Genomic DNA, 56,837 nt, shown 5'->3' with positions numbered 1-56,837 from the left:
GCAGTACGCGTGGCAGCATCGCATAGGTGGCGGAGCCTACAAAGCCAATGCGCAATCGCCCGCCAACGCCGTTACGCAGAGCGACGACAGCGCTGCGTAGAGATGAACAAGATTGTGCCGTGGCAGGCCTTGGTTGCGCTCATCCAGCCACACGCCCGTGGAGCACACCAGGCGCTGGGTGGACGCCCGCCTTTTGCGGTCGAGACCATGCTGCGCATCCACTGCCTGCAGCTGTGGTGGAACCTGAGCGATCCGGCGATGGAAGCAGAGCTGCACGAGCGCCCCTTGTACCGTCGCTTTGTGGGCCTGGACGGCGCCGCGCGCTTGCCCGACGAGAGCACCATCCTGCGCTTTCGCCACCTGCTGGAGAAACACCAACTCGCCCCTCAGGTGCTGGCTACCATCAATGCCGGACTGGCCCATCAAGGCCTGTTGCTCAAGACCGGCACCGTGGTGGACGCCACCATCATTGCCGCGCCCAGTTCGACCAAGAACAGCACGGGAGAGCGCGACCCCGAGATGCACCAGACCAAGAAGGGCAACCAATGGCACTTCGGCATGAAGGCACACATTGGCGTGGATGCCGACTCGGGCCTGGTGCACAGCGTGGTGGGCACGGCGGCCAACGTCAACGACGTGACACAGGCCGGCGCGCTGGTGCATGGAGAAGAGACGGACGTGTTCGCCGATGCGGGCTACCAGGGTGTGGCCAAGCGCGAAGAAACGCAGGGCATCAATGCGAACTGGCACGTGGCCATGCGCCCGGGCAAGCGCAAGGTGCTCGACAAGAGCACGCCCATGGGCGAGATCATGGACAAACTGGAGCAGACCAAGGCGCGCATCCGGGCGAAGGTGGAACACCCGTTTCGCGTGATCAAGCAGCAGTTCGGTCATGCCAAGGTGCGCTACCGGGGCTTGGCCAAGAACACAGCGCGCCTCACGATGCTGTTTGCGCTAAGCAATCTGTGGATGGTGCGCAGGCAGATCTTGAGGTTGCAGGGGTGAGTGCGCCTGCAGCCCGGGCGATGCCCTGCGAGCCAGGTCAAAACGGCCGCAGAAGGTCGAAATCCGTCTTTGCAAACCATCCGAACCCGACTTCAATATCGTCATCCGAAATTCATCGTCTCAGCTCACGCTGCAGCGGGTGTTTTGCAGACCTTCCTTAGCCCGTTAAGCCTTGCTTTTGACGTCTCCTCCACACCCCAGCGCTGGTGATACAGGTCGGCGAACACGTTGCAGGCAACGGCGTCGGCGGGCAGGGTGGTCAGCAGCACCCGAACCTGGCCCTCGGGGGTGACTTGGCGCACCAGCCGCACCGTGACGGGAACGGGCGTACAGCCATAGTCCAGCGCATCGCGGCGCGAAGGGAGGCCTCAAGGTCACGGTTGCCTGGTCCAGCCCGCTTCTCACGAAGTCCCGCACGGCCTTGAAGCCATTGACCTTGTCCCACGGGTGCAAAAGCGAATGCCGCGCTGCTGCAGGCACGCCGCCGGGTAGCCACGGTCCAGCACCAGCAGATAGGCAGGGCCCAGCTTGTCCAGGGCCTCGAACGGCATCTGACGCTCGGGCACCTCAGGCCCGCACCCCCCCCAGCGCCAATCGAGCGAACCGAAGAAGGTATCGAGCATGGCGCGTTGTGAAGTGCCGCCCATGGACAGCGGCACGCCGATCAAGCGCGGCAACGTCAAGATCGGCGGCGGGTGAGGGCAGCGTGCCGCGCACTGGCGGCAAAATAATCGCAGCGGATGCGCGCCGCGAGTTCAGCGAGGATGGCATGGACGCCTCCTGAGTCTTTTTCGGTCACGATGGAGGTCCCATCCACCTACCAAGGAGACCGCCATGCTCGCTGTGATCGGACTGGATATTGCCAAACGCTTCTTTCAATTGCATTCGGTTGATCCCGACACAGGGGAGATCACCAAGCTGAAGCTCAAGCGAGCAGAGATGGTGCCGTTCTTCTCCAATCGGCAGCCCTGCGTTGTTGCGATGGAGGCGTGCGGGAGCTCCCATCACTGGGCGCGCCAGTTGCGCGCACTTGGCCATGAGGTGCGACTCATTGCGACGAAGTTTGTCAAGCCGTTCGTCAAGGGCAACAAGAACGATGCGGCCGATGCTCGGGCGATATGGGAGGCAGCGCAGCGTCCCGAAATGCGCTTCGTGCCGGTCAAGACCGAAGCCCAGCAGGCGATCTTGGCGCTGCACACCATGCGGGACGGCTTGGTCAAGGCCAGGACTGCCCAGCTACACCAGCTCCGAGCCGTGTTCTACGAGCTGGGATTCGCTCTTCCGGAGGGCCGGCATTGGTGCGTGAAACGTCTGCCGGAGGCATTCGCCAGCCTGGAGGACAAGATCCCCGCCATGGCGATTGAAGCGATGCGGGACCAGTACCAGTTGATCCTGCAGCTCTCAGAACGGGTGGATGCGATCGAGCGCAAGTTGGAAGCGTTCAAGCGATCGGACGAGCGCTGCGAGCGTTTGTTGCAGATTCCTGGGGTAGGGTTGCTGACCGCGACCTCGATCGTTGCCTCGGTGGGTGATGCCAAGGAGTTCAGCTCTGGCCGAGAGTTTGCTGCCTGGCTGGGAGTGGTGCCTCGGCACACTGGCACGGGCGGTCGTGTGCGCATCCTTGGCATGAGTAAACAGGGGAACTCATATCTCCGGACCATGTTGATTCACTGTTCCAGGGCGGTCATGGCGCGCCAGAAGGAGCATTCGCCTTGGCTTGAACGCCTGATGCGGGATAGGCCATGGAACGTCGCTGTGGTTGCTTTGGCGAACAAGATCGCACGAACGATCTGGGCCATGCTTGCCCACAGCAGGAACTACAAACCAGAGATCCAGCAATCAGCAGCGTGACCTGCGTAGCGACTCAAGGAACCTGAGGTTTGGCAGCGCGAAGATGTGTGATGGCTGAATAGGTTGGACCGGGAGAGGTAGGGCCTGAATTTGCTCCGGAGCTCTCGAAGCTCGATCCGAAGATCAAGGCACCTCTCAGCGAATCCCATCAGGGCCAGCGGGCAACAACGCCTGCGTCAACAGGCCGGATATAAGAATGCAGCCCGCCAATACGGCCAACACACAAAGCGCTTGCAACTTGGGAGGCGTCCATATAAGAGCAAATCTAGGGTTAACCTTGAATTTTCTTGCCGTGGCCATCTGCCTTGTTCGGAGAAATTGAAGAAATAATCAAATAAATCAAGCATTTGTCTCCATCGATTCTAGTCGACTTGGCTCAAGTTCGGTGCATTGAGGTCTTCCTCAACCACCCAGCAGTCGGTAAAGATGGGAGCGGGAAATGCCGAGTGCCCTGGCCGCTCGTTGCTTGTTGCCACCGTGAGCCTCTACCGCCTCGCGTACCGCTTTTTGCATGTGCTGCGTCATGGTCAGTGGGTTCTCCAAAGGCACCGCCATGGCCAGCGCTGGGGCATGAACGCGCGGCTGCCGGCTGGCGCCATGGCGTTCGAAATGGCGGCGCTCCAGCGTCTGCCGCGCCGAGAAGACCAGGGCCTCCTCAATGCGCTGGCGCAGCTGGCGCACGTTGCCGGGCCAGGCTTGCTGGGCCAGAAACGGGGCAACTTCGGGGTGGACTTCTGGCACTTCCCAGCGATTGCGAGCGCAGAACTGCTGAATAAAGTGGGTCAGGAGTTCCGGAATGTCTTCCAGCCGCTCGGACAGACCGGGAACGTGCAGCGTCACGCCGGCAAGGCGGTAGAACAGATCGAGGCGGAACTGTCCCAAAGCGACGAGGTCGTCCATTTTCCGGTGGGTGGCGGCCACCAGCCGGAAGTCGACCTTGCGGGAGCGGTGCTCACCCAGCCGCTCGACTGTGTAGTCCTCGAGCACCCGCAGCAGCTTCACCTGGATGTCTGCAGAAATGTCGCCGATCTCGTCCAGGAACACGGTGCTCTTGTCGGCGAGTTCGAATTTCCCGATACGCCCCTGTTTGTGGCTGCCCGTGAAACTGCCTGGCGCGTAGCCGAACAGTTCCGCTTCCAGCAGGCTCGCCGGCAAGGCGGCAAGGTTCAGCGAGACCATCTGCTGTTTCCGACGGGGGCTCAAGTCATGCAAGGCCTGCGCCACCAGCTCTTTGCCGACACCGCTCTCGCCAAGGATCAGCACGGGAACGTCGAGTTCGGCGACGACCCGGATTTCCTTCTTCAGGTCGAGCATCGGTGCGCTGTTCCCGACGAGCCGGCCCAGTGACTCCGGTTCGGGCGCCATCACGCCCAGGGTTCGCTGGTAGCGCGTGACTTCGTTCTGCAGGCGCGATACCTCACGGTACATGCGCTGCACGACCTCGGGCCCCTTGAACAAGGTCCGTCCCACGACACCCACGACCGCTCCTCCGACCCGGATCGGGATCCGGCTGACGATGCGGGTGGCCACGCCGTCCGCGGAATAAGGTTGTCCGATCTCCGCGACGCCGGAAGCGGCAACTTCCGCCATGCGCGAGTTGGGAATGATCTGGTGCGCGGGCCGGCCAACTGCCTCACCCGAGCGCAGGCCCAGCCAGCGCTCGTGTGTCGGGCTGATGTAGCGCATGATGCCGCCACAATCGACGACCGAGATGGCGTCGTGCGGGCTGGTCAGAATATGGTTCAGGACCGGTGCTGCGAACGGCACTGTGGCTATGAAACGCATCAATGCGTCATCTTCTCCCGCGGGCTTGATGAGCATTACCTGAGCAGAGTCCACCAGCCAGACCACGACGATCAATGGGGTGGCGCCTTCGGTGGCGAACAGGCCCGCGTCAAGGCCGCGCTGCAGCCACTTTTCCAGCTCGGGGAGAACCTGCCGGCGGATGGATGCCAAGCACGCGGTGCCATGCAATTGCTCCTGGCCGGTTTCCAGATCGCGCATCCAGATGCCCACGGACTCCCTTGCGCTTGCAATGTCTTCATGAGAGACGCTATTCATTGATGCATTCATACGGGACATACCAGTGTCGTCATTGAGGACGTATTTTAGCCGAGAAGGCGATTTTGGGGATGCCAGACTGATGGCACAGACTTTGCACATACACCCCTGTCATCTGCCCCTGCTTGGCGCATTCGCAACAGGAGGGAGCTATCCACCACGACAAAAGGAGACGATATGAATCCCTTGCGCAGACACATTTGCGTTGCATCTCTGCTGCTGACGGCCGCAGGTTCGTCAATGGCCCAGGAGTTCCCCACTCGCCCGATCACGCTCGTCGTGCCGTACAGCGCCGGCCCCACGGATGCGCAGTACCGCAAGTTGGCCGAGCTGGCGTCCCGTAGCCTGGGGCAATCCATCGTCATCGAGAACAAGCCTGGCGGCAACGGCACCATCGGCCCCGTCCAGATGGCCCGCCTAGCAAAGCCCGACGGCTACACCGTCGCCGCCAGCACGGTGTCCCTGCTGCGCCAGCCGCACATGCAGCCAGTGGACTGGAACCCGCTCAACGAATTCACCTGGATCATCGGCCTGGGCGGCTACACCTTCGCGATTGCCGTGCGGGACGACTCGCCGCTCAAGTCCTTGAAGGACATGATCGTCTGGGCCAAGGCAAACCCGGGGCAGCTTACCTATGGCACCCCCGGTCAGGGCTCATCCTTGCATCTGCTGATGGAAGCGCTGGCTCACCAGGCGGGCTTTCAGGCGGTGCACGTGCCATTCAAGGGCGGTGGCGAAACCACCACGGCCATGCTGGGCGGCCATGTGATGGTCACGCTCAACAACGTCGGCAGCGTGATCACCCAGGCCGAGGCGCGCAAGGTGCGGATCCTCAACATCTTCGACGCGGAGCGCCTGTCCCGCCTGCCCGATGTGCCCACCTCGAAAGAGCTGGGCTACGACATCATCTATTCATCGCCCTACGGCTTGGTGGGACCGCGCAATATGCCGGGTGCAGTGGTCAAGCGGCTGCACGACGCCTTCAAGACCGCGATGGAGACGCCGGACAACAAGGCCCTCCTCGATAACCTGTATCAGGTCCCCTGGTATCGCTCGACCGAGCAATACACGAAATGGACCGTTGAGGCGTACCAGCAGGAGCGCCGCTTCGTCGAGCGAGCCGGCCTGCTCAAGCAACCCTGAGAGACGCGGAAATCTGATGAGCAGGCAAGTGACCATCGTCGGCGCCGCCGGCATCCCCTGTGGTCGGGTGCAGACCGCACCCGGCCTCGACCTCCAGGTGCTGGAACATGAGGTCCTGGCCGCCTGCGTGCTTGAGGCCGTCGGCCAGGCGGGCGTGAGCAAGGAGTCCATCGACGCCATGGTGCTGTGCCACCCGCGGCCCTACACCCAGCAGCTCTACTTCGGCACCTTTATGGCCAACTACCTGCGCCTGCCGAGCAATGGCGTGGTGATGGAGGTGGTGGGCAACGGCATGACCGGGGGACTCGCGTTCGACCAGGCGGCGCAGATGATCGAGACCGGGCGCGCGGACGTGGCGCTGGCACTCGGCGTGAACTTCGAGACCGCCATCGGCAGCGCTGAGCACATGAACCGCTCGATGCGCGCCACTGGCGACGTCGCCTTCCACACGCCATTCGGCTTCACGCCGATCTCGTGGTACGCGATGGACGCGATGCGCTACATGCACGAAACCGGCGCCACGCGGGCCGAGATCGCCAGCGTGACGGTGAAGAATCGCCGCCACGCGGCGCTGAACCCACTGGCCCAGTACCAGGAGTTGGTGACGCTGGAGGAGGTGCTCGCACAGCGCCCCATCGTCGAACCCTTCGGACTGTACGAGGTGCCGCCCCGGTCCGACGGCGCCGCCTGCATCGTGCTGGCCAGCGAAGAGGTGGCGCGCGCGCTGGGCAAGCCGTACGCACGCGTGATCGGACGCGGCTTTCATCACGAAGGCGCTCACCAGATATCCGAAGTGCCGACCGACATGATTGCCTTCAACGCGGCGGTGCGCGCCGGCGGCCAGGCCTATCGAGCTGCAGGCCTTCAGGCCGACGACATCGACGTCGCGGAGTTGTATGCGCCCTGCACCATCGTGGAGGTCCTTGTCAGCGAAGCCCTGGGCCTGACGCCGCGCGGGCGCGGCGCCGCGCAGGCGGCGGCCGGCGAAACCGCCCTGGGTGGGCGCATTCCCATCTGCACCTCGGGTGGTCTGATCGCGCGCGGACACCCGCCCTTCATCACGCCCCTTTATTCCTATCTGGAATTGTTCGAGCAGCTGACCCGACGCGCGGGTGCGCGCCAGGTGCCAGACGCCGCCATTGCCATGGCCGCCTGCGAACTGGGCAACTACAACGCAGCGCTGGTGCACATCCTGGAGGCCGCCGCATGAGCGATGCCGCACAAATGCCCGCCATGCCGCGCCTGCCGATGGCTGGCACGCGCCCCTACCCTCCGGCGCAGTCGAGCTTCACCAGCGCGTTTTGGCGCGGGCTCGACGAGGGCCGCTTCATGGCCACACACTGCACGGCCTGCGATCGCCTGTCCTTTCCCCCCAAGCCTTTCTGCCCTCACTGCTGGCACCGCAGCGTGCAGTGGCGGGCCATCGAACCGCGTGGCGTGGTCTATTCCGCCACCACCATCCATGCGGCCCCCAAGGTGTTCGGGGCCGAGGCACCGTATCAGGTCGGCATCATCGACCTGCGGGCCGGCCTGCGCATTGCGACGCGCCTGTTGGGTGACACGCCCACCGCCCGACTCCTTGACCGCGAGGTCGAACTGGCGGTGCTGACTTACGAGGACGGCCCGTTGTTTGCCGCCCGCCTTATCGACCCCCTTTGACACCAACGCTCCCATGCCTTCTGCCCAACGGCGCCTGTACGCGCCGCACGAACTGCACCGTCTGATTGCTCCGCGCAGCATCGCCATCGTCGGCGCCAGCGCCAAACCCGGCTCATTTTCCAACCGCACGTTGGAGAACCTGGCCCACTATCAGAGCGACATCCACCTAGTAAACCCACGCTACGACGAACTGGCCGGGCGGCCTTGCCACGCCAGCCTGAAGGCCCTGCCGGCTGCGCCCGACTGCGTCGTCATTGCCTTGCCCTGGCAAGCCGCGCTGGATGCGGTGCGCGAGGCGGCCGATGCCGGCGCCGGCGGCGCCATCGTTTACGCCTCGGGCTTCAGCGAAACAGGCCTGTCCGAACGCATCGTCTTGCAGGACGCGATGGCCGACATCGCGCGCGACAGCGGCCTTCGCATCCTCGGGCCCAATTGCCTGGGCATCGCCCACGTGGCCCTCGGCGCGGGCCTGCTGTTCCAGATGGGGTATGCGCAACTGCCGAAACCACCGGGCCGCGTGGGCCTGGTCAGCCAGTCCGGCGCTTTGGGCTACGCCTTGCTGCAGGGCGCCCACAACGGCATGGCCTACACGCACCTGCTGACGGCAGGCAATTCCTGCGACGTCGACGTCCTGGACCTGGCCCACTACCTGGTGCAGGACCCCGACTGCCGCAGCGTGGCTTGCGTGTTCGAAGCGGCCGGTGACGCCGAACGCCTGCAGGCGCTGGCCGACGCCGCGCGCGAGCGGGGCAAGCCGGTGATCGTCTACAAGACCGCGGTGGGCGAAGCCGCGGCGGCGGCGGCGCAATCGCACACAGGCAGCCTGGCGGGCTCGTCGCAGGCCTTCGAGGCGGCGATGCGGCGCGGCGGCTTCGTGCGGGCACATTCACTCGCCGAACTGACTGAAATGGCGGACTTCTTCGCCAAGGCGCCGGCCCCGGTGGCACCGGGGGTGGCGGTGATGGCCACATCCGGGGGCGCCGCCATCATGTGCGCGGACGCAGGCGCCAACCATGGCATCGATCTGCCGCAACCCCATGCCGAGGCGCAAGCGGTGCTGGACGCCACCGTGCCGGAGTTCGGCTCGCCGCACAACCCGTGTGACATCACCGGCCAGGTGCTCAACAGCCCCGAGGCGTTCGAGGCCTGCGCGCGCGCGATGTTGCGTGACGACCACTACGGTGTGCTGGTGCTGCCGCAGGTCACGGCGGGACAGGTCATCGCTGACAAGCGCTGCCCGGTGGTGTCGGCACTGGCGCGCGAGGCCGGCAAGCCCGTGTGCATCGTCTGGCTGCCCCACTGGCTGGAAGGCCCGGGCGCGATCACCTACATGCGCGACGAGCGCATCGGCTTCTTCCGCGACACCGAACGCTGCTTTCGCACGCTGGCAGCCTGGCAGGACTGGCATCGCTGGCGCGATACGCCACGGCCCACGCACGCCGTGGGGGCGCCAGCCGGCGCGCCATCGCCCGCGCTTGCCTTGCTTCGGCAGCAACCGCAGGTGATCACCGAGCAGGTGGCGAAACAACTGGTGGCGCTGTACGGCCTGCCCGTTGTGCAGGAGCGGGTGGCGGCCAGCGTGCGAGAGGTGGAGCAACAGGCCAGGGGGATGCCGCTTCCTCTCGTGCTGAAGTACGACGCCCCCGGCATCGCGCACAAGACCGAGCTGGGCCTGGTTCGGGTGAGCCTGGCGAGCGCCGACGAGGTATCGCGGGCGGCTCACCAGATGCTGGCGTCCCTGAGCGAACATGCGCCCGGCGCGGGCCCTGGCCGCTTCTTGTTGCAACCGATGGAGAAGGGGGATTTCGAACTCGTGCTGGGCATGAAGCGCGACCCAGTCTTCGGCCCCCTCGTGATGGTGGGCCTGGGTGGCGTGCTGATCGAGATGTTTGGCGACGTCGCGACCGAGCTGGCGCCGGTCGACCCGTCGCAGGCGGCCGCGATGCTGCGGCGACTGAAGGTCTACCCGCTGCTCCAGGGCTATCGCGGCAATCCGGGCGTCGACCTCGATGCCCTGGCCGATCTGGTGGCGCGTTTCTCGCGCATGTGCATGGACCTGTGCAACGACGTCGACGAAATCGACCTCAACCCCGTGATGGCGCGCGGCAATCGCTTTGTCGCGGTGGACGCCCTGATCGTGCGCCGGCCGACATAGCCCCTCATCAAAGAACATAAAAAGGACATGCCCATGGGATGGTTTTTTGAAGATTTCGACCCGCAGGCCACTCCCGTCGTCACGCCGGAGAAAACCATCAGCGAAACCGACGTCCTGGCCTTCGCGGCGCTGTCGGGAGATGACAACCCCCTGCACACCGACGCCCACTACGCCGAGCGCTCGCCCCTCGGTCAGCGGGTGGCGCACGGCCTGCTGGTGCTCTCGGTGGCGACCGGTCTATCGGCCAAGGCCGGGCAGTTGCAGGGCACTGCGCTCGCCTTCCTGGGCATGGAGGACTGGCGGTTCCTGGCCCCGGTGTTTTTCGGCGACTGCATCCGCCTGCGCTGGAGCGTTACCGAGAAGCGGCTGACCTCGAACGGCCAGGCCGGGGTGGTGAAGCGCCGCATGGAAATCCTCAATCAGCGTGACGAGGTGGTTCAGTCCGGCCTGTTCGCGACCCTGGTGCGCACCCGCGCCTAAACCCATTTCACTACTGGAGACACACCGCCATGGCGCGACAAGACTGGAACACCTTCGGCTTCACCGAGCAGCAATGCATGATTCGCGACTCGGTGCTGGACCTGCTGCAGGCCAAGCTGCCTGTGGAAAAAATCCGCGAACTCGACCGCGCGGGTGAATTCCCCTTCGAGGCCTACCAGGCGCTGGCCGACGCTGGTTGGATGAGCCTGCCATTCAGCGAGGCCGAGGGCGGCTCGGGCGGCTCGCACAAGGACCTCGCGGTGCTGGTGGAGGCCATGGCCTACCACTACGCCAGCGTGGCCACGGCCTATCTGACCGCAGTCATTTACGCCGGCCAGCACATCGCCCTGCACGGCAGCGAGCAGCTCAAGCGCACGTACCTGCCCGGCATCATGGACGGCCGCCTGCGCATGGCTATCGCGCTGACCGAACCAGGCGCGGGATCCGACGCAGCGGCGATCGCCACCAAGGCCGAGCGACGTGGCGAGCGCTACGTGGTCAACGGCCAGAAGCTCTACATCACCTGTGCCCACGTGGCAAACCACCTGGTCACAGCGGTGCGCACCGGACCGTCGGGAGACCCCCAGTTCGCTGGGCACAAGGGCATCAGCATGCTGCTCATCCCGGCCGACGCGCCGGGCGTCACCATCCGCATGCTCGACACCCTGGGCCGCCGCACCACCCGCGCCAACGAGGTCTTCTTCGACAACGTGGAAGTGCCAGCGGAGAACCTCATCGGCGCAGAGAATAAAGGCTGGCGCGGCCTGATGAAGTGCTTGAACATGGAACGCCTGTGCTTGGCTGCGGCCGGCGCCGGCAACACGCAGCACGTGATCGACTACGCCAAGGACTACGCGACGCAGCGCGTGCAGTTCGGCCAGCCAATCACCCAGTTCCAAGCGATAGCGCACAAGTTCGCCGACATGCGCATCAAGGCCGAGACCACGCGCCTGATGACATACCGCGTGGCGGAGATGCTGGATGCCGGTGTCGAGCCGCGAATCGAGACCGCGATGGCCAAGGTGGTGTCGACCGACAACGACTTCGACTGCGCCAACCTGGGCATGCAGATCATGGGCGGGGCCGGCTACATGATGGAGCACGACATGCAGCGCTTCTTCCGAGACTCGCGCATCGGCCCCGTGGGCGGCGGGGCCAACGAGATCCAGCGCAACATCATTGCCCAACTGATGGGCCTTTGATGACCAACGAGACCACAAGCATGGAAAAGATCGAGTGTGATGTGCTGGTTGCCGGCTCCGGCGCCGCCGGTTTGACGGCGGCTTTCACCGCGGCGGACAGCGGGCTGGATGTCATCGTGGCGGAAAAAGAGCCGGTGTTCGGCGGCACCACGGCCTACTCCGCGGGGGTGATCTGGATTCCCGGCAACAGCCTGGCCAGGCAGGCCGGCTTGAAGGACTCTCCCGAGGACGCCTTGACCTACATGAAGGAAGAAGCTGGTGAGTTCTTCGATGAACCCAAGGCCCGCGCGTTCGTCGAGAACGCACCCCGGATGCTGGACCACATGCTGGCGCGCAGCCATGTGCGCTACCAGCTGATTCCGAACTGGGCCGACTACCACCCCCTGCGTCCCGGCGCATCGAGTGGCGGGCGCTCCCTGTTGCCGGAGCCCTTCGATGGCCGCCGGCTGGGCCAGCGCTTTCGGGAACTGCGGGTCCCGATCACAACCATGATGCTGTTCGGCGGCATGTCCGTCTCGCGCTCGGACATCCCTCACCTCTTCAATGCCACACGCTCCCTGCGCTCGGGTGTTCACGTCCTGTGCATGCTCGCTCGTTACGCGCGCGATCGCCTGAGCTGGCCGAGGGGCACCGCCATCGCCAATGGCAACGCGCTCGTGGCGCGCCTGGCGCTGTCGCTGTTCGAGAAGGGTGTGCCGCTCTGGACGGGCTCACCCTTGGTGCGCCTAATCGAACAGGACGGCCGGGTGAGCGGCGGCCTGGTGCGCCGCGACGGCCGCACCGTCGAGGTGGTCGCTCGCAAGGGCGTTATCCTGGCCAGCGGCGGCTTCCCCCGCAACGACGCGTGGCGCCGCGAGCGCTACCCGCACGTGGCCCAGGGCAAGAACCACGTCAGCCTGGCCCCACCCGGCAACACCGGTGACGGGGCGCAACTGGCACAGGCACATGGTGCGGGGTTTTCCAAGGGGGCCTCCAATCCCGCGGCCTGGACGCCCGTGTCCAATCTGCCCAACGGCGACGGCACGTTCACGCCATACCCCCACTTCATCGATCGCTGCAAGCCCGGTTTCATCGCGGTGGACCGCCGGGGCCAGCGCTTCGCGAACGAAGCGGACTCTTACCACGATTTCGTCCCCGCCATGGTGAAGGCCTGTGCGAACGATGCCCGCGTCGAGGCGTTCCTGATCTGCGACCACGCCACGATCCGCCGCTACGGCATGGGCGTGGTGCCGCCCTTTCCCATGCCGATCACGCGCTACGTCGACCGCGGGTACCTGATCCGGGGCGACACCCTGGCCGGGCTGGCGAGTCAACTCGGCATCGAACCCGCGGCCCTGGACAGCACCGTGAAGCGCTACAACGGGTTCGCCCGTGACGGCAAGGACCTCGATTTCGGCAAGGGCTCCAACGTCTACAACCATTTCGGCGGCGATCCCTCCTGCAAGCCCAATCCCAACCTGGCGCCTATCGAGCGGGGACCGTTTTACGCGGTGCGCCTGGAACCCAGCGACCTGGGGACGTTCCAGGGACTTCAGACCGATGAGCACGCGCGCGTGCTGCGCGCGACGGACGGCACGCCGATCCAGGGCCTGTATGCCGTGGGCAACGACATGGCCAGCGTCATGGGCGGAGCCTACCCGGGGGCAGGCATCACGATCGGCCCGGCCATGACCTTCGCTTACATCGCGGCCAGACACTTGGACACCTGAACTTGCCCGTGCGCATGTTCTTCCACAGGTCCATCGCTGCGGCCAGATACGCCGGTCCATGAACGAATGGCGCTCAAGAACCGAACAGGCAATGCACCGAACTTAACCATGGTAAGAAAATTCAGGGTTAATCCGAATAGAACTTACCTTGGCGCGCCGGTCATCGCAAACGCGCGTAAGTGCTTGAAAGCAAAGAGGTGGCTGACCCTTGCCTTGACCGATAGGAGGGTTGGTTACGAAGCATCCAAACCATCTTTCCTTAGGCTAGCCACCATGGGTCGTAAAATGCGAGCCGATTTGCATCAACGCCGCAGCCGCCTTGCGCCGCGCTCAGGATCGACCGGTGCAGTGGAGTTCTTCAACGTACTGACCAGCGAGGAACTGCTGCAGGCCACAGAAGCGCTGCGGCCCGAACACCGTGAACGGCCATACGCGCCCACAGTTACGCTGTCCATGTTCATGCGCCAGACACTGGGGGCCGATGGCTCGTGTCAATGGCATCTTGCCATAACCGACCGGCGCAACGATTGCCACGATCCGATCATGCATTGACAAGGGCTCAATCGCCCGCCGCGCAACCGTGGCCGTGGTCAGGTCAGGGGGCGCCCCCTCGACTACCGCCTGGGAGGACGACGCAGCGAAATGGGGCCAGCGAAATGTCGCTTTTGGATGGGTCATTTCCTCAGATGGCACGCGAAGACGCGTGTTTCACGCTTGAAGTCCGGCCGCCCGGAATCGCGGCAGCGACACACCGCCCCCGACGGGCTCGCAAACCAGCTCGACAGCCATGTCGAAGGTGACCACCGAAGGATCTGGACCGACGAAGGCGCTGATCATCCGCGGACCTTCTTCGAGTTCTACCAGCAGCACGGCATAGGGCGTGTCCTGCTTGAAGGCCGGGCCGGGCGCCCGGTGGACCACGCTGAACGAATACACCTTGGCGCGACCGCTGGCGGCGCGGTGATCAAGGCGCTCGCTACCGCACTCACGGCAGATCGCCTGTTGGTAGAGCTGCACGTGGCCGCACGCAAGGCAGTGCTGCAGCAGCAGCTCGCCTTCCTGAATGCCGCGCCAATAGATTTCCGAATCCGCATCCGGCATCGGCTGCGGCTTGAGGTGGGCGTCTTTTGGGTTGATCACAGCGTGGCCTCCGTTCCCAGGATGGTGGTGGCGTTGGTCGCAAAACCGGCGCCCAGGCTGTGCACCATGCCAAGTTCAGCACCCGCGACCTGGCGTTCACCGCAGCTTCCGCGCAGCTGGTTGACGACCTCATAGAAATGAAACAGCGAGCCCGGCATGCCCGAGTGCGCAAACGACAGCAGGCCGCCATGGGTGTTGCAGGGGATGGCTCCGCCGTAGGTGATCTGCCCGTCCTCGACGAAGCGCCCACCTTCGCCCTTGGGGCAGAACCCGAGGTCCTCCAGCATCATGATCACCGTGCCGGTGAAGCAGTCATAGACCCCGGCCACGTCGATGTCCTTCGGCCCGCAGCCCGCCATGGCGTAGGCCCTGGCGCTCGACTGCACCGCGCCCGTGGTGGTCAGCGAGGGCATCAGGAAGATGTGCTCGTGCGTGTAGCATTCGCCGCCGCCGAGGATGTAAATGGGCTTGGCAATTCCCAGCGCCCTGGCGCGCTCGGCCGACGTGACGATGAAGGCTGCTGCGCCGTCGGAGATGAGAGAGCAGTCGAGCTTGTGGTAAGGCGTTGTCACCCAGCCGGAATTCAGCACGTCATCGACGCTCAGCGGATCGGTCATCTGCGCCCCCGGCGTGCGGCGTGCGTGTTCGCGGTGGATCACCGCCACCTTGGCAAACTGCTCGGAGGTGGTGCCGAACTCTTTCATGTGCCGATGCGCGGTCATGGCGAAGGTGTTGGCCACGGGAATGCCGAAGGGCATTTCGTATTGCTGGTCCCGGCTTTCGGTCATCGAGCGCAGGGCAAGGTCGGGGGACAGACCGGTCAGCAGGCTGTCGCCCCCCACCACCAGCACCGTCTCGGCCAGGCCGCCGGCAATGGCGGCGGCGGCGATGTTGAACATGGTGGCCGCCGTGGCGCCGGAGACCTGCAGCGTGTTGGAAAACGTTGGCTGGATGCCCAGGTATTCGCTGAAAGCCACGCTGAAGCGGTGGAACGGCGAGGCAAAGGCGGAGCTTGAGAGCACGCCATCGACCTCGTGCTTGCCGATGCCGGCCTCGGCCAGCGCCTTGCCCGCTGCGTCGGCGGCCAGCGCGAGCGCGCTCTTGCCCGGCACGCGGCCGACGGCGGAAATGCCCGCACCGATGATCGCGGTTTTACCGCGAAGCGTATGCGACGAGGGTGCGGATTTGATGTTTGCCATAACTGGGTTCGTGGGTCGGAGTGGGCTCAGGCAGCCGCGGGGCGCAGGTGCTTGCGCAGTTCTGCCTTCAGGATTTTTCCTACCGGGTTGCGCGGGATGGCGTCAAGGTACTCGATGCGCTCGGGCAGCTTGTAAGCCGCCACGCCGATCTGCTTCAGGTGGCCGACGATATCCTCCAGCGCCGGCGGCTGGGCCTTGTCCTTCGGAACGACGAAGATACAGGTCTTCTCGCCCATGATCTCGTCGGGCACCGCCACCGCCGCCACCTCCTGCACGCCGGGATGGGTGAGAACCAGGTTCTCGACCTCGGCTGCGCTAACGTTGAAGCCACCGCGAATGATGATGTCTTTCTTGCGGTCAAAGAAACCGATGTGGTGAACGTCCCGCACGATGAAAAAGTCACCTGTGCGGCAAAAGCCGTCGGGGGTGAACGTGCTTATCGCCAGGTCCGGCCGCTGGTAATAGCCAGCAAACACATTGGGTCCGCGGTAGACCAGCTCGCCCACCTGGCCGGGCTGCGTGCATTCTGCACCGCTCTCATCGAGCAGCTTCATCTCTACACCCTGGATGTCCGAGGGCCACTCGACGCCCGGGCGACCCCACCACGGAAAGTGATCTGCCCGCTTGGCGAAATCGGGCACGTCTCGCGCCCCTGCAAACACCGCGGTGCCTTCGGTCTGTCCCCAGGCGTGCAGGATTTCGATGTTCCAGCGCCGCTTGAACTCCTCCATGCTCCAGCGCGAGGGTTGCGCCGAACCCGAGGCGATGCAGCGCACGCTGGAGAAGTCAAGCTGATCGACGTTGGGCAACTTGAGGATCATGTTCAGCAGGGCAGGCACCAGCAGGGTGAAATGCACCTGGTCATGCATCAACTGCTTGAGAAGCAGCGGCATGTTCAGCGGGTGATGCAAGAGCGTCGTGCCCCCGATGGCCAGCGAAGCCAGCCAGGTCGCCACACCGGTCATGTTGACCACCGGCGCGGTCGCCAGCACCCGGTCCCCTTCGTGCAGCCCGGCCGTCAGCGGGATCAGGTTCATCTGAAAGAGCCAGTTGTTGTGAGACATCGGGCAGCCCTTGGAAAGGGCTTCGGTGCCGGACGACCAGCATAGGCTGAAAATGTCGTTGGCGTCGACACCGATGGCGTCGAGCCTGGCCACGTCGGCCGCACCACGCGCCATCTCGGCAATACGCTCGATCGGCAGCGCGACAAATCCGGTCTTCTCGGCGATGGCGAGTTGATCGGCACCCTTGAAATCGCGCATCCCGAAGAAGAAGCGCGCCTCGGTGAGTTTCTTGACATTCTGGAACTCGTTGTCGCGCCACTGAATCGGCATCGGCGAGAGCACGCCGCCGGCGCGGCTGACCGCAAGAAACATGGCAACCAGTTCCCATACGTTGGGCAGTTGCACGACGACGATTTCATCCTTGCGCAAACCCATGTCCAGCAGCCCGGTCGCGATGGCGTCGACGGCCGCGGCGAACTCCCGATAGCTCAGGTTCTGTGCTGCTGTTCCGGTCAGATCAGGCCGATCAGCCGGGTCGACCACGGCGGGCCGCTCCGGCGCCTTGGCCGCCGTCTCGCGCAGCAAATCGAGCAGGGTGCGCCGGCCCCAGTGGCCGCTTTCGGTGTAACGCTTCAAGGTCTCAGCAGTGTGCAGAATCATCGCTCGGCTCCTTTGGGTGTGCTTGTCGGAATGAATCAAAGGTTCAATCGCTGGCGCGTGAGCTCAGCGAGCCGCGTCGAAACCATGGAAGCTGGAAAACGTCTCCACATCGGTTCGTTCGGTGATGAAGGCGTTCTCCGGGGCCGACAGGTCCTCGTGTCCCAGGGCGATGCCGCAAGCGAGGATTTCGTGGTCGCTGATAGGCAGTTGGGCACGCGCCACTTTGTGGTACCAAGCAAGCGCCGCCTGCGCACAGGTGTGCAGGCCCTGTGCGCGGGCGGCCACCAGAATGTTCTGGATGAACATGCCCAGATCCATGAAGCTGCCGGTGTTCAGGCGGCGATCGAGCGTGACGAGCAGGCCCACCGGCGCGTCGAAGAACAGGTAGTTGCGCAGCATCTGATGCGCGCGCGCCGCCGCATCGTCGCGGGCGATGCCCAGGCTGGCATACAGGCCAAAACCGCAGCGCCGCCGACGATCCAGGTAGGGCTCGACCCAGGTGGTGGGGTAGTAGGCGTATTCAGGCTGGTGGCGGTCTGGCTCGTGCGTGGCCGCCTCAATGAAGGCATCGCACAGACGCTGCCGGGACTCGCCCGCCACCGCATACACCTTCCACGGCTGCACGTTGTTGCCACTCGGGGCTCGCGCCGCCACGTTCAAAATGTGCTGCACAACCGAGGAAGGAACGGACGTGGGTAGAAACCGCCTGACCGATTTTCGACTGCGAATCGCTTCATCAACATGCACGGACGGACTGCCTTTCTGACTGCGTAGAGCTACGGAGAAGAAACGACGCGGTGAGACTTGCACCGCTGGACTCCCATACGACGTTCGGATAGGATGGCAGCATGAATTCTACCAAACAACCGTTTGAATGGAAGCCCGCTCCTGAACTGATGGCGCGGTCCAACCTGACCGCCTTCTTGCACAAAGTGGGCGAATCGAGCTTCGAGAACCTGAGCGCTCGCGCCGATGCCGATCCGGCCTGGTTGATGCAAGAGGTGTTCGAGTTTTGCGACATGCGCTTCTATCAACCTTACACGCAGATGCTTGACACCTCGCGCGGCATCGAGTGGGCGCGCTGGTGTGTCGGCGGTACCACCAACATCGTGCTGAACTGCCTGGACCGGCACCGCGGAACGCCGGTGTGGGACCAGCCTTTCCTGGTGTGGGAGGGCGAAGACCCGAAAAACCGCAAGTCCTTGAGTTACCGCGAGTTTGATGCCGAGGTTTGCCGCCTGGCCGGAGCGTTGCAGTCGCTGGGCATTGCTCGGGGCGACAGGGTCGGCCTGTACATGCCCAACCTGCCGGAGACCTTTGTCGCGTTCTTTGCGGTCCTGAAGATCGGCGCCGTGTTGATGCCCTTGTTTTCGGGCTTCGGGCCGCAACCCATTGTCGCCCGTTTGAACGACGGACAAGCCAAGGCGGTGCTGACGGTGGATGGCACCTGGAGACGCGGCACCCCCGGCGTCATGAAGTCGGTGCTGGACGAAGCTCTGCGCGAGGTACCCAGCGTGCAGCACGTGGTGGTGCTGCGCCACCTGGGTGAAGCGTCCCCATGCCCGATGACGCCGGAACGCGACCACGACTGGGCCAGCCTGGTCGCCGCCCAACCCCGTGACATGCCGACCGCCGAGATGGCCGCCGAGGCACCCGCCGTATTGCTCTACACCTCGGGCACCACCGGCAAGCCCAAGGGCTGCATCTGGACCCACGTGAGTTTCCTGGGCTCGATGGTCACGCGCGACATGCACATCTGCGCCGATTTCAAGCAGAGCGACCGCTTCTTCTTCATGAGCGACATGGGCTGGATGGTGGGTGCCATGTGCGCCTGCATCCCGAGCTATTTCGGCGGCAGCCTGCTGGTGGCCGAAGGCACGCCCGACTACCCCGACACAGGACGCTTCTGGCGTCTGGTGCAGGATCACAAAGTCACCTATCTGGGTGTCGCGCCCACGCTGATCCGCAGCCTGATGCGCTACGGCGACACAGAGGTCGAAAGCTACGACTTGTCTGCATTGCGCATCACCTGCTCCGGTGGCGAGGCATGGACCGAGGCGCCCTGGCGCTGGTTCTTCAAGCACATCTGCAAAGAGCGTCTGCCGTTGCTCAACATTGTCGGCGGCACCGAGGTGGGCGGCTGCAACTTCACCGGCACCCTGCACCACCCCTTGCGACCAGGCTCGTTCGGCGCGCGCGGGCTTGGCGCCGGGGTCGACATCGTGAACGACAACGGTCAGCCGGTCGGCGCGGGCCAGGTCGGCGAGTTGGTGCTGCGCAACCCCAACATCGGCTTCACCAAGAGCCTGTGGCGCGACGACGAGCGCTACCTCGACAGCTACTGGCGCACGCTGCCCGGCGTCTGGGTGCATGGCGACTTTGCGATGCACGATGCGGACGGCTTGTTCTACATCCTCGGCCGCAGCGACGACACGATCAAGGTCTCAGGCAAGCGCACCGGCCCGTCGGAGATTGAAACCCTGCTCACCGGCACCGGCAAGGTGTCAGAGGCGGCAGTGATCGGCGTGCCCGACGAGATCAAGGGCTCGGCCATCGTCTGCGTCTGCGTGCCCATGCCCGGCGTGGCGGCGGACGCGGCGCTGCAAGCTGAACTGTCTCAAGCGGTTGTCCATGGCATGGGCGCCTCCTACCGACCCAGACAGGTGCTGCTGGTCAGCGACCTGCCCAAAACACGCAACATGAAAATCATGCGTCGCGTCGTGCGGGCCGTGTACCGGGGCGACGGTCCGGGCGACCTGTCCTCGCTGGTCAACCCGGAGGCGGTGACCGAGCTGCAGGGCAAGCTGGCAGGGTAGTGGCTGGGCTGGCGAGGCCGCTCGCCCGCTAAACCGACCGTACAAAATCGGCAATAGACGCGTCTGAAGCCAGCACGCTATTGCCGATCAATGCGTTCCAGTGCGCTTCCGAGCCATGGGCAATGCGCCATTCATGCAAACGCCGGGTCAGCAATTGCAGATCGTATTCTTCGGCAATGCCAATGGCACCGTGCAGCGCGTGGGCAATGGAGGCAACCAGCACCGCCGCCTCGCTGGTGCGGGATTTGGCCATGGCAGCGGCGAGCAAGGAGGGCGTGGTCGTGTCGGTACGGAACGCTGCTTCGGCGGCTATCGAGGCAGCAGCCACATGTTCGGCCATGACGCTCAACTGGTGCTGCACCGCCTGGAACTTGCCCAGGGTTTTGCCGAACTGGATGCGGTCATTGCAGAATTGGAGTGTCATTTCGAAGACCCGTGTCATGGCCCCGCTGAGCAGGGCGGCGTGCAAGGCCGCGGCGAATGTCGGCAGCAGTGGGCCAGCGCCGGGCACGTGCGTCGCGATGCGCTCATCGGGCCAGCGCAGGTTGGCGGCAAGGCTCCCATGCACGCCGCTTGCTTCACGCTGCGCCGCTGCGCAAGGCAGCAGCAACAAGGCATCACCATCTTGGGCCAGCACGAAATCGGCCACCCGGCCGTAAGGTGTGAATGAGCACACGATGGCGCCATCGGCCTCGCGCCGCAACGCAGCGCCCAGCGTAATCATGCCGTTGGGCATCGCAAACTGCGACCCCAGCAGCGCTCGCGCCACAATCGTCTGAGCCACCGGCACCGGCACCGTGTAGCGGCCGAAGCTGCACAGTATCGGGAACAGATCGGCCAGCGGGAGGCCGGCACCGCCAGCGTCCTCGGACGCTAGCAGTTCGAGGAAGCCGGCGCCTTGCAGCGCCTGCCACAGCGCAGCGGTCGAGCCGCCCGCCTCAATCGCGCGCACCACGGCGGGCGTGCACTGATCCTCGAGGATATCTTCAATCGCTTGTGCAAACATGGAATGCTCTCGTTTTCAACGCAGGCCCAGACCGCGCGCGATCATGCCGCGCAGGATCTCGCGCGTGCCGCCGCGCAGGGAATAGGTGGGCGCAATCTGGCTTACATAAGCCACGGCGCGGTACAACTCGGCATCGACCAGGGCGTCCGGGTCCATAGCGATGGCGGCTCCGATCACGGCGGGAATGCTCTGCTCGAATTCGGTGCCTATATCCTTTACCAAGGCCGCTTCGACCAACGGGCTTTCCCCGTTGACGAGCTTGGCCGTGACGGCGATCGACATGTTGCGCAGCGTGGCCAGGTGCGTGGCGAAACGCCCGATGGTGGCGGCATGGGCCGAGACCGCCGGTGTATTGCGCAGGCAGGTGATCCAGTGCTCCAGCAGCACGATGCTGGAGTACACCCGCTCCGGGCCGCTGCGCTCGAAGGCCAGTTCGGCATTGACTTGCGCCCAGCCGCTGCCTTCATTGCCGATCAGCGCGTCGTCGGCCAGTAGCACGTTGTCGAAAAACACTTCTGAGAAATGCGCGTCCCCCGTTAGATCCCGGATCGGGCGCACCGTCACGCCGGGCAATGCCAAGTCGACAATGAACTGCGACAGGCCCTTTTGCCGATCCTGCGACTCGCCCGACGAGCGCACCAGCGCGATCATGTAGTGGCAGTGCTGCGCATTGGTGGTCCATATCTTGTGGCCGTTCAAACGCCAGCCACCTTCGCAGCGGCTGGCCCGTGTGCCAACGCTGGCGAGGTCGGAGCCGGCATTGGGCTCGCTCATGCCGATACAAAAGAAGGCCTCGGCGGCACAAATTTTGGGCAGATAGAACTGGCGTTGCGCCTCGGTTCCGAACTTGAGGATCTGGGGCCCGCTCTGGCGGTCGGCGATCCAGTGTGCGGAAACCGGGGCACCGGCGGCCAGCAGTTCTTCCACCAGCACGAAGCGCGAGAAGGCGTCCAGGCTGGCGCCACCGTATTGCGCTGGCAAGGTCACGCCGACCCAGCCCCGTGCGGCCAGCTTCTTGCTGAAAGCGGCATTGAAACCCATCCATGAACGGGCCCGGATGTCGGCGGGCATTGGCTCAAAACTGGATTGGAGAAAGGCCTTTACCTCGGCGCGAAATGAATTCGTCCCGGCGGGCAGGGCGGCGAACCGGAAAGCGGACAGCAGGTTGTTCAAGAAATTTTCCTCCGAGGGGTTCATTCACCGCCGAGTTGAGGCGCCGCCCCAGGCGATACATCAGATCGGGCTGCGCTCCACCAGCTGGGCGGAAATGATCAAGCGCTGCAATTCGTTGGTGCCTTCGCCAATGCACAGCAGAGGCGCGTCTCGGTAGTAGCGCTCGACGTTCATTTCCTTCGAGTAGCCATAAGCCCCGTGGATGCGCAAGGCCTCCATCGAGTTCTCGACCGCCGCCTCGCTGGCGAACAGCTTGGCCATGCCGGCTTCCATGTCGCAACGCTGGCCAGCGTCATAAGCCCGCGCGGCCTGTTCAACCAGCAGACGCGCCGCCTCCGCCCGAGTGGCCATGTCGGCCAGCTTGAGCTGGATCGCCTGGTGTTCGCAGATCGGCTTGCCGAAGGTGCGACGCAGTTGGGCATAGGCTACCGACTCCTCCAGGCAGGCGCGCGCCACACCCACGCCGCGCGCAGCCACATTGATGCGCCCAAGTTCCAGTCCGCCCATCACGTGCTTGAAACCCTGTCCTTCCACGCCACCGACCAAGTTGGCGGCCGACACGCGAAAGTTGTCGAACACCAGCTCGGCGCTGTCGATGCCTTTGTAGCCGAGCTTTTCGAGCTTGCGAGTGGACGTGAAGCCGGGGCCTTTTTCGCAGATGAACAGGCTCATGCCGCGATGGCGCGGTTGCGCTGCGGGGTCGGTCTTGACCAGCACGGCAAAGGCCTGGCCATGGACGCCGTTGGAGATCCAGGTCTTGGTGCCGTTGATGACGTAGTGGTCGCCGTCGCGGCGCGCCACCGTGCGCACCGCCTGCAAGTCGGTGCCGCAGTCGGGCTCGGTCAGCGCCAGCCCGCCGCGCAGTTCGCCGCTGGCAAAGCGCGGCAGGAAACACTGACGCTGCGCCTCGGTGCCGTTGCGCTGCACGCAGGCGGCCATGATGAGGTGCGAGTTGATGATGCCCGAAACCGACATCCATACCCGCGCGATGCGCTCCACGACCTTGGCATAGGTGCTGGCCGACAGGCCGAGGCCGCCATATTCCTCGCGGATGATGCAGCCGAACAGGCCCATCTCGCGCATGCCGGCCACAATGTCGGCCGGCCATTCGTCGGCGTGCTCGAGCCGCTGCGCCACCGGCTTGATCTCGCGGTCGACAAAGCGCTCGACGGCGTCGAGCACCAGAGTTTCTTTTTCCGCATCAAAGGCGATGGGCGGGCTGGTAGTCATTAAAGGGATCCGGAGGTGTTGGAATGGGTCAGGGTATGCGCCAGAGTGGCGGCGTCTTCGGCGCGATCGGCCGACAGCAGCGCATCGCGCAGGCGCAGCGCCTGATCGCGCGGCAATGCCAGTAGTGCATTGCCCATGAATTTGGCCTCGATGTCAGCGGCCGTGATCGGCCGGCCCGGTGCGCCGCGGTGCGCTGACTCGCGCCAGCGCAGCTCGCGCCCGTCGTTCGTGCGCACGTGCAGTTCGCCGGAAAAGAAGGTGGGGTAATCGGCATCGGGGTCGGCCGCGTGTTCGATGCGGTCAGCCAGCGCCTGCACCTGCGGGTCGCTCAGGTTGGCGGCATCCAGTTCGGCCAGCCCCAGCTCGCCGCGCAGCAGGGCCAGCGCGACCAGGTGGTGAATGCTGAACTGCGATTCATAGACGTTGGCCGGTCGTCGCTTGGCCGCCACCGGCTCGCACACCACCGGGTGCACCCCTGGCGGCAGCAGCACCTGCACCGATGCCACCTCCTCGGCACGCAGCCCCGTCGCCCGCAGCGCCAGCGCGGCATCGATGCTGGCGTGCGTGAAGTGGCAGGTTGGGTACAGCTTTACCGCCACTTCGAGCAGCTCCCAGCGCTCGCCCAAGCCGCGCGTGCACAACGACAAATCGGCCAACAAGCCGCGCGCGGCCAAGTGACTGGCGTACAGACCAAAGCGCCCTTCATAAGGCTGTGAAGGCCCCCGAAAACCGGCACCGGCCAGCGCCGTGGCGGTCAGCCCGCTGACACCGGCCCAGCCCGGGTGCATGCGCTTGGTCCAGGCGCCGTCGCTCAGAAATTCCATGCTACCGGATGCCATCGACAGCACCACGCCTTGCGCATGCTCCAGGCCCACCTGATCCAGCCCCATCAGCTTGCCGGCCGCCAGCGCGCACCCAAAAGCTCCCACCAGGCCGGTCGGATGAAAGCCAACGTCGTGGAAGCCGCCCCCGGCCGCCGCACCCAGACGGGCAGCAACCTCAATCGCGAGCACATAGGCCGTGATCATCTCGGGCCCCGTGGCATGCCGTTGCGCTGCCAGACCCAGCGCCAACGGAAAGGCGCTGGCACTGGGGTGTGTGATCGCGCCGGGGTGGGTGTCGTCGAAGTCCAGCCCGTGGACCAGGATGCCATTCATCAGCACCGCATCGCGCAGCGGCAGGGGTGCAAAGGCGCCCATGACGGCGCTGTCACCCGCGCCACCCAGGGCGCGCAAGCCGCGGTAAGCGCAGTGCGCGAAGTCGTGCTGAGACGAGGCCAGGGCGATGCCCAGAGCGTCGAGCATCAGCAGCTTGGCCTGTTCCACCACGACTGCGGGCAACATGCCAGGCTTGAGACCGTGTGCAAAGGCGGCCAACTGGGTGGCAATGTTGTCGGTCGCGGGGTCTGTCGTGTCGGTTGGCACAGGGATTTTCCTTCTTTCTTGATGCGATCAAACGGCCGGGCCGGCGTCCAGCATGGCCAATGAAAGGGTGTACTGCTCTTGCAACTCGCTGACCCCATTGACGCTGCCCCCGACTGGCCGCAGCAAGCCGTCGCGCAGGCCGTAAACCAGCCCGTGCACCTCGACTTGCTGCCCGCGCTCCCAGGCGCGGCGCAGGGTGGTGGTGCGACACACGTTGCTGACCTGCTCAATCACGTTCATCTCGCAAAGCCGCGCCGCGCGCTCGTCAACGCCGGAAATGCCGTCGAGCCGATCAATGTGTTTCCGCGCCACGTCCTCCAGATGGCGCAGCCAGTTCTCGGCCAGACCGGTGCGGCGCTGTTCTATCACCGCCTGCACGCCGCCGCAGCCGTAGTGACCCACCACAAGAACATGCTCGACTTTCAACACCTCGACCGCATACTGCAACACCGTCAGGCAGTTCAGGTCGGAGTGCACCACCAGGTTGCCGACGTTACGGTGCACGAAGACCTCGCCAGGCCGCAGCCCCAGGATTTCGTTGGCCGGTACCCGGCTGTCGGAGCAGCCGATCCACAAGTAGCGTGGCATCTGCTGGTGCGCCAGCCGCTCGAAGTACTGCGGGTCTTCCGCAGCGCAGCGCGCCGACCAGGCACGGTTGTTCTCCAACAGAGGGGCCAGGCTGGAGATGGCATCTCCCCGCAGCGACATCAGCACCCCTTCCAAACCGGCTTGCGCTTCTCGGCGAAGGCACGCGGACCCTCCTGCGCGTCCTCGCTGGCGTAGGCGGTGCGATAAATGTTGTGCGCCAGCGCAATGCCGGCCTCACAACCGGCGCTCATCGCCGTCATGATCGATTCCTTGCCCGCCATCACCGACAGCGGAGCGTTGTCGCGGATGCGTTCGGCCAGCGCGGTGGCCCGAGCGCGCACCGCATCAGGCGTGTCTTCCAGGTAATTGATGAAACCCAGCCCATGGAAGGTTTCGATCGGATACAGGTCGCCGGTCAGCACCATCTCCATCAGCAGCGGCTGCGGCAGCATCCACAGGAGGGGAATGGCCCAGGGGCTGCCGCGCCCGGCGATACGGGTTTCTGTGATGCCGACCTGCGTGCCCTTGAGGCCTACGCGCAAATCCGAGTTCAGGCTCAGCATCATGCCGCCGGCAATCAGGTGCCCGGTCATGGCCGCGATGATGGGCTTGGCCACACGGCGCTGGCGACCGTGAAACGGGTCCCTCATCTTGGTCAGGATGTCCACGCCCTCGTCCTTCTTGACACGAGAAGCCTCGCGCAGGTCGAGCCCGGCGCAGAAAGTGCCGCAGTCGGCAGAAGTCAGGATGGCCACGTGCACATTTTTATCGGCATCGACTTCGCACCACAGATCGTGCAGCCGATTGGCAGCGGCCGGTGACAGCGCGTTACGCATCTCGGGGCGGTTGATCTTGACGGTGGCGATACCATCGCGCACGTGATACAAAACGGTTTCTGCTTCACTCATGTTTATCTCCAGGTTAAAAGATGGCTTGGCTTTCGCATGCGGCCGCTGGTTTTTGTCAGGGCCCTGGTTCAGTGGCTGACGACGTGGTCCATTTCACGCGTTGTAGACCCTGTTGCCGTCTCTGCGCGCAGCGGTGGAACGCACGAGCTCCTGAGTCAACTGCTCCATCCACTGGTCGATGGGAACCGAAGGAACAAACCTCTGGTGAATGAGCCGCAAGTAGCGTGTGTTGGCGGCCCACTCGACAAAATCAGCAAAAGGCAGTTGCTGCTGCTCCAGCAGTCTGAACTTCAGCAACACCTTGACCGCGTGATGCGCATGCCGCTCAGGGTTCTTGACAAAGGCGTTGAGGCGCTCGCGCGCGTAGGCCAGCACCTCGGCACGGTAGCGGAATACCGGGCCGTGGCCGGGAATGACCCAGCGCGGGTCAAGCCGCTCGATCAGGTCGAATGTGGCGGCCACTTCATCGAACGCGGTTTCACCATCGAGTTCCGGAAACACCACGCCGAAGCCTTTTTCCCACAAGGCATCGGCCGAAATCAGGGTTCGGGACTGCGGCTCAAACAGAATGACTGAATGGGGATCATGGCCCGGTGCCGCATGGATTTGCCACGCGGTATCGGCCAGCTGGATGTCCGTGCCCGGCGACAGAAGGCCATCGAACTTGAACCGGGGGCAGTGTTGCCCGGATGGCACATAGTTCAGGGCGACGGGGTCCCACGGCGAGACAAGTGATGCATGGCCTGGCGGAATGAGGGTTTGAAGTTCTGGGTAATTGCCCTGGAGGGCGGCATTGCCGCCGCAGTGGTCGCTGTGCAGATGGGTATTGAGCAGCAAGTCCAGCGGCCGCTGCTGCAAAGCGGCGCTGACCAGCCCGGCCGTTAGTTCCGCGTGTGTGCTGTAGCCACTGTCAACGAGTGCGCTGGATGCCGATCCAAGGAACAGAATGTTGTTGGAGGACAGCCAACCGCGCTCAAAAACCTGAATACCGTTCGGAAGTTGGATGCTGGTCATGGGCCGTCTCGGACACGTCATTTTTAACGGTGGATAACACCAGGTTTGTAAAGATGGGCGCGCATGCGGGGTTTGCCGCCGCTTATTCCGCAGTGCCCTCGGACTCAACCACGGCCACCACCAGGCCGCGCTCGACCATTTGTCCGTTCTGCACCGACAGCGAGCGCACCACCCCATCGTGGTCGGCATTGATGCGCAGCTCCATCTTCATCGACTCCATCGTTGCCACCACGTCGCCGGAACGTACGCGCTCGCCAACCGCCACATGGATCTTCAGGATCATCCCCATCATCGGCGTGCGCAACTGGTCGCTGGTCTGGCGGCCGGTGATGGCCTGGTTGAGGTAAGAGGTCACGCCGATGGCGTGGGCAGTGCCGCCGCTCTGCACAAACACGGTATCGACGCTGCGCACGATGGTCAGCACCTCATGTCGATCCCCCATGCGCAAACGCCAATTGCCCCCGGCGATGGCGGTCAGTGCCAAGCGGACTCGTTCGGTGCCGATTTGCACCGTCACCTCGGACTCGGGCGAGACGGCGCCGAACCGGGCCTCGTGCGTTGTGCCGCCCGAGCGCAGCAACAGCGCCGGAACCGGCGTGAGCCGATCGTCGCCGGCGTGCATCTGCCAACCCGTCACGTCCAGGGCCGACCAGGCGCCGAATTGATTGCCGTTGCACCGCGCGTCGAGCAACCACCAAGCCGCTGCAGCGGCCAGCCGCTCCAGCGGCGCACTGCTCGCGCCCTGACTCCCCTCGGCCAGCACCTCGTCAATCAGACGGGTGTGGAAGCTGGCGTCGCGCGTGGCGGGCAGGGCCAGCAGGCGCTGCAGAAAGGCGCAGTTGGTTTCGACGCCGTGCACCTGGGTTTCGCCCAGCGCCCCACTCAGACGGTCCAGCGCCGCCTCGCGCGTGGGCGCATGCGCAATCAGCTTGGCCAGCATCGAGTCGTAGTACGGCGTGACCGCCATGCCGGCGCGCACACCCGATTCAACCCGCACGCCAGAAGTCGGGAACCGAACAGCGATCAGTTCACCGGTGGAGGGCAGGAAATTTTGTTCTGAATCTTCAGCGCAGACCCGCGCCTCAATCGCGTGGCCGCGCACCTGCACTTCGCTCTGGCGCAAGGGCAAGCCCTCGCCGGCGGCAATGCGCAGCATGATCTCGACCACATCCAGCCCGGTCACCTCCTCGGTCACCGGATGCTCGACTTGCAGCCGTGGATTGACTTCGAGAAAGTGGTGATTGTCGCCCTGCACGATGAATTCCACCGTGCCGACACCGCGATAGCGCAGCCGCTGTCCCAAGCGCACCGCGTCACCGAGCATCGCCGCGCGCAGCGCCGGGGCGAGGTTCACCGCTGGAGCCTCTTCGATGACTTTCTGATGGCGCCGCTGCAGCGTGCATTCGCGCTCGAACAAGTGAATCACTTCGCCATGGCCGTCGCCGACGATCTGCACCTCGATGTGGCGCCCGCGCTCGACAAAGGCTTCGACGATCAACGCAGTGTCGCCAAAGGAACTCCCGGCCTCGCGCATGGCCGCCTCGATGGTCTCCATCAACCCGTCCAACTGCTGCACCACCCGCATGCCCTTGCCGCCGCCACCGGCGGCCGCCTTCAGAATCACCGGTAGCGGTAGTCCGCGCACGGTGGCTGCCACTTCGGCCGCATCGCGGCTCGGCAGCTCGCTGCCGCCGAGCACGGCCACGCCAGCGGCGCGGGCCTCGCGCTTGGCCGACGCCTTGTCGCCCAGGCGCTCAATGACCTCGGGCGTCGGGCCGACGAAGACGAGGCCGGCTGCCTCGACCGCGCGCGCGAAGACCGCGTTTTCGGCCAGAAAGCCAAAACCAGGATGAATGGCCTGCGACCCGGTCCGCCGGGCCGCATCAATGACCGCATCGATGCGCAGGTAGCTCTCGGCCGGCGCTGCCCCACCGATTTCGATCGACTCGCCGATCAGGTCAACGTGCAGCGCATCGCGATCAGCACTCGAATGCACACCGGCCACCGCAATACCGAGGCGCCGGCAGGTGCGTGCGATGCGGCAGGCGATTTCGCCGCGGTTGGCGATCAGGATTTTTTTGAACATGTCAGAGTCCGCTCCAGCGCGGTGGGCGCTTTTCATTGAAGGCCTTCACGCCCTCCAGCCTGTCGGCCGAGGACACCAGCACGTTGTAGGCGGCGACGTCGAGCATGTAGCCGCTGTGGAAGTCAATCTCGCCGCCGCGCGATGCGGCGAGTTTGGCGTAGTGGGTGGCCATCGGTGCGGCCAGTACGATGTCGCGCGCGTCGGCGACTGCGGCGGCCAGCGCCGTACCCGGCTCGGCCAGGTCTGTGACCATGCCCCATTCGGCGGCTTCTTCGGCCGAGAAGCGGCGCGCGGTGAACAGCAGCTTCTTGGCGCGCCGCGCGCCGACGGCGCGCACGAGGTTCTGGATACCGCCGCCGCCGGGCATGATGCCGCGCCGCAGCTCGGGCAGCGAAAATACCGCAGCGCGCGAAGCGACGATGTAGTCACACATCAACGCCAGTTCGCAGCCGCCGCCATGCGCGTGGCCTTCGACGGCGGCGATCACCGGTTGCGGGAAATCCTTGACAGCCAGCAACACCTCTTCGGCGAGCTGGTGTTGGCGCCGCCATTGACCGTCGGTCATACCGTCGCGCTGCTTGAGGTCTCCGCCGGCCGAGAATGCACGCTCACCGGCGCCGGTGATGATCAGCACACGCAGGCCGTCGTCGAAGGCCAGTTCGTGCAGGGCGTTGCGCAGGTCGATGAACATCTGCGTGTTCATCGCGTTCATCACCTCGGGGCGGTTGAGCACCAGGGTGCGGATGCCATCAGCGAGCTCGGTGCCGGGCGCGGCTTCAACGCGTAGTGTCGTGTGGTCCATGGTGCTTCAGTAAGAGCGGGGCATGCCCAGCAGGTGCTCGGCCACCTGCGCCAGCACCAGGTTGTTGGAGATCGGCGCGGTGCGGAACAGCCGGCTCTCCTTCCATTTGCGCTCGATGTCGTATTCGCAGGCCACGCCGTAGCCGCCGAAGGTGGTCATGGCCGCCTCGGCGGCTTCCCAAGCAGCCTCGCTGGCCAGGTACTTGACCATCGTCGCCTCGCGCCCGCAGGGCAGGCTGGCGTCGAACAGCGTCGCTGCCTTGTTGCGCATCAGTTCGGCAGCCTCGATGTTCATGTGGGCGCGCGCGATCGGGAACTGCACGCCCTGGTTGGCGCCGATCGGGCGGTCGAAGACGACACGCTCGCTGCCGTAGCGCGCGGCCTTGCCGACGAACCAGTGGCCGTCGCCGATGGCCTCGCTGGCCACCAGCAGACGCTCGGAATGCAGCGAATCCAGCAGGTAGTGGAAGCCCTTGCCTTCCTCGCCGATGCGGTCGTCGTCGGTGAGCTCCAGGTTGTCGATGAAGACCTGGAAGGTGTGGTGATTGATCATCGTGCGAATCGGCGTGGCCTTCAGCGACGCGCCGGCCTTCGCTATGTCGATCAGGAACAGGCTAAGGCCATCGGTCTTCTTCTTCACCGCGTCGGTCGGCGTGGTGCGCGCGATCAAAAGGTACATGTGCGAGTGGCTGTAGCGCGAAGTCCAGATCTTCTGGCCGTTGACGACGTAGCCACTTGGCACCTTGCGCGCGAATGTCTTGATCGCCAGCGTGTTGGAGCCCGCGTCGGGCTCGGTCACGCCGAAGGCCTGCAGCCGCAGGCTACCGTCGGCGATGCGCGGGAGCGTCGCGCGCTTCTGCGCTTCGCTGCCATGGCGCAGGATCGACGCCATCGTGTACATCTGCGCATGGCAGTGCACCGCGCTACCGCCGTTCTGGTTGATCTCCTGCAGTATCAGGCAGGCGTCGAGCAGGGGCAGCCCGGCGCCGCCGTATTCCTCCGGAATCAGCGCGGCCAGCCAGCCGGCCTTGGCCATCGCGTCGACGAAGGCTTCCGGATAGGCGCCGTCCTGGGCGCACTGGCGCCAGTACTCGGGGCCGAAGCCCTTGCACAGCTCCTTGACGGCGGCGCGGATCTGACCCTGGGTCTCGGTGTAGTCGAAGTTCATGGGGATCTCGGCCTTGTCTCTGTCAATCGACGACGCGTTGCTGTCGCAGCGCCGCCAGTTCATCGGCATGCAGGCCCAGCGCCGTCAACACCTCGTCGGTGTTCCCGCCCAGCACTGGCGGCGGCGGGCCGCTGCGCCCGCGACGGCCCTGCGAACTGATGGGCAGGCCCATCGTCTGGTGTTGCGGTGCGCCCGGCAGCGGCAGCGCGCCCAGCATGCCGACCGCTTGCACCTGTTCGTGCGCCAGCATCTGGGCCACGTCGTGCATCTCGCTGCAGGGCGCACCGGCCGCTCGCAGCGCCGCCGCGCAGTCTGCGGTGCTGCGCTGCCGGGTGCGCGCCTCGAGCTCGGCGTGCAGCGCCTTGCGGTGGCCGATGCGCGCCGACATGTCGATGAAGCGCGGATCCTGCGTCAGCTCTGGACAAGCCAGCGCGCTGCAGATGCGGCCAAACAGCCGGTCGTTGGCCGCAGCGATGAAGACCTTGCCGTCGGCGCTTTCGAAGAGCTCGTAGGGCGCCATCATCGCCATCGCCGAACCCATCTTGCGCGGTAGGCGCTGGGTGGCCAGATAGTTCGCGACTGGCACCATCATCCACGACAGCCCGGTCTCGAGCAGGCTGGCGTGCACGCGCATGCCTTCGCCCGTGTGGCGCGGCGCAGCAGCGCGGCCAGGATCGCCATCGTGGCCCACATGCCGGTGCCCATGTCGATCAGCGACACGCCGACGCGCGCCGGCTCGTCACCTTCGTGGCCGCTGACGCTCATGATGCCGGCGAAGGCCTGCATCAGCGGGTCGTAGCCGGGCAGCGCGCGCATCGGGCCGACCTCGCCGAAGGCGCTGATCGCGCAATACACGAGGCGCGGATTGGTCGGCAGCAGGTGTCCGTCGCCGAGGCCGCGCGCTTCGGCGCTGCCGGGTTTGAGCGAATGCACCAGCACGTCGGCACCGGCCGCCAGGCGCGCGACCAGCTGCTGACCAATCGCGCTGTCGAGGTCAATGCAGACGCTCTTCTTGCTGCGGTTCAGCGCCGCGAAGCCGGTCGAGACGCCGGCCACTTCGGGCGGCTTCCACTGGCGCGCATCGTCGCCGCTGCCCGGGCGTTCGATCTTGATGACCTCGGCGCCGAGGTCGCCGAGGATATGGGTGCAGAACGGGCCGGCCACGTTCTGCGTCAGGCCGAGCACGCGGCAGCCGGAGAGAATGGCTTCGAGCATGTTCAATACTGTGGACTAAAAGATCACATGCGGAACACGCCGAAGTGCGTGTCGCGCGCCGGCACACGGCCCGCCAGCTCCAGCAGCAAAGCCATGGTGTCGCGCGTTTCCAGCGGGTCAATCACCATGTCGCACCACAGATTGGAGGCGTAGTTGTAGGGACTGGAAAAGCTCTCGAACTGCTCGCGTATCGGTTGCTTGAATTGCTCGCGTTCTTCGTCGCTCCAGCTTGTGCCCTCGCGCCGGTGGATGTTCTCGCGCACCAGGCCCAGCGTGGTGGCGGCCTGCTCGGGGCCCATCAGCGCGGCGCGGCCGGTAGGCCACATCATCATCACGTTGGGCTTGAACGGGCGCCCGCACATCGCCAGGTAGGCCGCTGCGTACGAGCCTCCGGTGATCAGCGTGTAGCGCGGCACGTTGGCCGAGGCCATGGCCGTCATGAACTTGGCGCCGTGCTTGGCAATGCCCTGCTGCTCCACCGCTTTGCCGACCATGAAGCCCGACACATCGGCCATGAACAGCAGCGGAATGTCGCGCTGGCAGCACAACTCGATGAAGTGCGCGCCCTTGAGCGCGCTCTCGGAGAAGATCACGCCGTTGTTGGCCAGAATGCCGATCTGGAAACCCTTGATGCGGGCGAAGCCGCAGATCATGGTGTCGCCGTACAGGGGTTTGAACTCCTGTAGTTCGCTGTCGTCGATCAGCCGCAGCAGCACTTCGCGGTTGTCGGTCGGATGCCGGTTGTCGGCGCTGACGATGCCGTAAATCTCGCGCGGGTCATGGCGGGGCGGCAGCGGCGGAACCACGTCCCAGCGTTGCTTGGCCACGGTACCTAGGTTGGCCACGATGCCGCGCACGATGGAGATGGCATGGCCATCGTTCTCGGCCAGATGGTCAGTGACGCCGCTGATGCGGCTGTGCATCTCGCCGCCGCCCAGGGTTTCAATGTCAACCTCTTCCTTGGTGGCGGCATACACCAGTTCGGGCCCGGCGAGGAACATCGCACCCTGGTTGCGCACGATCACCGCCTCGTCGCACAGCGCCGGGAGATAGGCGCCGCCAGCGGTTGAGGGCCCATGCACGGTCGCGATCTGGGTGATGCCCTCGGCCGACATGCGGATCTGGTTGTAAAAAATGGAGCCGAACTGGCCGTCGTCGGGGAAAATATGCGCCTGCTCCGGCAGGTTGGCGCCGCCCGACTGGACCATGGTGATGCACGGCAGCCGGTGCTGCCAGGCGAACATCTGGGCCCGCACATGTTTTTTTGCGGTGATGCCGTAGTAGGTGCCGCCCTTGACCGTGGCATCGTGGATCATCAGCATGCATGCGCGCCCGCACACCAGCCCCACCCCGGTGATGATGCTGCCGCCCGGCGGCACGCCCTCGTACAGGCCGTCGCCGGCAAGCTGCCCGAACTCGAGGAAGGGCGAGCCGGGGTCGAGCACGGCAGCCAGGCGCTCGCGCGGCAGCAACTGCTTGCGCTTCTTGTGCAGCAGGCGCGCCTTTTCGGGGCCGCCGATCAGGGCACGTTCGCGGCGTTCATGCAAGTCGTCAATGCGCAGCTCATAGGCTTCGCGGTTGCGCTGAAATTCGGGCGAGTTCGGCGTGGCGGTGGATGTCATCAAACTCATTTAGGCAGCCCTTCCAGTGACTCGGTATGGGTCGGTCATCAGGCAATCAGGCCACCACACGCAGCGTCGCAAAGCGCTGCAGGTGGTGGTCGGTGCTGCCCAACAGGTTGCAAAAGAGCGTCAGGCGGCGAAAGTAATGGCCGATGTCAAGCTCCTCGGTCATGCCCACGCCGCCGTGCAGCTGCACCGCTTGCTGCGCCACGAAGCGGGCTCGCTCACCAATGGCGGCCTTGGCGGCCGAGACGGCGCGCGAACGGGTGACTGCGTCGGGATGCTCGGCATGCAGGGCCGCCATCAACACCAGGGAGCGGCTGGCCTCGACCGCGGCGAACATGTCGACCAGCCGGTGCTGGATGACCTGGAAACTGGCAATCGGCACGTCAAATTGTTTGCGCGTGCCGACGTACTCGCCGGTTTTCCTCAACAGCGCGCCCATGGCACCCAGGGCGTCGGCACAGGCGGCAACAATGCCAAGATCAACCAAGTGCTCGAGCAGTCCCAGGCTTTCGCCTTCCATGCCCAGCAATGCGTCCGGGCCCAGCACGACAGCATCAAGCTGCAGATCACCAGCCCGACTGCCGTCGTAGACCTTGTAGCCCGCCACCTGCACCCCCGGCGTGTGGGCTTCGACCAGAAACAAGCTGATTCCCCGGCGCTCACTGACGGCGCCCGAGGTTCTGGCGGCCACAACAAAGCCGTCGGCCCAGGGCGCGCCCAGCACACCGCTCTTGCGGCCCGACAGCACCCAGCGGCCGCCCTTGGCCATGGCGCTGGTGTGAACATGGGCGAGGTCGTGGCGCGCATCGGCCTCGGTGTGCGCTAGGCTGACAATGCGCTGGCCCGAGACCAGCCCGGGCAGCCAGGTCGCGCGCTGCGCCGCGGTGCCCGCGCGTGCCACCGCCTGCGCGCCGAGCACGGCGCTGACGAGGTAGGGTTCGACCACCAGCGCGGCGCCCAGGGCCTCGGCGACCTGGATCGTCTCGAGCAGGCCGCCGCCAAAACCGCCATCGGCCTCGGGCAGTCCGAGCCCAAGCCAGCCGAATTCCCCGAATCGCTGCCAGTGCTCGTGGCTCATGCCGGACGCCGACGCGACGATCTGGTTGCGCGCATCGAAGCGGTATTCGGCGCGCAGAAATTTCTGTGCCGCGTCGCGCAGCATCTTTTGTTCTTCGGAGAGATCAAAGTTCATGACGATCCTTACCGCGTGCCGCCGGCCAGCAGCATCTTGGCCAATACATTCTTTTGCACCTCGTCGCTGCCGCCGTAAATCGTGGCGGCGCGCGAAAAACAGTAGTGCGGCATCGCATGGGCATGGCGTCCGCTTCCAAACTCGCCGCCGTCATGCCAGGGCCAGGCTTGCTCGGCGGCGATCTCGACGCCCAGCTCGGCCAAGGTCTGTTGCACCGCCGTGCCCATGGTCTTGAGCAGCGAGGATTCCGGCCCCGGCGCCTTGCCCGAGGCGGTGGCGGCCAGCACGCGAAAGTTGGTGTGTTCGAGCGCCATCAGTTCGATCTCGGCGCGCGCCAGCTTGAGCCGCATCGCCGCGTCCTCCATCAGCGGTTGGCCACCCGAGCGGCGCTCACCTGCCGCGGCATACAAGTTGGCTAAATGCGCCTTGCAGTCGGCCACGCCGGCGATGCTGGTGCGCTCGTGTGTGAGCAGGTACTTGGCAATTTCCCAACCCTGGCCTTCGCGACCGACCAGGTTTTTTCTGGGCACCCGAACGTCGGTGAGAAACACCTGGTTCAGGTGGTGTTCGCCGTCGATCGAGACAATGGGTTTGACATCGATGCCGGAGCGGTCCATCTCGATCAGCAGGAAGGAGATGCCTTCCTGCTTCTTGCCGGTGTTGGCGGTACGCACCAGGCAGAACATGTGCGTGGCCCAATGCGCATAAGTGGTCCAGATCTTGGAGCCGTTGATGATGTAATCGCTGCCATCGGCCACGGCCGTGGTCTTCAGGCTGGCCAAGTCGGAGCCTGCACCCGGCTCGGAATAGCCTTGGCACCACCAGTCCTCGCAGCGACGGATGCGCGGCAGGTACTGCGCCTTTTGCTCTGGCGTGCCGAAGGCAATCAGCACCGGCCCGAGCATGATGACGCCCATCGACAGCCCCACCGGCGCACTGGCCGCCGCGCGCTCAAGGTCGAAAATATAGCGCTGCGTCGGCGTCCAGCCCGGCCCCCCATGCTCCTTGGGCCAGCCGGTGACCAGCCAGCCCTGGCCATCGAGTCGGCGCTGCCAATGAACGATGTCGTTCTTCTGCAGCATTTCCCCGGTGACGGTCTTGCGCTTGAGATCGGACGGTGTGTGGCCTTTGAACCAAGTGCGAACCTCTTGCTGGAACGCCATGTCTTCCGGGCTGAAATCGATGTCCATCGTGGGCCTTTATGCGTTCGGCTTGCGCTTTAGATCGAGATGCCGCCGCCGCAGATCAGCGTCTGGCCGCTTACGTAGTTCGACTCGGGAATACACAGCAGGTAGACCGATCCGGCCGCTTCCTCGGGCGTGCCGCCGCGACCCAGCGGAATGGTGCGCTCCATCATTTCCAGCAGATCAGGGTTGACGCCGACCTTGATCTTTTGGCCCTGGATGTCAATGGATGCGTCGCCGCTGGCCGAAGCTTCGGTCAGCCGCGTTTTGATCATGCCAAAAGCGACGGCGTTGACGTTCACCTTGTAACGCCCCCACTCCTTGGAGAGCGCCTTGGTCAGGCCAATGATGCCGGCCTTGCCCGCTGAGTAGTTAGCCTGGCCGGCGTTGCCGCCGGTGCCGGCGATAGACGAGATGTTGACCACCTTGCGGAACACCTCCTGCCCGGCTTCGGCTTCCTTGCGCGAGGCGACGCGAATGAACTCTGCGGCAGCGCGCAAAATTTTGAACGGCGCGGTCAGATGCACGTCGATGATCGCGTTCCATTGCTCGTCCGTCATCTTCTGAACCACGTTGTCCCAGGTGTAGCCGGCGTTGTTGATGATGATGTCCAGGCCGCCGAAGCTGTCAATCGCGGTCTTGACGAAGCGATCAGCAAAATCGCCGGCAGTGACGCTGCCCACGCAGGCCACGGCCATGCCGCCTGCCTTCTTGATGTCGGCCACGGTCTGCTCTGCTGGAGCTGCGTCGAGGTCGTTGACCACGATCTTGGCGCCTTCGATGGCCAACTTCATGGCGATCGCACGGCCGATGCCGCGGCCCGAACCTGAAACGATGGCCACTTTGCCTTCGAGTTTTTTCATGATGTGTGTCCTTGTTTTTGATGAAAAGGAAATGAAAGGGAAAAGAATAAGGAGCCGGGCTGCCAAACGGCGGTCTCAGCCTCTCAGTTCAGGGCAACCAGCGCCTCGCCGGACAGCGTGATTTCGCCTGTCGCTTTCGTAGCGCTGATTTGAACGCGCACGCAGGGTCGGCCTGCATGCTCAATCTGTTCAAGCACCTTGCCGGTGCAGCGCACGCGGTCGCCGAGATGGGTCAGGGCCGCGAAGCGCACGCCATAGCTGAGGATCTGGCGCTGCGGCACCCATTCGGTGAGCGCGCGCCCGAGGTAGGCCATCGACAGCATGCCGTGCGCGAACACATCCTTCATCCCCGCACCGTGGGCGAAGTCGATGTCGATGTGGATCGGGTTGTGGTCGCCCGACGCACCGGCGAACAGTGCCAGGGTGGTGCGGCTGATCGGCGGCAATTCCAGCACGGGCATGTCGGCACCGACATCCATGATTTTTACTTGAGCGTTCATGAATATTCCTTCAGGCGTGGCGCACGACGATCACTGAGTGCATGTCGGAGACATGCTCGCCAAGTTGATTGGTGACCTTCGTGTCGTTGACGACAAACTCGAGCGCGCCGCCCTTCTTGTCGTAGATGTCGGCGACCCGGGTCTGAAAACGCAGCGTGTCGCCAGCGCACACCGGGGCGTGGTAGTCGAAGCGCTGCTCACCGTGCAAGACCTCCCGCAGATCGATCTTGAGCGTGTCGAGCAACGTCATCAACACCCCCGAATCGCTCTCGGCGCCAAAGATGAAAGTCGGTGGCGCCACGACGTCGCGGTAGCCAGCGGCCTTGGCGGCAGTCGTGTCGAAGTAGATCGGGTCGGTGGCACCGATCACCTGGGCGAAAAAGCGGATGCGGCCCTTCTCCACATCCCACAGCGTGGGCGGCACCTCGTAGCCGATGAATTGCTTGTCAATCATGGGACTCCAGATCCTGGTCTTCTGCGCCTGTGCTCAGGCGGCCTGGTAAAGCGTGACAACACAAGCGCCGCCCAGCCCGAGGTTGTGCTGCAAGGCCACACGTGCGCCTTGAACTTGGCGTTTGTCCGCCGTGCCGCGCAGTTGGTGAGTCAGCTCATAACATTGCGCCAGGCCGGTGGCGCCCAGAGGGTGCCCTTTCGACAACAGGCCGCCCGACGGGTTGGTCACAACCTTGCCGCCATAGGTGTTGTCGCCGTCCAGCACAAACTTTTCCGCACCGCCGGGCGGGCACAGGCCCAGCGCCTCATAGGTGATCAACTCGTTCTGTGCAAAGCAGTCGTGCAGCTCAACCACGTTCACGTCCTGCGGGCCGATGCCGGCTTGCTGATAGACCTTTTGCGCCGCATCGCGCGCCATATCGAAGCCGACCACGCGCATCATGTCGTGCGACTCGAAGGTACTGGGAAGATCGGTTGCCATCGCCTGGGCGACAATGGAAACGCGAGTGTCGAGCCCGTGCTTCTTGGCGAAGGCTTCGGAGCAGATCACCGCAGCAGCGGCGCCGCAGGTCGGTGGGCAAGCCATCAGGCGGGTCATCACGCCCTCCCACAGCACAGGTGCGTTCATCACGTCGTCGACCGAGATCTCCTTGCGCAACAGCGCCAGAGGGTTGTTCGCAGCATGACGGCTGGCCTTGGCGCGAATGCTGGCAAAGGTCTCCAGTTTGGTGCCGTACTTGTCCATGTGCGCCTTGCCGGCACCGCCGAAGTAACGAATAGCCAACGGAATTTCCGGGCGCCCGACGAGTTCGGCGGTGGCCCGGTCAAACTCCTCGAACGGCGTCGGCCTGTCCTCGAACTGGGCCTTGATGGCACCTGCGGCCATCTGCTCGAAGCCCAGGGCCAGAACACACTCGACGGCACCACTTTCGACTGCCTGGCGCGCCAGAAACAGAGCCGTCGAACCGGTGGAGCAGTTGTTGTTGACGTTGACGATGGGGATGCCGCTCATGCCCACGGGGTAGAGCGCCCGCTGGCCGCAGGTGGAATCGCCATACACATAGCCGACATAGGCTTGCTGGATCATGGCGTACTCAACGCGCGCATCGGCAAGGGCCTGGCGCACTGCCCTCTCTCCCATCACGTGATAGGGTTCACTGGCGCCCGGTTTGGTGAACGGGACCATCCCGACACCGGCAACAACGACTTTCTGGTTCATCGCACTAACTCCTTGGGTTGAAATATTTCGGACGCCGACACTGAGAGGCCATCGGCCTCAACCGCCCTTGGCCTCATCGGCGTACTCGGTCTTGAGACCCCGCTTGAGGATCTTGTTGGCCACACTGATCGGCAGCGAGCTGCGAAAGTGGATCCGCTTCGGCGCCTTGAAGCCGGGCAGGCGGCCACGACAGAACTCGATCAGTTCGGCCTCGGTCACCATGGTTCCTGGCCTGGCGATGACGGTGGCCGTCACGGCCTCGCCCCAGTGCTCGTTGGGCAGCCCGAACTCGGCGCACGGCATCGCGCCTGCGTGGGCGCCCAGGACGCTTTCGACCTCCCGGCAATAAACGTTCTCTCTGCCGGTCTTGATCCATGTCCTTCTTGCGGTCGGCGAAGAAGTAGTTGCCGGCCGCGTCGCGGAACAGGATGTCGCCGGTATGGAACCAGCCGTCGCGGCACACACGGCGGTTGGCCTCGTCGTTCTTGTAGTAGCCATTCATGATGACCGGGCCGCGCACGATCTGCTCGCCCGATTCACCGTCGGCTACGTCCTTGCCTTCATCGTTGACCAGACGCACGTCGGCGGCCACCGAGGCGACGCAGCCCACCCAGCGGCCGCCCTGGTCGGGCATCTGCTCCCAACCGTCCACGCAGCCACCGGTCAACAAAGAGGCTGTCAATTCGCTGAACCCCTGCACCGAAAAGAAGCGCGACGACGGCGCCGCCTGCTTCCATCCATCGATCATTGACTTGGGGATCGTCGAGGCCCAAGTGCCCAGCTTGGTCGCGCAGCGAAGATCCGACGCGCCGAAGTTGGGGCCAGCGGCCTTCGCCGCGCGGCGAAGGTTGTCGCTCACGTTCTGGCGGCGCAGCAGGTTCATCTCGAGTACGTGGGTCAAGGCTGTCTCGTTAGGTTGAAGCTCGTTTGACGCTGATGAATGGTCTCGCCGCGAGCGGCACGACCCGATAGGTCTCACGGGTGAATGCGTCACGGACGGCTACCGTCAATGAATACGCACCAATTCCGTCCTCCGCTTACGCCGCCTCCAGTTCTGGCACAACAAATGAATGTCAGCGATGAATCCTACCTAACGCTTGACAGTTTTGCAATGCCCAATTAAATTGGGTAAGCCCAAAGAGATCTTGTCCGCGCAGCTTTGGTGCGCGCCGCGGCCCGTTGACCCAACCCACGCATTGATAGGCATCCCTATATGGCCGCCACTCGCAGTTTTGCTCTCTCCGCCGACGACCGCGCCGTACTCGAAGCCGCCGACAAGTTCGCGCGCAAGGAATTCGTACCACTCGCCCGCCGCATGGACGACGAGGAGTGGTGGCCGTCGGATATCTTCCAGAAAATTGGCGCGGCTGGCTTCATGGGGGCCACCGTGCCTGCCGAGCATGGCGGCGCGGGTATGGACCTGTTCAGCTCGGGCCTGATCTGCCAAGCCTTTGCACGCTGGAACCCCGCCATCGCCTTGTCCTGGGCGGCGCACGACAACCTGTGCGTTAACAACATCTTCCGCAACGCCAACGAGGCGCAGCGCCGCCAATACCTGCCCGATCTGTGCAACGGCACAAAAATCGGCGCGCTCGGCCTGACCGAACCCGGCGCCGGCTCGGATGCGCTGGGCGCCATGCGCACCAGCGCGCGCCGCGAGGGCGATCATTACATCCTCAACGGCACCAAGATCTACATCACCAACGGCCCGGTGGCCGATGTGCTGTTGGTTTACGCCAAGACCGCGCCAGAGTTAGGTGCCAAGGGCATTTCAGCCTTCATCGTCGAGAAGAATTTCCCCGGCTTCAAGGTGGCTCAAAAACTCATCAAGATGGGTTTTCGCGGCAGCCAGACTGGCGAGCTGGTGTTCGACAACTGCCGCGTGCCGGCAGCCAACCTGGTGGGCAAGGAAAACGAAGGCGTCAAAATCGTCATGAGCGGGCTCGATCTGGAGCGCGCGCTGGTGGCTGGCTTATGCGTGGGCATCTGCGAACGTGCACTCGAATTGAGCGTCGAGTACGCCAGGACGCGCGTGCAGTTCGGCAAGCCCATCGGCAGCTTCCAGATGGTGCAGGCCATGCTGGCCGAGATGTACACCGAGATCGAAGCCATGAAAACCCTGGTCTGGCGCACCCTGGCCGAGGTCAATGATCTGGAGGTGGGCGGCGGAGGCCGCGGCGATGTGCACAAGCTCACCGCAGCGTCCATCCTCTACGCTGGCGAAGCCTGCAACCGGGTGCTCAACAAGGCCGTGCAAGTGCATGGCGGTAGCGGCTACATCTGGGAGTCCGAAATCAACCGGCTGTTCCGTTGCATCAAGATCCTCGAGATCGGTGCAGGCACATCCGAGGTGCGCAAGATGATCATCGCCGAAGAGCTGCTGCGCGGTTGATTCCCAGACCCGCATGGCAAGCGCAGCTGACCACCACACAAACAAGCAGGCCTTGAAGATGCAACCCTCGTTGACCATCCGCTTTGAGCAACGTGGTGCCGTGGCGTGGATCACGCTGAATCGGCCCGATGCGATGAATGCGCTGTCGGAGACAATGTGCGCCGAATTGCGCGATGCGACCGCGCATTGCGAGCGTGACCCGACCATCCGCGTCATCGTGCTGACCGGTGCGGGCCGTGCCTTCTGCGCCGGCGCCGACCTCAAAGGCGTGTTCGAGAGCAGCGCTGGCGGCCCCGGCCCGAGCGACCCGATGGGCGAGTTTCTCGATCTCGTCGGCGGCATGATGGATCGGCTGCGCATGTGCCCCAAACCCACCATCGCCGCGCTGAACGGTCTGACGATGGCTGGCGGACTGGAGCTGGCCATGGCCTGCGACCTCATCATCGCCGCCGAAAGTGCCCGCATCGGCGACGCACATGCCAACTTCGGCGTGTTTCCGGGCGCGGGCGGCGCGGCGATCCTGCCACGGCGCATCGGCGCCACCGCCGCCAAATACCTGCTGTTCACCGGCGACACCATGCCCGCACGCGAACTGGTTCCGCTGGGCCTGGTGAACCGTGTTGTGCCGGATGCCGAGCTGGTGTCCGAGGTCGAAAAATTCGCCTTGCGCATCGCCAGTAAAAGCCCGCTGGTGCTGCGCCGCATGAAACAGGCCGTGGCCGACGGGCTGGAGCAGCCACAGGCTTCGGCGCTGCGGCTGGAGCGACTGGTGCTCGACGCGCACCGCCATTCGCACGACATACAAGAGGGCCTCGCGGCTTTCGTCGACAAGCGCACGCCCGATTTCAAGGGCTACTGATTTCACCCACTTGTTCTGAATGGACGCATTTCCATGACCAGCCCGCAAGCCGCCGTCTACGTAGTCGGCGTCGGCATGACGCCGACCGGCAAGTTTATTGACCGCGATATCAAGCAACTGACCGCCGCTGCTGTGAATGCCGCGCTGGCCGATGCCGGACTGTCCATCAGCGACATCCAGTCGGCATACTTTTCTAACGCAACCCAGGGCGCGCTCGAAGGCCAGACCATGATCCGTGGCCAGATTGTGTTGCGTTCGATGGGCTTCGAGTCCATCCCGATCTTCAACATTGAGAACGCCTGCGCCAGTGCCAGCTCGGCTTTCAACCTGGCGGTGCAGTACGTGCGCTCGGGGGCAGGCGAGATCGCGCTGGCCATTGGTGCCGAGAAAATGTTTTGCGCCGACAAAGCCAAAATGTTCAGCGTCTTCGACGGCGCCTGGGACGTGGCCACGGTCGAGGAGAACAAACGCAGGCTGCTGCAAATGGGGCACGGTATTGAGCCGCCGGAAGGGTCCATGTCCAAGGCGCCCTACAGCCTGTTCATGGACATTTACGCCGCCTTTGGTCGCTTTCACATGCGCGAGTTCGGCACCACGCAGCGACAAATTGCCGCCGTGTCGGCCAAGAATCATGGCCATTCGGTGCACAACCCGCTGGCGCAATACCGCAATGCATACACCATTGACGAGGTACTGGCCGCGCCCCCCATCGCCTACCCATTGACGCTGCCGATGTGCGCACCCATCAGCGACGGGGCTGCCGCAGTCGTCGTGTGTTCCGAAGCAGCACTGGCGCGCCTGGCAAAGCGTGGGCGCGCCATCAAGGTGTTGGCATCGGTCATTGCCACCGGCAGCACCCGCCGCCCTGAAGACCTGGATCAACACATCACCGTCAAGGCTGCCAAACAAGCCTACGAACTCGCAGGCGTTGGCCCGCAAGACATTTCGCTGGCCGAGGTCCACGATGCCACCGCCATCGGCGAAATCGTGCAGAGTGAAAACCTTGGCTTCTGTGCGTTCGGCGAAGGCGGGCCGCTCGCCGAGCGCGGCGACACCACGATTGGCGGACGCATCCCGATCAACACCTCGGGCGGACTGGAGTCCAAGGGGCACCCGATCGGCGCCACCGGGCTGGGTCAGTTGCACGAACTGGTCGTGCAGTTGCGCGGCGAAGCGGGGGCCCGCCAGGTGCAAGGGGCCCGCCTTGCCATTGCAGAAAACGGTGGGGGCCTGTTCGGAATTGAAGAAGCCGTGGCCGCCATCACCATTCTCGGTCGCTGAAGGGCAAAAATGATTGTTCACGACAAGGTGGCCATCATCACAGGTGGTGCTTCAGGCCTGGGACGCGCGGTGGCTGATGCGCTCGCCGAAGGCGGCGCGCGGTTGTCATTGTTCGACCGCGACAGCGAGCGTGGTGTACAGGCAGCCAACGAACTGGGTTCTGCCGCCATGTTCGAGCAGGTGGATGTCACCAGTGAGTCACAGGTGCAGGCGGGCATCGACGCAACCCTGGCCCGTTTTGGCGCCATTCACATTTGCATCAACTGCGCTGGCGTGCCCGACGCAGCCAAGACCTTGTCCGATGGAAAACCCTTTCCCCTGGCACTGTGGGACAAGGTGATTGCCGTCAACCTGACCGGCACGTTCAACGTGCTGCGCCTGGCAGCCGTGGCGATGGCGTGCAATGAGCCTGAGGGTGATGAGCGCGGCGTCATCATCAACCTGTCGTCCGGTGCCGCACAGGACGGCCAGATGGGACAGGCGGCCTACGCCGCCAGCAAGGCCGGGGTGATCGGCCTCACGCTGCCGGTGGCACGGGACCTGGCCGATCTGGGCATCCGCTGCGTAGCGGTTGCGCCGGGCTTGTTCGAAACGCCGATGGTCGCGGGCCTGCCAAAGAAGGTCGCACTGGCCATCGTTGACCGCATGATTCTGTTCCCGCGCCGCATGGGTCAAGCCAGCGAGCTGGCCCACCTGGTGCGCTCCATCGTCGAGAACCCCTATATCAATGCGACCTGTTTGCACATTGATGCCGGTGCACGCATGAGCACTCGCTGAACGAGACCGACAACACACCGAGACCAGCACCATGAATTTCCTCCCCACCGAAGAACAGCGCATGGCCGTGGAAGGCTTCACTCGCTTCCTGGAGACCGAACTGCGTCCGATTGTCGAACGCTACCAGCCCGACAAGCTAATTGAAAAAGAGGTGATGCTGGAGATCTTCCAGAAGATGCTGCCCTACGGCATGGGCGGCAACGGCATCATTGCCGAGGAACATGGTGGTCTGGGCATGCCCTGGCTCACCTATGCACTGATGTATGAGCAACTCGCTCGCATCTCCGGCGACGTGGCAATCTCGCTGTTGATTCAGCAGCTCGGCGCCTATTCGCTGGAGGTCTGCACGAACGTGGCCATGCGTGAGAAATATTTGCCACGCATGGTACGCGCCGAAATCATTGCCTGCAGCGGCATCAGCGAGCCCGGGGTCGGCTCCAACGTGGCTGAAGTCACCTGCCGTGCCCAGCGCGATGGCGACCACTACATTGTCACCGGGGAGAAAACCTGGATATCCAACGGCCACTACTCCGACTTTTGCATGGTCATCGTGCGTACCTCACAAGAAGGTTCTGGCGCCATCTCGATGATCTTGGTGGACCGCGCCGAACACGGCTACGAAAGCCGCAACATCGACAAGCTCGGGCTCAACAGCACCTCGACCGCTCAGCTGTTCTTCGATGGCGCGCGCGTGCCGGCCGCCAACATGATGATAGCCCCCGGCACCGGCCTGAAGAACACCATGGTGCTGTTCGAGAAAGCGCGTCCTATGGTCGGTCTTACCTCGGTGGGCATCGCACAGGCGGCGCTCGACAAGGCGGTGGCCTATTCGAAGGAACGCCGCCAGCATGGCAAGCCCATCGGCGGCCATCAATTGATCCAGGGCATGCTTGCCGAAGCCGCGACCGAACTCGACGCCGCGCGTCTGCTGGTCTACCGCGCCTTCAACCTGATCGACCACGGCGTGCGCAGCGAGGTGCAAAGCGCCATGGCCAAATGGTACGCGACCGAGATGGCGGTCAATGTCACGTCGAAAGCAGTGCAGATTCACGGCGGCAACGGCATAACCAAAGACTTCGGCGTTGAATTGTTGTTCAGAAACGCACGCATGATGCCGATTCCCGACGGCACCACCGAAATCCAGAAACTCATCATTGGCCGCGCCCTGACCGGCATCAACGCCTTCTCCTAACCCATGACCTCTAACTCCTCGATTAGCCCATCCAGCGAGGCTTCGGTGCTGCAGGCGCGGGACATCACCTTGCGCTTTGGCGGTGTCACCGCGCTGGCCGAGGTCGCCATCGATGTGCGTGACAACGAGCTGCTGGCCATCATTGGGCCCAACGGCGCGGGCAAGAGCTCTTTGATGAACGTGCTCAGCGGCTTCTACCTGCCGCAACAAGGCAGCGTTCACTACCGTGGTCAAGACATCAAAGGCCGCGCGGTGCACCAGATCGCGCGCGAAGGCGTGGTGCGCACTTTTCAGGGCACCCATTTGTTCTCCAACATGAGCGTGATCGACAACATCCTGGTCGGCCGCTACAGCAAGATGCGATCAAATCTGGCGCAGGCATTTCTCTACTTTCCCTGGACCCAGCGTGAAGAAACGCTGCACCGGGAAGCAGTCGAGGAAATCATCGACTTCCTTGAAATTGAGAATATCCGCCACCAGCCGGTAGGCGCGCTCGGCTACGGTCTTCGCAAGCGCGTTGACCTGGGCCGTGCGTTGGCGATGGAACCCAAGGTTCTGTTAATGGATGAACCCATGGCCGGCATGAACACCGAAGAAAAAGAAGATCTGGCCCGTTTCATCATAGACGTGCGCGAGGCCAAGCGCATCCCGGTTGTGCTAGTGGAGCACGACATGGGGGTGGTCATGGATCTGGCAGACCGCGTGGCGGTGCTCGACTTTGGCCGCAAGATCGCCGACGGCACGCCTGCACAAGTGCAGGCCGACCCGGCCGTGATCCAGGCCTACTTGGGAGCAGCGGCATGAGTGCGACCGACCCCGCCCCAGAAGTCGTCATGACCCTGCCGCAGAAGTTGTTCGCCCACGCCCGGGAACATCCACAGTTGCTGGCGCAGCGCGTCAAGCGCAAAGGTATGTGGCGCTGCCATACATGGGCCGACGTATTTGATCGAACGCGCAGCATTGCGCTTGGCGCGGCGGCGCAGGGCCTGCAGCGTGGCGAAACCGCGATTGTGATCGGCGAGAACGAACCAGAGCACTACTGGGCGCTGTTTGCGGCCCAGTCACTGGGCGTCAAAATCGTATCGGTCTACCCTGACGCCACCGTCGACGAGTTGCACTACCTGTGCGAGGATTCAAAGGCCCGCTTCATCTTCGCGCAGGATCAGGAGCAGGTTGACAAGGCGCTTGCGCTGCTGGAGCGGCTGCCCGACATCCGGGGCATCGCCTACTGGGACAACTCGGGCATGTGGTCGTACCGGCATACGCTGCTGCAATCCTTTGATGACCTGACCGCTGAAGGTCGGCGCCAGCACGAGAGGCACCCGCAGCGCTTCGAACGTGAAGTCAACGCCGGCCAAGCGGACGATTTGGCACTACTGACCTACACCTCCGGCACCACCAGCAAGCCCAAGGGCGTGATGATCAGCCACCGCTGGCTGATGGACAACGCGGTTCGGATGAGGAGCGCGTTGCCGCTGGAAGCCGGCATGGAATATTTGTCTTACACGCCGCTGGCCTGGATCACCGAGCAGTTGCTGGGCGTGACCCTCGGGCTGATCACGCCGCTGGTGGTCAACTTCCCGGAAGGCCCCGACCAGGTCTTGCCCAACGTGCGCGAACTTGCGCCGCACATCGTGCTGTTTGGCCCGCGCCAATGGGAGAACATCGCCGCCACCATCGAGGCGCGCATGCTCGCCGCGAGTTGGATGGCACGCGGCATCTACCGCTGGGGCATCCGCATCGGCCATGACGTGCATGTGGCGCGACTCGAAGGGCGCGCGGCACCGTGGCTGTCGCGCCTGCTGCTGCCTGTGGCCGAGGCGCTGGCCCTGCGCCCGGTGCGCGATCAGTTCGGCTTTATTCGCAGCGATGTCGCGGTTTCAGGCGGCACCGCCATGGCACCCGACGTGTTTCGCTTATTTCACGCCATGGGCGTCCACTTGCGCAATATTTATGGCTGCTCGGAGTTTGGTCTGATTGCTGGCCACCGCGGCGAGCGCTGCGACCTCGAAACCGTGGGCCCGCTACTGGATGTGGACCCTGCCTTCGGCGCGCCGCTGGAATCGCGCATTGAGGACAATGGCGAACTGTTGCTGCGCGGAGGTACCGGCTTTCTCGGCTACTGGGGCAAGCCCGAGAAGACCGCCACCATCCAGCGCGACGGCTGGTACGTCAGCGGTGACGCAGTGCGCAAGACCGAGCGCGGAGAACTTGTCTACCTCGACCGGGTGGAACACTTGGTCAAACTCGCCAGCGGTCACCCGTATCCCCCGCAGTTCATCGAGACCCGGTTGCGCTTTTCGCCCTTTATCAAGGACGTGATGGTGCTGGGCGACGCCACCCGGCCCTGGGTTGGCGCGCTGATCAACATCGACATGGCTGTGACCAGCCGCTGGGCCGAGGAGCGGCGCATCGCATTCTCCACCTTCACCGACCTATCGCAGCGGCCCGAGGTGCGGCAACTGGTGCAGGGCGAAATCCGCCGCATCAACAAACTGCTGCCCGAAGGCTCGCGGGTGGTGCGTTTTGCCAATTTTCCGAAGGAGCTTGATCCCGACGAAGGCGAACTGACGCGCACGCGCAAGCTGCGTCGAGAGTTTCTCGAGGTGCGCTACGGGGCGCTGATTGACGGACTGTATGCAGGTGCCGCCGACATTGCCTGCGAAATAGCCGTGACCTACCAGGACGGCCGCCAGGGCGTGTTGCGCGCAACCGTGGTGGCCACCGACATCGACCAGACACACACACCATGATCATCGAATTCATCAACTACACCATCAACGGCGCGCTGCTTGGCCTGCTGTATTCGCTGGTGGCCATGGGCTTTGTCGTCATCTACCGCGCCAGCAAGGTCTTCAATATGGCAATTGGCGAGATGATCGTGCTGGGCGCCTTTCTGCTGTGGTGGGCCATCCAGTCGCGCGGCATGCATCCGGTGCTGGGCATCGCTGTTGCACTGTGCATTTCGGTGCTGATCGGGCTAGTGATTGAACGCCTGCTGTTCAGGCGCCTGATTGGCGAGTCGGTGTTCTCTATGATCATGGTCACCATCGGGCTACTGATCCTGATGCGTGGACTGGTGCTGGCGATCTGGGGTCCGCAGGAGCGTCAGTTCCCCGCCATCTTTCCCCTCACGCCAATCATCTTGGGCGAGATGATCATCCCGCGCTCGCTCGCCATTGGTGGCCTCATCGCGGTGCTGGCGGCCGTGGCGCTGCACTGGTTCTTCAACCGCAGTCGCAGCGGGCTGGCGATGTCGGCGGTGGCCGAAGACCACCAGATCGCTCTGGCCATGGGCATCAGCGTGCGCCGCTCCATCGCCTTCGCTTGGGCGCTTGGCGGCGTTCTGTCGGTCATCACTTCGATGGTCTACCTGAGCGGCAAGTCGCTGACCTTCCTGTCCTCTGAAATCGGCTTCGCCGCCCTGCCGGTGGCCCTGCTGGCCGGGCTCGAGTCCATCGGCGGTCTGCTGCTGGCGGGCATTATCGTCGGGGTCGTGCAGGGACTGACCGCCGCCTACATCGACCCGCTGATCGGCGGCAATGCCGCCGCCGTCGTCCCCTATATCTTCATGCTGGTGGTGCTGGTGGTTCGTCCGACCGGCATGTTCGGCTGGAAACGCATTGAAAGAGTCTGACCCATGGATCCCTCCGGCATTTTTTCCACCAGTTATGCGCGCGACCGCGCGCTGATCCGTACGCGCGCCCAATGGGTCACCCTGGGACTGTTCATCGCAATTCTCCTGTTCCTCCCCTGGTTCGCCTCGGCGCGTCTGGTAGCCGTAGCCAACCTGATGCTGGTCACGTCCATCGTGGTGGTCGGGCTGCAGATCACCACCGGCTACGCCGGGCAAATCAACCTGGGCCAGGCCGCCTTCATGGGCGTCGGCGCCTACGCCGCCAGCGTGGTCGAGGTCAAGGCCGGGCTGCCGTTCTGGGTGGCGGTGCCGGTGGCGGGCCTGGTAGCGGCGCTGGCCGGCTGGTTGTTTGGCATGACGGCGGCGCGCATCAAGGGCTTTTACCTCGCGCTGACCACCATCGCGGCCCAGTTCATCTTTCACTTCATTGTGCTGAATCTGCCTTCAGCCTGGCTCGGCGGCGTGAATGGCTTCAGCCTGGAGCCGGCGCGGATGGGCACATTTTTGTTCAACACCGACCGCTCGCTGTACTACCTGTTTCTTGTCGTCACCATGGTGATGGTCATCGGCGCTTTCGGTATCCTGCGCAGCCGCCACGGGCGCGCCTTTGTCGCCGTGCGCGACGACGATGTGGCCGCCGGCATGATGGGCGTTGACGTGGCCGGCGCCAAGTCGCGCGCCTTCGTGCTCGGCGCTTTTTACGCTGGCATCGGTGGTGCCCTGTGGGCCTACCAGGTGCGCTTCGTCTCGGTCGATCAGTTCACGCTGTTCAACTCGATCTGGTTCATTGCCATGATGATCGTCGGCGGGCTCGGCTCGATCGTCGGGGCACTGATAGGCACCGTGCTCATCCGTGGTGTGCAGGAAACCATCACCAGCCTCGGGCCCGACCTGGTCGAGCGCATCCCCAGCCTGAGCAGCGACCTGATCTTCGCCAGCATGAATGTGTTTCTCGGCCTCATCATCACGCTGTTCCTGCTGCTTGAACCGAAAGGCCTGATGCACCGCTGGAACATCCTGAAAACCAACTACCGGCTCTGGCCGTTTCACCACTGAGCCCGCCCGGCACAGCGAGTCGCAATCCCCCGCCCCTTTTCCTCACCACCACCACAATTGGAGACAAGCATGCAACGCAATACCTTTCTCAAACTCACGGCCGCCCTGGCCTCTGGTCTGCTGCTGAATGCGCCCGCCCATGCGCAATCGACGACGATCAACGTGGCCGCCTTTGCCGACTTCGCCGGCCCCTACGCCAACGTCATGTCCCAGATGCAGGGCGGGCGACTCGCAGTGATCGAGTGGTGGAACAAGGAAGTCGGCAGCAAACTCAACGTGCAGATCGTCGTCAAAACCTTCGACACCCGCTACGACGTGGCGCAAACCGCCAGCCTGTGGCCCGGCATCAAGGCCGAAGTCAAACCCGCGATCCTGCTCGGCCTCGGTGGCCCGGATGCCGCCGCGTTGCAGCAGCGCTTGCCGGAAGACAAGATTCCCATGGTCATGGCCACCGCCACCTACGGCTTCGGCTGGAAACCCAACCAATGGGCCCTGAACCTGCGCCCCACCTACGCCCACGAGGCGGGCGGATTCCTGGAATGGTTCCGCACCACCAAACTCGATGGCAAGCGCCCTGTCAAGGTGGCGATCATCACCTCCGAAGCCACCCCCGCTTATGCCGACATGGCCAAGGGCCTGCAAAGCTACACCAAGGCCAACCCGGACAAAGCCACCTTCGTCGAGGCGATCTGGACCGAAGTGCAACCGGCCGACCTGACCCTGGCGGTGCGTCGCCTGGTCAATGCTGGCACCGATGTGATCGTGATCCAGACCAACACCGCCCAGGCCGTGGCCACCAAACGTGCGCTGCAGGCGCTGGGCAAAAACGTCCCGATCATGCTCTCGCTGCACAACGGCGTGGTGGGATCATCTAAGGCACTGGGCGACCCGAATGGCTTTGCCGGTGATTTCGAAGTGGGCGCCATCGCCGATGCCAGCGAAGACGACACGACCGCACGCAAGTTCTACAGCATGTTGCAGGAAAAGCATGGCCTGAAATCGGGCTGGAATGCCATGACCATCATGGGCCTGGGCCAAAGCGTCGTGGCAGTGCGCGCGATTGAGGCCACCATCAAGGCCAAGGGTGCCGGCAAAGTCACTGGCGAAGCGGTGCGCGAGACCTTGATGAACAGCCAGTTCACCAGCAACGACCTGATGGGCATACTGCCAGGCGTGGACTTCAGCAACGACACCCCCTTTCCCACCGGCACCGCCAAGGTCAACATCGCGACCATGAAGGACGGCAAGGTCGTTCGGGCTGCAGCCGATGTGAACGTGCCAGTGGTGCCTAAATGGTGAATTCAGCCATTGCTGCAGCACCGGATCAACGGACCACGCCCCATGCGGCTGCCGATCCGGCGGTGCTGACTCTATCCAACGTTGAGGTGTTGTATGCCGAGGTGATCCTGGCGCTCAAGGGCGTGTCGATGAAGGTCCCCGAAGGCGGGTGCGTGGCGCTGCTGGGCGCCAACGGCGCAGGTAAGAGCACCACCCTGAAAGCCATCTCCGGCGTCATTGACTCGGAAGATGGCCGCGTCTCGGGCGGGTCGATCACCTTCGACGGCCGACCGATTCAGGGGCACGATCCGGCGACCGTGGTGCGCGGTGGTCTGGTTCATGTGATGGAAGGGCGGCGCGTGCTGCAGCACATGACGGTCGAGCAAAACCTCATCATCGGCGGCCACATGTTTCCATCGGCGCAGGCGATGCGCCAGGCGATGGACAGCGTGTACGAAGCGATTCCGCGCCTGGCCGAACTGCGAAAACGCACGGCCGGCTATCTGTCGGGCGGCGAGCAGCAGATGCTGGTGATCGGGCGCGCAATCATGGCCGAGCCCAAACTCATGCTGATCGACGAGCCGTCACTCGGGCTGGCGCCGCGCATGGTCGAGGAAGTCTTCAGCGTGCTGCGCCACCTGCGTGAGCAGGGGCTGTCGCTGCTCATCGTCGAGCAAAACACACGCGTCGCCCTGGAGATCGCCGACTATGGTTATGTCATGGAGAGCGGTCGCATCGTGCTGGAGGGGCAGGCCCAGGAACTCCGCGACAACGAGGATGTGCGCGAGTTTTATCTCGGCCTGGACCGCGAGGGGGTGCGCAAGAGCTTTCGCGAGGTAAAGCACTACAAGCGACGCAAGCGCTGGTTGGGGTAGCAGTCGGTTGGCTGGTGGTTTTAGTTCGGTTTGAGGAGCAACAACAAATGAGTGGTCCCTTGCAAGGTTTGAAAGTGATCGAGTTCGGCGGCATTGGCCCCGGACCGTTCTGCGCAATGTTGCTGTCCGACATGGGCGCCGACGTGATCCGCCTGGATCGCAAGGCCGACAAGGGAAAAGACCGCGGAGATGGCACCTTCCTTGCCAGTGGGCGGCGCAGCGTGTTGCACCGCGGTCGCCGTTCGGTGGCGGTCGACCTGAAGTCGCCCGCAGACGTGCAGCGGGTGCTGGCACTTGTCGACGGGGCCGACGCGATCATTGAAGGTTTTCGCCCGGGCGTGATGGAGCGGCTGGGTTTGGGCCCAGACGTGCTGCTGGCACGCCACCCACGACTCGTCTACGGGCGCATGACCGGCTGGGGCCAGGACGGCCCGCTCGCGCAGGCCGCCGGTCATGACATCAACTACATCGCGCTGTCGGGCGCGCTCAGCATGATTGGCCGCTCGGACGGCGGGCCAGTAGCGCCGCCGGCGATGGTCGGCGACCTGGGCGGCGGCGGCATGATGCTTGCCTTTGGCATCGTTTGCGCTTTGCTTGAAGCGCGCACCTCTGGCCGTGGTCAGGTGGTCGATGCTGCGATCACCGACGGCGCGGCGCTGCTGACCTCCATCGTCTGCGACCTCAAAGCGCTGGGAATGTGGAAGAATGAACGGCAGGCCAATCTGTTGGATGGCGGATCGCATTTCTACGACACCTATGAGTGCGCTGACGGGAAATGGATCTCGATCGCATCACTGGAACCCCAATTCTATGTGTTGCTGCTGGAGAAGCTAGGCATCAACGATCCCGAGTTTCAACGGCAACGCGATCCGGCCGTCTGGCCGACGCTCAAACGCCAGATCGCCGACATCTTCCGCATCCAGCCGAGAGCGCACTGGTGTGCGTTGCTGGAAGGGACCGACGTGTGCTTTGCACCGGTGCTGACTCTGGAAGAGGCTGCACATCATCCACACAACAGTGCGCGCGGCACTTTCTTTGAGCGAGACGGCGTGCTCCAACCTTCACCGGCACCGAGGTTCAGCCGGACGGTGACTGATCGCCCAAGCCCCGCGCCGTTCATTGGCGAACACGACGACGAACTCTTGTAGTCGAAGAATGGTGGGGGCTGGGGAAAATGGACCACAGGCATTCGACGCAGTTTCAGCCCGACCAAATCGAACGCATCAACCGCGAGCTGAAAATCCTTCCGCCGCCCGATGATCATTTGCATTGAGCCGCAGTGCTTTGCCGGGCGGTCTCCGCCGAGCACCGATCAGACCGCTTTGACCAGTGACTTGGTGTAGATGCGGTAGGTGCCGATGCAAACAGGATTCCTGTGCCGACCGCACGCATGAAATCCACAGTGAGCGTGACCGTTACCGACGACTGGATGAGCTGGCCGCTGCCCGGGATCGGCCGGTCGATCAGGGTTCTGCCCCCGACCGCATCGAGCAAGGTCAGGGGCACGCCGCCGTGGAGCACGCCGTGGGGGTTGAGGTGGTCGCGCCGGATCGGCAGCCGGAAATACAGGCCGCGCTCGTTGTGCAGGATGTCGTACCCGACGAGCTGCTGAAAAGGCCCGTGGGAGTACGTTGCCGACGGAAGAGGAGGCTGCGAGGTCACTCTTGATCGACCTTGAAGTAGTCGGGCTTTCCGGCTGGCCAGAACTCGCCCCACAGCAGCATCCCGCCTTCGACGTTGAGCACCTCGCCGGTGATGAACTTGCCCGAGGGTGCGGCGAGGTAGACCACCGCCTCCGCGATGTCCTGCACGTCGCCGGCCCGTTTCATCGGATTGCACGAGTAGAAAGTGGAAACGTTTTCCTCGCGGTAGTTGTTGAAACCGTTGCTCTCGATGGCGCCGGCGCCAATGCAGTTCAGGCGGATGCCGTGCTCTGCCCACTCGATGGCCAGCGTGCGGGACAGCGCAATGACGCCCGCGCGCGAGGCGGTGGTGTGCGCCATGCCCGTGAGGCCGCGGTCGATGGCGGCGGTGATGTTGACGATGTTGCCGGGCCGGCCTTGCTCCACCCAGCGCCTGGCCGCGCCCTGCATCATGTACCAGCTGCCATTGAGGTTGGTGTCGATCACCGCGTTCCAGCCCTTGACGTTGAAGTCCATCGCATGGGCGGCAAACTGGCCGCCAGCGTTGTTGACCAGCACGTCGACGCCGCCCAAACGTTCCCACACGGCACTGAGCATGGCGTCCACCTGCTCGGGGTCGCGGATGGTCATCGGGTAGGTGATTACCTCACGGCCCGACAGCGCGCGCAGTTTTTCGGCGCAGTCCTCGAGTTTGTCGGCCTTGCGCCCGCAGATGGCGAGCGTGGCACCCAGCCGCGCGAACAGGAAGGCAATCGCCTTGCCGATGCCACTGCCGGCGCCCGACACCAGCACCACTTTGCCGGCGAAAAGGTCGTCGCGATAGACCGTCGGGAGTGCGGCCAGGGCCTCGTCGCCCGGGCCGAACTTGGGGTGTTGCGAGTCAGCCGAATTCATGTGTTCACCTTGAAGTAATCGGGTTTGGCGATGGTCCAGACTTCGCCCCAGAGCACGCCGCCGCCATCCACCGTGAGCAGTTCGCCGGTGACGAACTTGCCGCTGGGCGCGCTGAGGTAGACCGCGGCCTCGGCCACGTCCTGCACGTCACCGACATGTTTCATCGGGTTGGCTCCGGCGAAGGCCTTCACCGCCTCGGGGGAGTACTGACGAAAGCCGGTGCTGGCGATCGCTCCAGGCGCTATGCAATTGACGCGGATGCCATGCTGCGCCCACTCCACTGCAACAGTTTTAGACAGGTGAGTCACCGCGGCGCGCGCAGCGCAGGTGTGCGCCACGCCCGGCATGCCCCGCTGGAAGGTGGCGACGATGTTGACGATGTTGCCCCGCGTGCCGGTGCCCTGCCAGCGGCGCGCCATCGCATGCATCATGTACCAGGTTCCGTTCAGGTTGGTGTCGATCACCGCCTTCCAGCCCTTGACGCTGTAGTCCAGCGCCCGCTGCGGGAATTGCCCGCCGGCGTTGTTGACGAGCACGTCGATGCGTCCGAAGTGCAGCCAGGCCACGTCGATCAACTGTTCCACCTGCTCGGGATCACGGATCGTCATAGGGTGCACCAGCACATCAGGGCTGCCGAGCCGGCGCAGCCATTCGGCGCAGCTCTCTAGCTTGGCTGGGTCGCGCCCGCAGATGACCAGCTTGGCGCCCAGGCGCGCGTACAGGAAGGCGATGGCTTTGCCGATGCCGCTGCCGGCGCCGCTGACCATCACCACCTGGCCTTCGAAGAGTCCGCTCTGGTAGACGGTGGGGCGGGTTGCGAGGGCTTCATCGTCGAAGCCGAAGGTGGTGTCTTCTGTCATGTTGTCCCTTCAGAATCGGAAAATTCCGTAGTGCGGGTCGGCGATCGGGGCGTGTGCGGCGGCTGAGAGTGCCATGCCCAGTGCGTTGCGGGTGTCAGTGGGCGCCAGCAGACCGTCGTCCCACAAGCGCGAGGTGGCAAAGTAGGCGTTGGATTCGCGTTCGGCCTTTTCGTACACGCGCTGGCGCAATTGCGCCATCTCGGCCTCATCGGGCGTGTGGCCCTTGCGGCGCAACTGGGCGATTTTCACGTCGGCGAGGGTGTTGGCGGCCTGATCGGGGCCCATCACCCCCATGTGCACGTTCGGCCAGGCCCAGATCATCCGTGGATCCCACGCCCGTCCGCACATGCCGTAATA

52 protein-coding genes and 3 pseudogenes (2 of these 55 cut by a window edge) are annotated in these 56,837 nt (G+C 64.2%); 23 read left to right on the top strand and 32 right to left on the bottom strand.

The window, feature by feature from the left end:
• Positions 1-55, bottom strand: the start of a protein-coding gene (locus tag AC07ZS_RS00835; protein WP_297393939.1) for a LysR family substrate-binding domain-containing protein. The gene continues 614 nt to the left of window position 1, outside the view; 55 of the gene's 669 nt are visible here — the first part of the coding sequence; its start codon is at positions 53-55; its stop codon lies off the left edge, out of view.
• Here AC07ZS_RS00835 and AC07ZS_RS00830 point away from each other — a divergent pair.
• Positions 55-1,005, top strand: a complete 951-nt coding sequence (locus AC07ZS_RS00830; RefSeq protein WP_492439386.1) for an IS5 family transposase — start codon at positions 55-57, stop codon at positions 1,003-1,005. The genes AC07ZS_RS00835 and AC07ZS_RS00830 overlap by 1 nt on opposite strands.
• 125 nt (positions 1,006-1,130) lie before the next feature.
• Here AC07ZS_RS00830 and AC07ZS_RS00825 read toward each other — a convergent pair whose 3' ends face one another.
• Both AC07ZS_RS00825 and AC07ZS_RS00820 read right to left on the bottom strand, forming a co-directional pair.
• Positions 1,131-1,307, bottom strand: a complete 177-nt coding sequence (locus tag AC07ZS_RS00825) for a hypothetical protein (RefSeq protein ID WP_492439333.1) — start codon at positions 1,305-1,307, stop codon at positions 1,131-1,133.
• A 99-nt stretch (positions 1,308-1,406) separates the two neighbouring features.
• On the bottom strand, positions 1,407-1,688 hold the full coding sequence (locus tag AC07ZS_RS00820; RefSeq protein WP_492439331.1) for a hypothetical protein: 282 nt from the start codon (positions 1,686-1,688) through the stop codon (positions 1,407-1,409).
• Positions 1,689-1,839: 151 nt separating this feature from the next.
• On the opposite strand from AC07ZS_RS00820, the gene AC07ZS_RS00815 reads away from it, so the two are divergent.
• Positions 1,840-2,856: an IS110 family RNA-guided transposase gene (locus tag AC07ZS_RS00815; protein WP_492442619.1), complete on the top strand. Its 1,017-nt coding sequence runs from the start codon at positions 1,840-1,842 to the stop codon at positions 2,854-2,856.
• A gap of 402 nt (positions 2,857-3,258) precedes the next feature.
• Here the strand turns inward: AC07ZS_RS00815 and AC07ZS_RS00810 are convergent, their stop codons facing one another.
• Entirely contained in the window at positions 3,259-4,917 is a 1,659-nt protein-coding gene (locus tag AC07ZS_RS00810; protein ID WP_247656070.1) for a sigma-54 interaction domain-containing protein, read from the bottom strand.
• 177 nt (positions 4,918-5,094) lie between these two features.
• Here AC07ZS_RS00810 and AC07ZS_RS00805 point away from each other — a divergent pair, with 177 nt between their 5' ends.
• The 8 genes and pseudogenes from AC07ZS_RS00805 to AC07ZS_RS00770 form a co-directional block, all read left to right on the top strand.
• Positions 5,095-6,060: a Bug family tripartite tricarboxylate transporter substrate binding protein gene (locus AC07ZS_RS00805; RefSeq protein ID WP_492437661.1), complete on the top strand. Its 966-nt coding sequence runs from the start codon at positions 5,095-5,097 to the stop codon at positions 6,058-6,060.
• A gap of 16 nt (positions 6,061-6,076) precedes the next feature.
• Positions 6,077-7,270, top strand: coding sequence for a thiolase family protein (locus AC07ZS_RS00800; RefSeq protein WP_210829881.1), 1,194 nt, complete (start codon positions 6,077-6,079; stop codon positions 7,268-7,270).
• Positions 7,267-7,719, top strand: coding sequence for a Zn-ribbon domain-containing OB-fold protein (locus AC07ZS_RS00795; RefSeq protein WP_210829883.1), 453 nt, complete (start codon positions 7,267-7,269; stop codon positions 7,717-7,719). The genes AC07ZS_RS00800 and AC07ZS_RS00795 overlap by 4 nt, the downstream gene beginning before the upstream one ends.
• A gap of 13 nt (positions 7,720-7,732) precedes the next feature.
• Positions 7,733-9,874, top strand: a complete 2,142-nt coding sequence (locus AC07ZS_RS00790; RefSeq protein WP_492437664.1) for an acetate--CoA ligase family protein — start codon at positions 7,733-7,735, stop codon at positions 9,872-9,874.
• A 33-nt stretch (positions 9,875-9,907) separates the two neighbouring features.
• Positions 9,908-10,354 carry a MaoC/PaaZ C-terminal domain-containing protein gene (locus AC07ZS_RS00785; RefSeq protein ID WP_210829918.1) on the top strand — a complete coding sequence of 149 codons (447 nt, stop codon included), beginning with the start codon at positions 9,908-9,910 and terminating at the stop codon, positions 10,352-10,354.
• Between the two features lie 29 nt (positions 10,355-10,383).
• The gene (locus AC07ZS_RS00780) at positions 10,384-11,556 is read left to right on the top strand and encodes an acyl-CoA dehydrogenase family protein (protein WP_210829915.1); all 1,173 of its coding nucleotides are present in this window, start codon (positions 10,384-10,386) and stop codon (positions 11,554-11,556) included.
• 20 nt (positions 11,557-11,576) lie between these two features.
• Complete coding sequence (locus tag AC07ZS_RS00775) at positions 11,577-13,265, top strand: FAD-dependent oxidoreductase (protein WP_210829913.1); 1,689 nt, start codon at positions 11,577-11,579, stop codon at positions 13,263-13,265.
• Positions 13,266-13,538: 273 nt separating this feature from the next.
• Positions 13,539-13,760: pseudogene (locus tag AC07ZS_RS00770) on the top strand (IS4 family transposase); the annotation flags it as partial.
• Positions 13,761-13,973: 213 nt separating this feature from the next.
• Here the strand turns inward: AC07ZS_RS00770 and AC07ZS_RS00765 are convergent.
• The 4 genes from AC07ZS_RS00765 to AC07ZS_RS00750 all read right to left on the bottom strand — a co-directional run bounded on the left by AC07ZS_RS00765 (position 13,974) and on the right by AC07ZS_RS00750 (position 18,015).
• Positions 13,974-14,405 (bottom strand): Zn-ribbon domain-containing OB-fold protein, encoded by a 432-nt coding sequence (locus AC07ZS_RS00765; RefSeq protein WP_210830019.1) that lies wholly within the window; start codon positions 14,403-14,405, stop codon positions 13,974-13,976.
• The gene (locus AC07ZS_RS00760) at positions 14,402-15,604 is read right to left on the bottom strand and encodes a thiolase C-terminal domain-containing protein (RefSeq protein WP_297393936.1); all 1,203 of its coding nucleotides are present in this window, start codon (positions 15,602-15,604) and stop codon (positions 14,402-14,404) included. The genes AC07ZS_RS00765 and AC07ZS_RS00760 overlap by 4 nt, the downstream gene beginning before the upstream one ends.
• A 26-nt stretch (positions 15,605-15,630) precedes the next feature.
• Complete coding sequence (locus AC07ZS_RS00755) at positions 15,631-17,268, bottom strand: class I adenylate-forming enzyme family protein (RefSeq protein WP_291090284.1); 1,638 nt, start codon at positions 17,266-17,268, stop codon at positions 15,631-15,633.
• A 63-nt stretch (positions 17,269-17,331) separates the two neighbouring features.
• Entirely contained in the window at positions 17,332-18,015 is a 684-nt protein-coding gene (locus AC07ZS_RS00750; protein WP_056278382.1) for a nitroreductase, read from the bottom strand.
• A gap of 101 nt (positions 18,016-18,116) precedes the next feature.
• Between AC07ZS_RS00750 and AC07ZS_RS00745 the strand changes: the two genes are divergently transcribed.
• Positions 18,117-20,084 (top strand): AMP-binding protein, encoded by a 1,968-nt coding sequence (locus AC07ZS_RS00745; RefSeq protein WP_492437671.1) that lies wholly within the window; start codon positions 18,117-18,119, stop codon positions 20,082-20,084.
• Positions 20,085-20,112: 28 nt separating this feature from the next.
• Here the strand turns inward: AC07ZS_RS00745 and AC07ZS_RS00740 are convergent, their stop codons facing one another.
• From AC07ZS_RS00740 to AC07ZS_RS00645, 20 genes and pseudogenes are all read right to left on the bottom strand, one after another.
• Positions 20,113-21,090: an acyl-CoA dehydrogenase family protein gene (locus tag AC07ZS_RS00740; protein ID WP_056278375.1), complete on the bottom strand. Its 978-nt coding sequence runs from the start codon at positions 21,088-21,090 to the stop codon at positions 20,113-20,115.
• Positions 21,091-21,105: 15 nt separating this feature from the next.
• Positions 21,106-22,263: an acyl-CoA dehydrogenase family protein gene (locus tag AC07ZS_RS00735; RefSeq protein WP_291087785.1), complete on the bottom strand. Its 1,158-nt coding sequence runs from the start codon at positions 22,261-22,263 to the stop codon at positions 21,106-21,108.
• Positions 22,264-22,323: 60 nt separating this feature from the next.
• Positions 22,324-23,493, bottom strand: a complete 1,170-nt coding sequence (locus AC07ZS_RS00730; protein ID WP_291087787.1) for an acyl-CoA dehydrogenase family protein — start codon at positions 23,491-23,493, stop codon at positions 22,324-22,326.
• The gene (locus AC07ZS_RS00725; protein WP_056278367.1) at positions 23,493-24,917 is read right to left on the bottom strand and encodes an MmgE/PrpD family protein; all 1,425 of its coding nucleotides are present in this window, start codon (positions 24,915-24,917) and stop codon (positions 23,493-23,495) included. The genes AC07ZS_RS00730 and AC07ZS_RS00725 overlap by 1 nt, the downstream gene beginning before the upstream one ends.
• 27 nt (positions 24,918-24,944) lie before the next feature.
• The gene (gene can / locus AC07ZS_RS00720) at positions 24,945-25,625 is read right to left on the bottom strand and encodes a carbonate dehydratase (protein WP_200959413.1); all 681 of its coding nucleotides are present in this window, start codon (positions 25,623-25,625) and stop codon (positions 24,945-24,947) included.
• Positions 25,625-26,413: an enoyl-CoA hydratase/isomerase family protein gene (locus AC07ZS_RS00715; RefSeq protein WP_492437679.1), complete on the bottom strand. Its 789-nt coding sequence runs from the start codon at positions 26,411-26,413 to the stop codon at positions 25,625-25,627. Before AC07ZS_RS00715 ends, can begins: the two co-directional genes overlap by 1 nt.
• 93 nt (positions 26,414-26,506) lie before the next feature.
• Positions 26,507-27,427 (bottom strand): MBL fold metallo-hydrolase, encoded by a 921-nt coding sequence (locus tag AC07ZS_RS00710; protein WP_056278357.1) that lies wholly within the window; start codon positions 27,425-27,427, stop codon positions 26,507-26,509.
• A gap of 82 nt (positions 27,428-27,509) precedes the next feature.
• On the bottom strand, positions 27,510-29,513 hold the full coding sequence (locus AC07ZS_RS00705) for an acetyl/propionyl/methylcrotonyl-CoA carboxylase subunit alpha (RefSeq protein WP_492437681.1): 2,004 nt from the start codon (positions 29,511-29,513) through the stop codon (positions 27,510-27,512).
• Between the two features lies 1 nt (position 29,514).
• Positions 29,515-30,315, bottom strand: coding sequence for an enoyl-CoA hydratase/isomerase family protein (locus AC07ZS_RS00700; RefSeq protein WP_492437683.1), 801 nt, complete (start codon positions 30,313-30,315; stop codon positions 29,515-29,517).
• A gap of 6 nt (positions 30,316-30,321) precedes the next feature.
• Positions 30,322-31,482, bottom strand: a complete 1,161-nt coding sequence (locus AC07ZS_RS00695) for an acyl-CoA dehydrogenase family protein (protein WP_056278592.1) — start codon at positions 31,480-31,482, stop codon at positions 30,322-30,324.
• Between the two features lie 22 nt (positions 31,483-31,504).
• Positions 31,505-32,697 (bottom strand): annotated as a pseudogene (locus AC07ZS_RS00690) (CaiB/BaiF CoA transferase family protein).
• A 23-nt stretch (positions 32,698-32,720) separates the two neighbouring features.
• A complete protein-coding gene (locus AC07ZS_RS00685; RefSeq protein WP_056278346.1) occupies positions 32,721-34,328 on the bottom strand; it encodes an acyl-CoA carboxylase subunit beta in 1,608 nt (535 codons plus the stop codon).
• Positions 34,329-34,374: 46 nt separating this feature from the next.
• The gene (locus tag AC07ZS_RS00680; RefSeq protein WP_492437685.1) at positions 34,375-35,517 is read right to left on the bottom strand and encodes an acyl-CoA dehydrogenase family protein; all 1,143 of its coding nucleotides are present in this window, start codon (positions 35,515-35,517) and stop codon (positions 34,375-34,377) included.
• 8 nt (positions 35,518-35,525) lie between these two features.
• Entirely contained in the window at positions 35,526-36,707 is a 1,182-nt protein-coding gene (locus AC07ZS_RS00675) for an acyl-CoA dehydrogenase family protein (protein WP_492437687.1), read from the bottom strand.
• 29 nt (positions 36,708-36,736) lie between these two features.
• On the bottom strand, positions 36,737-37,564 hold the full coding sequence (locus AC07ZS_RS00670) for an SDR family NAD(P)-dependent oxidoreductase (protein ID WP_056278339.1): 828 nt from the start codon (positions 37,562-37,564) through the stop codon (positions 36,737-36,739).
• An 83-nt stretch (positions 37,565-37,647) separates the two neighbouring features.
• The gene (locus tag AC07ZS_RS00665) at positions 37,648-38,064 is read right to left on the bottom strand and encodes a MaoC family dehydratase (protein ID WP_056278336.1); all 417 of its coding nucleotides are present in this window, start codon (positions 38,062-38,064) and stop codon (positions 37,648-37,650) included.
• A 10-nt stretch (positions 38,065-38,074) separates the two neighbouring features.
• A complete protein-coding gene (locus AC07ZS_RS00660; protein WP_056278333.1) occupies positions 38,075-38,518 on the bottom strand; it encodes a MaoC family dehydratase N-terminal domain-containing protein in 444 nt (147 codons plus the stop codon).
• Positions 38,519-38,551: 33 nt separating this feature from the next.
• On the bottom strand, positions 38,552-39,736 hold the full coding sequence (locus AC07ZS_RS00655; RefSeq protein WP_086124716.1) for a lipid-transfer protein: 1,185 nt from the start codon (positions 39,734-39,736) through the stop codon (positions 38,552-38,554).
• Positions 39,737-39,793: 57 nt separating this feature from the next.
• Positions 39,794-40,039 carry an AMP-binding enzyme gene (locus AC07ZS_RS00650; RefSeq protein WP_056278329.1) on the bottom strand — a complete coding sequence of 82 codons (246 nt, stop codon included), beginning with the start codon at positions 40,037-40,039 and terminating at the stop codon, positions 39,794-39,796.
• Positions 40,040-40,235: 196 nt separating this feature from the next.
• Positions 40,236-40,619: pseudogene (locus AC07ZS_RS00645) on the bottom strand (hypothetical protein); the annotation flags it as partial.
• A 330-nt stretch (positions 40,620-40,949) separates the two neighbouring features.
• Here AC07ZS_RS00645 and AC07ZS_RS00640 point away from each other — a divergent pair.
• The 12 genes from AC07ZS_RS00640 to AC07ZS_RS00585 all read left to right on the top strand — a co-directional run bounded on the left by AC07ZS_RS00640 (position 40,950) and on the right by AC07ZS_RS00585 (position 54,231).
• Positions 40,950-42,128, top strand: coding sequence for an acyl-CoA dehydrogenase family protein (locus AC07ZS_RS00640; protein WP_056278324.1), 1,179 nt, complete (start codon positions 40,950-40,952; stop codon positions 42,126-42,128).
• A 13-nt stretch (positions 42,129-42,141) separates the two neighbouring features.
• Positions 42,142-42,987, top strand: coding sequence for an enoyl-CoA hydratase/isomerase family protein (locus AC07ZS_RS00635; protein ID WP_494796809.1), 846 nt, complete (start codon positions 42,142-42,144; stop codon positions 42,985-42,987).
• Positions 42,988-43,020: 33 nt separating this feature from the next.
• Positions 43,021-44,268, top strand: a complete 1,248-nt coding sequence (locus AC07ZS_RS00630) for a thiolase family protein (RefSeq protein ID WP_056278322.1) — start codon at positions 43,021-43,023, stop codon at positions 44,266-44,268.
• 9 nt (positions 44,269-44,277) lie between these two features.
• Positions 44,278-45,045 carry an SDR family NAD(P)-dependent oxidoreductase gene (locus AC07ZS_RS00625; RefSeq protein WP_492437691.1) on the top strand — a complete coding sequence of 256 codons (768 nt, stop codon included), beginning with the start codon at positions 44,278-44,280 and terminating at the stop codon, positions 45,043-45,045.
• Positions 45,046-45,076: 31 nt separating this feature from the next.
• Entirely contained in the window at positions 45,077-46,237 is a 1,161-nt protein-coding gene (locus AC07ZS_RS00620; RefSeq protein WP_056278316.1) for an acyl-CoA dehydrogenase family protein, read from the top strand.
• A gap of 3 nt (positions 46,238-46,240) precedes the next feature.
• Complete coding sequence (locus AC07ZS_RS00615; RefSeq protein WP_056278313.1) at positions 46,241-47,041, top strand: ABC transporter ATP-binding protein; 801 nt, start codon at positions 46,241-46,243, stop codon at positions 47,039-47,041.
• A complete protein-coding gene (locus tag AC07ZS_RS00610; RefSeq protein ID WP_056278310.1) occupies positions 47,038-48,990 on the top strand; it encodes an AMP-dependent synthetase/ligase in 1,953 nt (650 codons plus the stop codon). The genes AC07ZS_RS00615 and AC07ZS_RS00610 overlap by 4 nt, the downstream gene beginning before the upstream one ends.
• Entirely contained in the window at positions 48,987-49,874 is an 888-nt protein-coding gene (locus tag AC07ZS_RS00605; RefSeq protein WP_172823112.1) for a branched-chain amino acid ABC transporter permease, read from the top strand. The genes AC07ZS_RS00610 and AC07ZS_RS00605 overlap by 4 nt, the downstream gene beginning before the upstream one ends.
• Before the next feature lie 3 nt (positions 49,875-49,877).
• Positions 49,878-50,930, top strand: coding sequence for a branched-chain amino acid ABC transporter permease (locus AC07ZS_RS00600; protein WP_056278306.1), 1,053 nt, complete (start codon positions 49,878-49,880; stop codon positions 50,928-50,930).
• Between the two features lie 69 nt (positions 50,931-50,999).
• The gene (locus AC07ZS_RS00595) at positions 51,000-52,229 is read left to right on the top strand and encodes an ABC transporter substrate-binding protein (protein WP_056278303.1); all 1,230 of its coding nucleotides are present in this window, start codon (positions 51,000-51,002) and stop codon (positions 52,227-52,229) included.
• Positions 52,223-53,083, top strand: coding sequence for an ABC transporter ATP-binding protein (locus tag AC07ZS_RS00590; RefSeq protein ID WP_086124714.1), 861 nt, complete (start codon positions 52,223-52,225; stop codon positions 53,081-53,083). The genes AC07ZS_RS00595 and AC07ZS_RS00590 overlap by 7 nt, the downstream gene beginning before the upstream one ends.
• A gap of 47 nt (positions 53,084-53,130) precedes the next feature.
• Positions 53,131-54,231, top strand: coding sequence for a CaiB/BaiF CoA transferase family protein (locus tag AC07ZS_RS00585; protein ID WP_056278300.1), 1,101 nt, complete (start codon positions 53,131-53,133; stop codon positions 54,229-54,231).
• A gap of 112 nt (positions 54,232-54,343) precedes the next feature.
• On the opposite strand, the gene AC07ZS_RS00580 is transcribed toward AC07ZS_RS00585, so the two are convergent.
• The 4 genes in view from AC07ZS_RS00580 to AC07ZS_RS00565 are tightly spaced (at most 9 nt apart) and all read right to left on the bottom strand, a layout consistent with a single transcriptional unit that may run on beyond the window.
• A complete protein-coding gene (locus AC07ZS_RS00580; protein WP_494796808.1) occupies positions 54,344-54,745 on the bottom strand; it encodes a PaaI family thioesterase in 402 nt (133 codons plus the stop codon).
• Positions 54,742-55,620, bottom strand: a complete 879-nt coding sequence (locus AC07ZS_RS00575) for an SDR family oxidoreductase (RefSeq protein ID WP_056278294.1) — start codon at positions 55,618-55,620, stop codon at positions 54,742-54,744. Before AC07ZS_RS00575 ends, AC07ZS_RS00580 begins: the two co-directional genes overlap by 4 nt.
• Positions 55,617-56,480 carry an SDR family oxidoreductase gene (locus tag AC07ZS_RS00570; RefSeq protein WP_008905438.1) on the bottom strand — a complete coding sequence of 288 codons (864 nt, stop codon included), beginning with the start codon at positions 56,478-56,480 and terminating at the stop codon, positions 55,617-55,619. The genes AC07ZS_RS00575 and AC07ZS_RS00570 overlap by 4 nt, the downstream gene beginning before the upstream one ends.
• Positions 56,481-56,489: 9 nt before the next feature.
• On the bottom strand, positions 56,490-56,837 hold the final stretch of the coding sequence (locus tag AC07ZS_RS00565; protein ID WP_297393909.1) for an acyl-CoA carboxylase subunit beta. 1,251 nt of this gene lie beyond the right edge of the window; only the last 348 of its 1,599 coding nucleotides appear in the window; the start codon falls outside the window, past its right edge; the stop codon is at positions 56,490-56,492.

This window comes from Hydrogenophaga sp. GW456-12-10-14-TSB4, assembly GCF_059424305.1.
Note: the sequence above shows the minus strand (reverse complement) of the source record. Positions and strands in the feature narration are given on the sequence as shown.

Excerpts from the sequence above, each read along its gene's own strand:
- AC07ZS_RS00620 (WP_056278316.1), top strand. The coding sequence starts at position 45,077 with ATGAATTTCCTCCCCACCGAAGAACAGCGCATGGCCGTGGAAGGCTTC.
- AC07ZS_RS00685 (WP_056278346.1), bottom strand. The coding sequence starts at position 34,328 with ATGAGTTTGATGACATCCACCGCCACGCCGAACTCGCCCGAATTTCAG.
- AC07ZS_RS00625 (WP_492437691.1), top strand. The coding sequence starts at position 44,278 with ATGATTGTTCACGACAAGGTGGCCATCATCACAGGTGGTGCTTCAGGC.
- AC07ZS_RS00700 (WP_492437683.1), bottom strand. The coding sequence starts at position 30,315 with ATGGACCACACGACACTACGCGTTGAAGCCGCGCCCGGCACCGAGCTC.
- AC07ZS_RS00710 (WP_056278357.1), bottom strand. The coding sequence starts at position 27,427 with ATGACCAGCATCCAACTTCCGAACGGTATTCAGGTTTTTGAGCGCGGT.
- AC07ZS_RS00740 (WP_056278375.1), bottom strand. The coding sequence starts at position 21,090 with ATGTTTGCACAAGCGATTGAAGATATCCTCGAGGATCAGTGCACGCCC.
- AC07ZS_RS00600 (WP_056278306.1), top strand. The coding sequence starts at position 49,878 with ATGGATCCCTCCGGCATTTTTTCCACCAGTTATGCGCGCGACCGCGCG.
- AC07ZS_RS00810 (WP_247656070.1), bottom strand. The coding sequence starts at position 4,917 with ATGAATAGCGTCTCTCATGAAGACATTGCAAGCGCAAGGGAGTCCGTG.
- AC07ZS_RS00730 (WP_291087787.1), bottom strand. The coding sequence starts at position 23,493 with ATGACTACCAGCCCGCCCATCGCCTTTGATGCGGAAAAAGAAACTCTG.
- AC07ZS_RS00715 (WP_492437679.1), bottom strand. The coding sequence starts at position 26,413 with ATGAGTGAAGCAGAAACCGTTTTGTATCACGTGCGCGATGGTATCGCC.
- AC07ZS_RS00815 (WP_492442619.1), top strand. The coding sequence starts at position 1,840 with ATGCTCGCTGTGATCGGACTGGATATTGCCAAACGCTTCTTTCAATTG.
- AC07ZS_RS00605 (WP_172823112.1), top strand. The coding sequence starts at position 48,987 with ATGATCATCGAATTCATCAACTACACCATCAACGGCGCGCTGCTTGGC.
- AC07ZS_RS00780 (WP_210829915.1), top strand. The coding sequence starts at position 10,384 with ATGGCGCGACAAGACTGGAACACCTTCGGCTTCACCGAGCAGCAATGC.
- AC07ZS_RS00650 (WP_056278329.1), bottom strand. The coding sequence starts at position 40,039 with ATGCCGTGCGCCGAGTTCGGGCTGCCCAACGAGCACTGGGGCGAGGCC.
- AC07ZS_RS00610 (WP_056278310.1), top strand. The coding sequence starts at position 47,038 with ATGAGTGCGACCGACCCCGCCCCAGAAGTCGTCATGACCCTGCCGCAG.
- AC07ZS_RS00695 (WP_056278592.1), bottom strand. The coding sequence starts at position 31,482 with ATGAACTTCGACTACACCGAGACCCAGGGTCAGATCCGCGCCGCCGTC.
- AC07ZS_RS00570 (WP_008905438.1), bottom strand. The coding sequence starts at position 56,480 with ATGACAGAAGACACCACCTTCGGCTTCGACGATGAAGCCCTCGCAACC.
- AC07ZS_RS00680 (WP_492437685.1), bottom strand. The coding sequence starts at position 35,517 with ATGAACTTTGATCTCTCCGAAGAACAAAAGATGCTGCGCGACGCGGCA.
- AC07ZS_RS00670 (WP_056278339.1), bottom strand. The coding sequence starts at position 37,564 with ATGAAAAAACTCGAAGGCAAAGTGGCCATCGTTTCAGGTTCGGGCCGC.
- AC07ZS_RS00655 (WP_086124716.1), bottom strand. The coding sequence starts at position 39,736 with ATGAACCAGAAAGTCGTTGTTGCCGGTGTCGGGATGGTCCCGTTCACC.
- AC07ZS_RS00665 (WP_056278336.1), bottom strand. The coding sequence starts at position 38,064 with ATGAACGCTCAAGTAAAAATCATGGATGTCGGTGCCGACATGCCCGTG.
- AC07ZS_RS00795 (WP_210829883.1), top strand. The coding sequence starts at position 7,267 with ATGAGCGATGCCGCACAAATGCCCGCCATGCCGCGCCTGCCGATGGCT.
- AC07ZS_RS00675 (WP_492437687.1), bottom strand. The coding sequence starts at position 36,707 with ATGGACATCGATTTCAGCCCGGAAGACATGGCGTTCCAGCAAGAGGTT.
- AC07ZS_RS00790 (WP_492437664.1), top strand. The coding sequence starts at position 7,733 with ATGCCTTCTGCCCAACGGCGCCTGTACGCGCCGCACGAACTGCACCGT.
- AC07ZS_RS00775 (WP_210829913.1), top strand. The coding sequence starts at position 11,577 with ATGGAAAAGATCGAGTGTGATGTGCTGGTTGCCGGCTCCGGCGCCGCC.
- AC07ZS_RS00630 (WP_056278322.1), top strand. The coding sequence starts at position 43,021 with ATGACCAGCCCGCAAGCCGCCGTCTACGTAGTCGGCGTCGGCATGACG.
- AC07ZS_RS00660 (WP_056278333.1), bottom strand. The coding sequence starts at position 38,518 with ATGATTGACAAGCAATTCATCGGCTACGAGGTGCCGCCCACGCTGTGG.
- AC07ZS_RS00590 (WP_086124714.1), top strand. The coding sequence starts at position 52,223 with ATGGTGAATTCAGCCATTGCTGCAGCACCGGATCAACGGACCACGCCC.
- AC07ZS_RS00640 (WP_056278324.1), top strand. The coding sequence starts at position 40,950 with ATGGCCGCCACTCGCAGTTTTGCTCTCTCCGCCGACGACCGCGCCGTA.
- AC07ZS_RS00615 (WP_056278313.1), top strand. The coding sequence starts at position 46,241 with ATGACCTCTAACTCCTCGATTAGCCCATCCAGCGAGGCTTCGGTGCTG.
- AC07ZS_RS00575 (WP_056278294.1), bottom strand. The coding sequence starts at position 55,620 with ATGAATTCGGCTGACTCGCAACACCCCAAGTTCGGCCCGGGCGACGAG.
- AC07ZS_RS00755 (WP_291090284.1), bottom strand. The coding sequence starts at position 17,268 with ATGATTCTGCACACTGCTGAGACCTTGAAGCGTTACACCGAAAGCGGC.
- AC07ZS_RS00705 (WP_492437681.1), bottom strand. The coding sequence starts at position 29,513 with ATGTTCAAAAAAATCCTGATCGCCAACCGCGGCGAAATCGCCTGCCGC.
- AC07ZS_RS00635 (WP_494796809.1), top strand. The coding sequence starts at position 42,142 with ATGGCAAGCGCAGCTGACCACCACACAAACAAGCAGGCCTTGAAGATG.
- can (WP_200959413.1), bottom strand. The coding sequence starts at position 25,625 with ATGTCGCTGCGGGGAGATGCCATCTCCAGCCTGGCCCCTCTGTTGGAG.
- AC07ZS_RS00595 (WP_056278303.1), top strand. The coding sequence starts at position 51,000 with ATGCAACGCAATACCTTTCTCAAACTCACGGCCGCCCTGGCCTCTGGT.
- AC07ZS_RS00785 (WP_210829918.1), top strand. The coding sequence starts at position 9,908 with ATGGGATGGTTTTTTGAAGATTTCGACCCGCAGGCCACTCCCGTCGTC.
- AC07ZS_RS00800 (WP_210829881.1), top strand. The coding sequence starts at position 6,077 with ATGAGCAGGCAAGTGACCATCGTCGGCGCCGCCGGCATCCCCTGTGGT.
- AC07ZS_RS00585 (WP_056278300.1), top strand. The coding sequence starts at position 53,131 with ATGAGTGGTCCCTTGCAAGGTTTGAAAGTGATCGAGTTCGGCGGCATT.
- AC07ZS_RS00760 (WP_297393936.1), bottom strand. The coding sequence starts at position 15,604 with ATGGCAAACATCAAATCCGCACCCTCGTCGCATACGCTTCGCGGTAAA.
- AC07ZS_RS00745 (WP_492437671.1), top strand. The coding sequence starts at position 18,117 with ATGAATTCTACCAAACAACCGTTTGAATGGAAGCCCGCTCCTGAACTG.
- AC07ZS_RS00805 (WP_492437661.1), top strand. The coding sequence starts at position 5,095 with ATGAATCCCTTGCGCAGACACATTTGCGTTGCATCTCTGCTGCTGACG.